This is a genomic window from Flavobacterium sp. SLB02, assembly GCF_009664855.1.
In the GTDB taxonomy this organism is placed as follows: domain Bacteria; phylum Bacteroidota; class Bacteroidia; order Flavobacteriales; family Flavobacteriaceae; genus Flavobacterium.
Genome location: NZ_CP045928.1, coordinates 5,214,359 through 5,272,029, shown reverse-complemented (window position 1 = coordinate 5,272,029; position 57,671 = coordinate 5,214,359). Strand labels below are relative to the sequence as shown.

The 57,671-nt window shown below is 31.9% G+C and carries 53 protein-coding genes and 1 tRNA gene (2 of these 54 running past the window's edge); 25 read left to right on the top strand and 29 right to left on the bottom strand.

Translation table 11 applies throughout. The features are described 5' to 3' along the window. The 5 genes from GIY83_RS19890 to GIY83_RS19870 form a co-directional block, all read right to left on the bottom strand. On the bottom strand, positions 1–501 hold the 5' portion of the coding sequence (locus tag GIY83_RS19890; RefSeq protein ID WP_194614986.1) for a bifunctional 2-polyprenyl-6-hydroxyphenol methylase/3-demethylubiquinol 3-O-methyltransferase UbiG. The gene continues 348 nt to the left of window position 1, outside the view; the window shows 501 of its 849 coding nt (coding positions 1–501); its start codon is at positions 499–501; its stop codon lies off the left edge, out of view. A gap of 81 nt (positions 502–582) precedes the next feature. After that, positions 583–1,056, bottom strand: coding sequence for a GNAT family N-acetyltransferase (locus GIY83_RS19885; protein WP_194614987.1), 474 nt, complete (start codon positions 1,054–1,056; stop codon positions 583–585). A 337-nt stretch (positions 1,057–1,393) separates the two neighbouring features. After that, complete coding sequence (gene mnmG, locus GIY83_RS19880; RefSeq protein ID WP_208683066.1) at positions 1,394–3,265, bottom strand: tRNA uridine-5-carboxymethylaminomethyl(34) synthesis enzyme MnmG; 1,872 nt, start codon at positions 3,263–3,265, stop codon at positions 1,394–1,396. 523 nt (positions 3,266–3,788) lie between these two features. Beyond that, positions 3,789–4,211: an rRNA maturation RNase YbeY gene (gene ybeY / locus GIY83_RS19875; RefSeq protein ID WP_208683064.1), complete on the bottom strand. Its 423-nt coding sequence runs from the start codon at positions 4,209–4,211 to the stop codon at positions 3,789–3,791. Beyond that, positions 4,208–7,603 carry an O-antigen polymerase gene (locus GIY83_RS19870; RefSeq protein ID WP_208683049.1) on the bottom strand — a complete coding sequence of 1,132 codons (3,396 nt, stop codon included), beginning with the start codon at positions 7,601–7,603 and terminating at the stop codon, positions 4,208–4,210. The genes ybeY and GIY83_RS19870 overlap by 4 nt, the downstream gene beginning before the upstream one ends. 162 nt (positions 7,604–7,765) lie before the next feature. On the opposite strand from GIY83_RS19870, the gene gltX reads away from it, so the two are divergent. Together gltX and GIY83_RS19860 are read left to right on the top strand one after the other, a co-directional pair. Continuing rightward, positions 7,766–9,271 carry a glutamate--tRNA ligase gene (gltX, locus tag GIY83_RS19865; protein WP_208683046.1) on the top strand — a complete coding sequence of 502 codons (1,506 nt, stop codon included), beginning with the start codon at positions 7,766–7,768 and terminating at the stop codon, positions 9,269–9,271. Positions 9,272–9,469: 198 nt separating this feature from the next. After that, positions 9,470–10,453 carry an SPFH domain-containing protein gene (locus GIY83_RS19860; RefSeq protein ID WP_194614992.1) on the top strand — a complete coding sequence of 328 codons (984 nt, stop codon included), beginning with the start codon at positions 9,470–9,472 and terminating at the stop codon, positions 10,451–10,453. Positions 10,454–10,475: 22 nt separating this feature from the next. Here the strand turns inward: GIY83_RS19860 and GIY83_RS19855 are convergent, their stop codons facing one another. The 5 genes from GIY83_RS19855 to GIY83_RS19835 all read right to left on the bottom strand — a co-directional run bounded on the left by GIY83_RS19855 (position 10,476) and on the right by GIY83_RS19835 (position 15,445). Next, positions 10,476–10,730 (bottom strand): DUF6327 family protein, encoded by a 255-nt coding sequence (locus GIY83_RS19855; protein ID WP_194614993.1) that lies wholly within the window; start codon positions 10,728–10,730, stop codon positions 10,476–10,478. Between the two features lie 2 nt (positions 10,731–10,732). Continuing rightward, positions 10,733–11,083, bottom strand: coding sequence for a competence protein (locus GIY83_RS19850; protein WP_194614994.1), 351 nt, complete (start codon positions 11,081–11,083; stop codon positions 10,733–10,735). Positions 11,084–11,210: 127 nt separating this feature from the next. Then, positions 11,211–11,537, bottom strand: coding sequence for a YtxH domain-containing protein (locus GIY83_RS19845; protein WP_173973362.1), 327 nt, complete (start codon positions 11,535–11,537; stop codon positions 11,211–11,213). A 91-nt stretch (positions 11,538–11,628) separates the two neighbouring features. Next, a complete protein-coding gene (locus GIY83_RS19840) occupies positions 11,629–12,108 on the bottom strand; it encodes a hypothetical protein (protein WP_194614995.1) in 480 nt (159 codons plus the stop codon). A gap of 1,219 nt (positions 12,109–13,327) precedes the next feature. Then, positions 13,328–15,445 (bottom strand): glutamine--tRNA ligase/YqeY domain fusion protein, encoded by a 2,118-nt coding sequence (locus tag GIY83_RS19835; protein WP_208683044.1) that lies wholly within the window; start codon positions 15,443–15,445, stop codon positions 13,328–13,330. Between the two features lie 107 nt (positions 15,446–15,552). Here GIY83_RS19835 and folB point away from each other — a divergent pair, with 107 nt between their 5' ends. Both folB and GIY83_RS19825 read left to right on the top strand, forming a co-directional pair. After that, complete coding sequence (folB, locus tag GIY83_RS19830) at positions 15,553–15,912, top strand: dihydroneopterin aldolase (RefSeq protein WP_194614997.1); 360 nt, start codon at positions 15,553–15,555, stop codon at positions 15,910–15,912. Positions 15,913–16,005: 93 nt separating this feature from the next. Beyond that, positions 16,006–16,076: transfer RNA gene (locus GIY83_RS19825), tRNA-Cys, on the top strand. Positions 16,077–16,433: 357 nt separating this feature from the next. Here the strand turns inward: GIY83_RS19825 and GIY83_RS19820 are convergent. From GIY83_RS19820 to rnr, 3 genes are read right to left on the bottom strand one after another with little or no spacing between them, the layout of a single operon-like run. Next, positions 16,434–17,111 (bottom strand): LysE family translocator, encoded by a 678-nt coding sequence (locus GIY83_RS19820; protein WP_208683042.1) that lies wholly within the window; start codon positions 17,109–17,111, stop codon positions 16,434–16,436. Positions 17,112–17,125: 14 nt separating this feature from the next. After that, positions 17,126–17,794: a head GIN domain-containing protein gene (locus GIY83_RS19815; protein ID WP_208683040.1), complete on the bottom strand. Its 669-nt coding sequence runs from the start codon at positions 17,792–17,794 to the stop codon at positions 17,126–17,128. 24 nt (positions 17,795–17,818) lie between these two features. Continuing rightward, positions 17,819–19,999 carry a ribonuclease R gene (rnr, locus tag GIY83_RS19810; RefSeq protein WP_208683038.1) on the bottom strand — a complete coding sequence of 727 codons (2,181 nt, stop codon included), beginning with the start codon at positions 19,997–19,999 and terminating at the stop codon, positions 17,819–17,821. Between the two features lie 107 nt (positions 20,000–20,106). Between rnr and GIY83_RS19805 the strand changes: the two genes are divergently transcribed. Further along, a complete protein-coding gene (locus tag GIY83_RS19805) occupies positions 20,107–20,340 on the top strand; it encodes a DUF2007 domain-containing protein (protein ID WP_194615001.1) in 234 nt (77 codons plus the stop codon). Between the two features lie 611 nt (positions 20,341–20,951). Here GIY83_RS19805 and GIY83_RS19800 read toward each other — a convergent pair. After that, positions 20,952–21,197 (bottom strand): hypothetical protein, encoded by a 246-nt coding sequence (locus tag GIY83_RS19800; protein WP_194615002.1) that lies wholly within the window; start codon positions 21,195–21,197, stop codon positions 20,952–20,954. 154 nt (positions 21,198–21,351) lie between these two features. Continuing rightward, on the bottom strand, positions 21,352–21,573 hold the full coding sequence (locus GIY83_RS19795; RefSeq protein ID WP_208683036.1) for a hypothetical protein: 222 nt from the start codon (positions 21,571–21,573) through the stop codon (positions 21,352–21,354). Between the two features lie 223 nt (positions 21,574–21,796). On the opposite strand from GIY83_RS19795, the gene rpiB reads away from it, so the two are divergent. Continuing rightward, positions 21,797–22,228 carry a ribose 5-phosphate isomerase B gene (gene rpiB, locus GIY83_RS19790; RefSeq protein ID WP_056243646.1) on the top strand — a complete coding sequence of 144 codons (432 nt, stop codon included), beginning with the start codon at positions 21,797–21,799 and terminating at the stop codon, positions 22,226–22,228. Positions 22,229–22,374: 146 nt separating this feature from the next. Here rpiB and GIY83_RS19785 read toward each other — a convergent pair whose 3' ends face one another. Beyond that, positions 22,375–22,674 (bottom strand): DUF1294 domain-containing protein, encoded by a 300-nt coding sequence (locus GIY83_RS19785; RefSeq protein WP_194615004.1) that lies wholly within the window; start codon positions 22,672–22,674, stop codon positions 22,375–22,377. Between the two features lie 122 nt (positions 22,675–22,796). Between GIY83_RS19785 and GIY83_RS19780 the strand changes: the two genes are divergently transcribed. Genes GIY83_RS19780 through GIY83_RS19770 form a run of 3 tightly spaced genes read left to right on the top strand, consistent with a single transcriptional unit; the run spans position 22,797 to position 28,709 of the window. Next, entirely contained in the window at positions 22,797–24,665 is a 1,869-nt protein-coding gene (locus GIY83_RS19780; protein ID WP_208683034.1) for a DUF3857 domain-containing protein, read from the top strand. Then, complete coding sequence (locus GIY83_RS19775) at positions 24,665–26,584, top strand: hypothetical protein (protein ID WP_208683032.1); 1,920 nt, start codon at positions 24,665–24,667, stop codon at positions 26,582–26,584. Before GIY83_RS19780 ends, GIY83_RS19775 begins: the two co-directional genes overlap by 1 nt. 1 nt (position 26,585) lies before the next feature. After that, positions 26,586–28,709 (top strand): Tex family protein, encoded by a 2,124-nt coding sequence (locus GIY83_RS19770; RefSeq protein ID WP_194615007.1) that lies wholly within the window; start codon positions 26,586–26,588, stop codon positions 28,707–28,709. 111 nt (positions 28,710–28,820) lie between these two features. On the opposite strand, the gene GIY83_RS24995 is transcribed toward GIY83_RS19770, so the two are convergent. The 3 genes from GIY83_RS24995 to GIY83_RS19760 form a co-directional block, all read right to left on the bottom strand. Continuing rightward, entirely contained in the window at positions 28,821–29,225 is a 405-nt protein-coding gene (locus tag GIY83_RS24995) for a T9SS type A sorting domain-containing protein (protein WP_229029141.1), read from the bottom strand. Positions 29,226–29,329: 104 nt separating this feature from the next. Next, positions 29,330–30,205: a glycosyl hydrolase family 8 gene (locus GIY83_RS24990; protein WP_229029140.1), complete on the bottom strand. Its 876-nt coding sequence runs from the start codon at positions 30,203–30,205 to the stop codon at positions 29,330–29,332. A gap of 106 nt (positions 30,206–30,311) precedes the next feature. Then, on the bottom strand, positions 30,312–30,500 hold the full coding sequence (locus GIY83_RS19760; RefSeq protein ID WP_055096778.1) for a twin-arginine translocase TatA/TatE family subunit: 189 nt from the start codon (positions 30,498–30,500) through the stop codon (positions 30,312–30,314). 211 nt (positions 30,501–30,711) lie between these two features. Here GIY83_RS19760 and GIY83_RS19755 point away from each other — a divergent pair, with 211 nt between their 5' ends. The 8 genes from GIY83_RS19755 (at position 30,712) to GIY83_RS19720 (ending at position 39,514) form a co-directional block, all read left to right on the top strand. Next, a complete protein-coding gene (locus GIY83_RS19755; RefSeq protein ID WP_208683031.1) occupies positions 30,712–31,212 on the top strand; it encodes a peptidase in 501 nt (166 codons plus the stop codon). A gap of 11 nt (positions 31,213–31,223) precedes the next feature. Continuing rightward, positions 31,224–32,708, top strand: a complete 1,485-nt coding sequence (locus tag GIY83_RS19750; protein WP_194615010.1) for a GH3 auxin-responsive promoter family protein — start codon at positions 31,224–31,226, stop codon at positions 32,706–32,708. Between the two features lie 9 nt (positions 32,709–32,717). After that, a complete protein-coding gene (locus GIY83_RS19745; protein ID WP_194615011.1) occupies positions 32,718–33,068 on the top strand; it encodes a hypothetical protein in 351 nt (116 codons plus the stop codon). A 115-nt stretch (positions 33,069–33,183) separates the two neighbouring features. Continuing rightward, positions 33,184–34,863, top strand: coding sequence for a hypothetical protein (locus GIY83_RS19740; RefSeq protein ID WP_208683029.1), 1,680 nt, complete (start codon positions 33,184–33,186; stop codon positions 34,861–34,863). A gap of 9 nt (positions 34,864–34,872) precedes the next feature. After that, complete coding sequence (locus GIY83_RS19735) at positions 34,873–35,859, top strand: hypothetical protein (protein ID WP_208683027.1); 987 nt, start codon at positions 34,873–34,875, stop codon at positions 35,857–35,859. Positions 35,860–35,881: 22 nt separating this feature from the next. Continuing rightward, positions 35,882–37,168 carry an MATE family efflux transporter gene (locus GIY83_RS19730; protein ID WP_194615014.1) on the top strand — a complete coding sequence of 429 codons (1,287 nt, stop codon included), beginning with the start codon at positions 35,882–35,884 and terminating at the stop codon, positions 37,166–37,168. 17 nt (positions 37,169–37,185) lie between these two features. Beyond that, the gene (locus tag GIY83_RS19725) at positions 37,186–38,250 is read left to right on the top strand and encodes a hypothetical protein (protein ID WP_208683025.1); all 1,065 of its coding nucleotides are present in this window, start codon (positions 37,186–37,188) and stop codon (positions 38,248–38,250) included. Between the two features lie 139 nt (positions 38,251–38,389). Next, positions 38,390–39,514, top strand: a complete 1,125-nt coding sequence (locus tag GIY83_RS19720) for an O-antigen ligase (protein ID WP_228520341.1) — start codon at positions 38,390–38,392, stop codon at positions 39,512–39,514. On the opposite strand, the gene GIY83_RS19715 is transcribed toward GIY83_RS19720, so the two are convergent. Continuing rightward, complete coding sequence (locus GIY83_RS19715) at positions 39,491–40,567, bottom strand: glycosyltransferase (RefSeq protein WP_194615017.1); 1,077 nt, start codon at positions 40,565–40,567, stop codon at positions 39,491–39,493. The two genes, GIY83_RS19720 and GIY83_RS19715, sit on opposite strands and share 24 nt — an antisense overlap. 187 nt (positions 40,568–40,754) lie before the next feature. Here GIY83_RS19715 and GIY83_RS19710 point away from each other — a divergent pair, with 187 nt between their 5' ends. Next, positions 40,755–41,738 (top strand): UDP-glucuronic acid decarboxylase family protein, encoded by a 984-nt coding sequence (locus tag GIY83_RS19710; RefSeq protein WP_194615018.1) that lies wholly within the window; start codon positions 40,755–40,757, stop codon positions 41,736–41,738. A gap of 55 nt (positions 41,739–41,793) precedes the next feature. Here the strand turns inward: GIY83_RS19710 and GIY83_RS19705 are convergent, their stop codons facing one another. The 4 genes from GIY83_RS19705 to GIY83_RS19690 form a co-directional block, all read right to left on the bottom strand. Next, complete coding sequence (locus GIY83_RS19705; protein WP_194615019.1) at positions 41,794–42,981, bottom strand: glycosyltransferase family 4 protein; 1,188 nt, start codon at positions 42,979–42,981, stop codon at positions 41,794–41,796. Beyond that, the gene (gene wecB / locus GIY83_RS19700) at positions 42,981–44,069 is read right to left on the bottom strand and encodes a non-hydrolyzing UDP-N-acetylglucosamine 2-epimerase (protein WP_194615020.1); all 1,089 of its coding nucleotides are present in this window, start codon (positions 44,067–44,069) and stop codon (positions 42,981–42,983) included. The genes GIY83_RS19705 and wecB overlap by 1 nt, the downstream gene beginning before the upstream one ends. Positions 44,070–44,434: 365 nt before the next feature. After that, positions 44,435–44,965, bottom strand: coding sequence for an ORF6N domain-containing protein (locus tag GIY83_RS19695; RefSeq protein ID WP_194615021.1), 531 nt, complete (start codon positions 44,963–44,965; stop codon positions 44,435–44,437). A 39-nt stretch (positions 44,966–45,004) separates the two neighbouring features. Next, positions 45,005–46,315 carry a phenylacetate--CoA ligase family protein gene (locus GIY83_RS19690; protein WP_194615022.1) on the bottom strand — a complete coding sequence of 437 codons (1,311 nt, stop codon included), beginning with the start codon at positions 46,313–46,315 and terminating at the stop codon, positions 45,005–45,007. A 133-nt stretch (positions 46,316–46,448) separates the two neighbouring features. On the opposite strand from GIY83_RS19690, the gene purD reads away from it, so the two are divergent. Beyond that, complete coding sequence (gene purD / locus GIY83_RS19685; protein ID WP_208683023.1) at positions 46,449–47,723, top strand: phosphoribosylamine--glycine ligase; 1,275 nt, start codon at positions 46,449–46,451, stop codon at positions 47,721–47,723. On the opposite strand, the gene GIY83_RS19680 is transcribed toward purD, so the two are convergent. Next, positions 47,715–47,945 (bottom strand): uracil phosphoribosyltransferase, encoded by a 231-nt coding sequence (locus tag GIY83_RS19680; protein WP_194615024.1) that lies wholly within the window; start codon positions 47,943–47,945, stop codon positions 47,715–47,717. The two genes, purD and GIY83_RS19680, sit on opposite strands and share 9 nt — an antisense overlap. Positions 47,946–48,086: 141 nt before the next feature. Here GIY83_RS19680 and GIY83_RS19675 point away from each other — a divergent pair, with 141 nt between their 5' ends. Beyond that, entirely contained in the window at positions 48,087–49,016 is a 930-nt protein-coding gene (locus GIY83_RS19675) for a DUF6427 family protein (RefSeq protein WP_194615025.1), read from the top strand. Here the strand turns inward: GIY83_RS19675 and upp are convergent. After that, positions 49,011–49,664 (bottom strand): uracil phosphoribosyltransferase, encoded by a 654-nt coding sequence (upp, locus tag GIY83_RS19670; protein WP_194615026.1) that lies wholly within the window; start codon positions 49,662–49,664, stop codon positions 49,011–49,013. The genes GIY83_RS19675 and upp overlap by 6 nt on opposite strands. A 111-nt stretch (positions 49,665–49,775) precedes the next feature. Here upp and GIY83_RS19665 point away from each other — a divergent pair, with 111 nt between their 5' ends. Next, on the top strand, positions 49,776–50,381 hold the full coding sequence (locus GIY83_RS19665; protein WP_194615027.1) for a DUF4254 domain-containing protein: 606 nt from the start codon (positions 49,776–49,778) through the stop codon (positions 50,379–50,381). 236 nt (positions 50,382–50,617) lie between these two features. Continuing rightward, a complete protein-coding gene (locus GIY83_RS19660) occupies positions 50,618–51,625 on the top strand; it encodes a glycosyltransferase family 9 protein (protein WP_208683020.1) in 1,008 nt (335 codons plus the stop codon). Between the two features lie 90 nt (positions 51,626–51,715). On the opposite strand, the gene GIY83_RS24985 is transcribed toward GIY83_RS19660, so the two are convergent. From GIY83_RS24985 to GIY83_RS19645, 3 genes are all read right to left on the bottom strand, one after another. Next, a complete protein-coding gene (locus tag GIY83_RS24985; protein WP_228520342.1) occupies positions 51,716–51,958 on the bottom strand; it encodes a hypothetical protein in 243 nt (80 codons plus the stop codon). A 294-nt stretch (positions 51,959–52,252) separates the two neighbouring features. After that, entirely contained in the window at positions 52,253–52,561 is a 309-nt protein-coding gene (locus GIY83_RS19650) for a hypothetical protein (protein WP_208683018.1), read from the bottom strand. 113 nt (positions 52,562–52,674) lie between these two features. Next, entirely contained in the window at positions 52,675–53,727 is a 1,053-nt protein-coding gene (locus tag GIY83_RS19645; protein WP_194615031.1) for a ferredoxin--NADP reductase, read from the bottom strand. A gap of 128 nt (positions 53,728–53,855) precedes the next feature. Here GIY83_RS19645 and GIY83_RS19640 point away from each other — a divergent pair, with 128 nt between their 5' ends. From GIY83_RS19640 to GIY83_RS19630, 3 genes are all read left to right on the top strand, one after another. Then, positions 53,856–55,316, top strand: a complete 1,461-nt coding sequence (locus GIY83_RS19640; protein WP_208683017.1) for a DUF5687 family protein — start codon at positions 53,856–53,858, stop codon at positions 55,314–55,316. 113 nt (positions 55,317–55,429) lie between these two features. Continuing rightward, positions 55,430–56,125 carry an ABC transporter ATP-binding protein gene (locus GIY83_RS19635; protein WP_194615033.1) on the top strand — a complete coding sequence of 232 codons (696 nt, stop codon included), beginning with the start codon at positions 55,430–55,432 and terminating at the stop codon, positions 56,123–56,125. Between the two features lie 89 nt (positions 56,126–56,214). Further along, on the top strand, positions 56,215–57,671 hold the 5' portion of the coding sequence (locus tag GIY83_RS19630) for a tetratricopeptide repeat protein (protein ID WP_208683015.1). Its footprint extends 1,156 nt past the window's final position; the window shows 1,457 of its 2,613 coding nt (coding positions 1–1,457); the start codon lies at positions 56,215–56,217; its stop codon lies beyond the right edge, outside the window.

Sequence of the window (57,671 nt, the reverse complement as noted above, 5' to 3'; positions counted from 1 at the left end):
TTCCTCGATTTGTAATTCTAAATTAGGAACATGTTCCAAAACGTGCCACATTGTAATCACGTCAAAAGAATTATTTTCAAGATCGCTAATTTCGTTCACAAAAGAAATTCCTTTTTGGATCGCAATATTTTTTGCCCTGTCGCTTGGTTCTACTCCAACAGTTTCCCAACCATCATTTTTTGCCGTTAATAAAAAATCTCCCGTTCCGGCACCAATATCCAAAATTCTTCCTTTTTGAGATTGTTCGTCATTGATCAAATTCAGTTTATTTTTTAAAGCAATATTTTTTACAAAGTGATATGCTTTTTCAAATAACGAACGTTTGTTATCCGTGTGCGAAATATAATCTTCGCTTTCGTAATATTTTCCAAGATTTTCTAAATCGGGTTGCGGAGATGTAATTAACATATCTAAATTTTCATCATGATACAATTCGAAAATTTCTTTAGATACAGAATGGTCTTTTACAGTAAGAAAATGTTTTTTGTTTAAAACGTCCATTTTTTAAATTATAGGTATTTGGTTTAATTTCATAGCAAACCCTAAAACCAGAAATTCTGTTTTTAGGGTCTATTTTTTATATTACAATTTTTCAGCGTTCCAATTAATTTTCACAGCCGAAAGTTTTTCATTTTCAATTCTAATGTCTTTACAAATCGTAAATCCGTTTTTCTCATAAAACTGAATTGGCGATTTGTACAATGTTGCATTTTGTTTTACTTCGTTTTTATTATCGATCACCCAACCATTCAAACTAGTATTATTCTTTTTTATTTCATTCATCAAAAGTGAACCATTTCCTTTGCCGTGTATTTCACTATTTAAAATTATAGCAAACCAATTTTCGTCTTCTCTCAAAAAAGTAAAAGTCCAACCCTGAATTTCATCTGAATCGTCAAGCAACAAATAATGTTTTGTTTTTGAAAGTCCGTTTAAATACAATTTAAAATCTTCAATAGTTTTCAAATTCAATTTTGCCGGATATTCGTTATTCCATAATTCACGTAAAGTTTCTTTTTCTTCTAATGATAAAATTTCTTTTTGAATAATTCTCATACAATGAATTTTAAATTTTGGTTATTTTGTCATTCGAGGAACGAGGAATCTCCGCAAGTAATTCCGTAATCAAAAGAATAAACTTTGTCGATCTTGCAACGGAGATTCCTCGTTCCTCGGAATGACAAACTATATCATTTCTTTATAAACAAACCAATATAGCTTTCTATTTAAAATTCGTTTCACGTGGAACAAATCCAATCTTCAATTTCAGATTATTTCAAAACCGAAAAACATATAAGTCAGAAATGGTTTCACGTGGAACAATTTAATAAACAATCTCAGTATTCAATTTTGAGCATTTACTGAAAATTAAAAACTGAGACTGAATACTTTCTTACCTTCCCATATAAATCAACAAAACCGAAATATCACTTGGTGACACCCCGCTTATTCTTGAAGCCTGAGAAATTGTAACAGGACGAATCTTGCTCAATTTTTGTTTTGCTTCAATCGACATTGATTTAATTTTATTGTAATCGAAATTTTCCGGAATCTTCACTTCTTCTAAACGAGTTAGTTTGTCAGCGTTGTTTCTTTCCTTTTCGATATAACCAGAATATTTGACCTGAATTTCGGCTTGTTCCAAAATTTCCTGATCAACATCATTCGATTCTATATATTCTTTTACTTTCTCAAATTTCAACATATCCTCTAAATCTATTTGAGGACGTGAGAAGACTTTAAACATTTTATCACCTTGCGTAATCGGAGCTGTTTCTTTCGCTTCCAAAATCGGATTAGTTTCTGCAACCGTTACACTCGTTTCTCTAAAGAAAGCGACCATCTTTTCAGATTCGTTCAATTTCTTTTCCATACGGCGTAAACGCGCTTCAGAAGCAAGACCAATTTCATGCGACATTGGCGTTAATCTAAAATCGGCATTATCTTGACGCAACAATGTTCGATACTCTGCTCTCGATGTAAACATACGATATGGTTCTTCCGTTCCTTTCGTAATCAAGTCGTCAATCAAAACTCCAATATAAGCTTCATCACGTTTTAAAATTAGCGGCGCTTTTTCATGCACTTTTAAATGCGCATTTATTCCAGCCATCAAACCTTGTGATGCCGCTTCTTCATATCCTGTTGTTCCGTTTATTTGTCCGGCAAAATATAAACCTTCAACTAACTTTGTTTCCAAAGTATGTTTCAATTGTGTTGGCGGGAAATAATCATATTCGATCGCATATCCAGGACGGAAGAATTTCACATTCTCAAATCCAACAACAGAACGCAATGCTTTGAACTGAATATCCTCCGGAAGAGAAGTTGAAAATCCGTTTACATAAACTTCACAAGTATTCCAACCTTCCGGCTCAACAAATAATTGATGACGATCTTTATCAGCAAAACGATTAATCTTATCTTCTATCGAAGGACAATATCTCGGGCCAAGACTTTTGATTCTTCCGTTAAACATTGGAGAACGATCAAAACCTTCTCTCAAAATATCATGAACATCCAATGACGTATATGTCATGTAGCAAGATCTTTGATTTATTAAAGGAACCGTTAAATCCGAATAAGAAAACTTATCCGGTTTCGCATCTCCTTTTTCTTCGTTCATTTTAGAATAATCCAAAGAACGTCCATCAACTCGTGGTGGCGTTCCTGTTTTCATTCTTCCTGATTCAAATCCGGCTTTCACCAAATCTTCAGTAATTCCTGTTGCAGCACTCTCACCTGCTCTTCCTCCTCCAAATTGTTTTTCTCCAATATGAATCAAACCATTCAGAAAAGTTCCGTTTGTCAATACAACCGACTTAGATCGAATCTCTACTCCTAACGAAGTTCTGATTCCTTTTATCTTTCCGTCCTCGATAATCAAACCCTTTACCATCTCCTGGTAGAAATCCAAATTTGGAGTTCCCTCCAACATCATTCTCCATTCTTCAGCAAAACGCATTCGATCACTTTGAACTCTCGGGGACCACATTGCAGGTCCTTTCGATTTATTCAACATCTTAAATTGAATTGCCGTGCGGTCGGAAACAATTCCTGAGTATCCTCCAAGCGCATCAATCTCACGCACAATTTGTCCTTTTGCAATTCCTCCCATCGCTGGGTTGCAAGACATCTGTGCAATGTTCTGCAGACTCATGGTAACCAATAAAGTTTTGGATCCTAAATTTGCGGCCGCTGCCGCGGCTTCAGATCCCGCATGACCTGCACCAACTACAATAACATCGTATTCTTCTAAAAACATTTTGTTTTATTATTCTCTGCAAACCGTTTAAGGCGATCCTCAGAATTATTTTCTCATTCTTTTGTTCCACGTGGAACGGCGCTAATGCGCAACTTTTAAATTCTGAAATTCAAATTTAGAAATTCTAAATTCCAATTCTGGCGTAGAAATATGTTCTGGAAAAAATTGCGCTTACGCAATTCAAATACCAAAATTAAAATCTCAGTCTAAAATCTCAAACCATAATTTCATTCAAACAAATCTCTTCCACGTGGAACAGACTACAATCAAAACCATTCTTCTCTTTCAAAATAAAACCTTCCTAATTCTTTTCATGTTCCACGTGAAACATTATATTTTTTTTCACAATCTACAATCTTGAATATACATGTTCCACGTGAAACATCTCAAATTGTTTTCAGAATATTTGATCTCTTTTCAAATAGTTCCACGTGAAACACTCTTCTGTATAATCTAAATCTTCTATCAATGTTTCACGTGAAACATCCGAATTTGGAACTTACACTTTTGAATTTATTTATTTTTATTCCTGTTCCACGTGAAACATCGCAATCTTCTCATCTTCTTTTGAACGCATAAGTTCAGCTTCAGAATCACTCTTGTCTTTGTATCCACAATAATGAAGTATACCGTGAGCCAAAACTCTTTTTAATTCTTCTGTAAAAGAAACATTAAAATCCTTAGCATTATCCTCTACTCTTTCTACAGAAACAAAGATATCTCCGTTTAGTTCGTTACCTACTGTGTAATCAAAACTGATAATATCTGTTAGTGTATCATGATTTAGATATTCTACATTTATCTTATGAAGATATTCATCATCACAAAAAATGTAATTTATCTCTCCTTCATTTTTTTTTTCAGAAACGATTACAGCGCTCAACCAATCTGCAAAGGCTTGTTCGTTCTCTAAAGTAAATTCGGTTTCGTAATTAAAATTGATCATTTTGTATTAAAATATTCTTGAACCTTTTGATTAAAATTCGAGCGCAAAGGTAGTGATTGTCTGTTTAATATCTCTACACTGTTTAAATAATCCAATAACGAACTTGGTAGTGCATTTGTTTTATTAGAAAATTCAGTCTTATTTGTTTCAGATTGACGCTTTGTATCTTGCCCCTGTTGTTGAACTGCATTATTTAATTTTAATAATTCTTGTTGAATATTAAGGATACGTTGCAGGTTCTCATTCTTAAAACCTTTATTCAAAAGTTGTTTTTCCGAGGCTTTCATTTGATCAATTACAGATCTTCCTTGAGAATCTAAACCTTGTTTGGCTAATTCTTTTTGTAATGCTTCACGAAGTTTTACTTGTTCTTTATAGATTTCCATAATAGCTTCAGCATCTCCTTCTCCGTCCTCACCATCTTTTCCGTCATTTCCTTTGCCTCCATTTTTATCTCCTTTACCATCTTTTCCCTGACCACTTTTCCCTTGTCCCTCTTTTCCTTGTCCTTGCTTTCCATCTCCAGATTTACCTTGTTGTCCTTCACCCTGTTTATCTCCAGGTTTGTCACCGGGCTTATCTCCATGTTTCATTCCTTCTTTCATTTTATCAGCAAGACCTTTTTGCTTTTGTATAATATCCGGTAATTGCATCCCTTGCCCGTCACCAGGTTTTGGTTTTCCTGCTCCTGGTTTCGACATAGACATCTGCATGTTATTTAATAAATCACTTAAAAAATCTGCCAATTTATTTGCAGATGAAACCGCATATTGCTGGTGCGAAACTCCTTTTGGAACCTGAACATCACTTAAAGTTTCAATAGCTTTATCTATATTGTACTGAACATTTCCTATTTCTTTTGTTACATCTTCGGCTACTTTTGGGTTACGTAAAGACAGTGCAAACAAACTATCATCGACATGTTTAAACTGTTGTTTTAAATTCTGCTGCACTTTAATGTTCTTCGTGAAAGCTGAAGAACCCAACTTCATAGATTTAAATTGTTTCATCACATCTTCCTGAGATAACGAATAAGCAAGAAGATTATCCAAAACCTGACGAAGCATTGCAACATCTTCTTCTAACTGTTCTTGTTCTCCGCCTTCCATACTTGAATCCATTTGCTCTGCCATACTCTTCATTTTCTTGGCTGCACTTTTTTGTTTTGGCTTAGCCGAAGAAGAATTCTTTTTACTTAATTCTTCAGAAGCTTTCTTCAAATCATCCTTGACATCTTTCTCTTTTGAAGCATCAGAAGGAATATCCAAAGGAGCTTTCAATGTCTTGTTTTCCTCTTTCAGATCTTTTAAATCTTCCTGAATTTTATCAAAAGCTTTATTAATATCTTCTTGTCTCTCCTGTGTATTTTCTTTTTCTTTATTCGAGAGCTGCTCTTGCTGATCTGCTAACTTCTTTAATTTATCTGCAACCTGTTCTGCTTTTTTAGAAACATAAAAACGTTTAGTTAATTCAACCAATTGCTCCAGATTACGAGATTGGTTCTTACTGATTTGTTTGAACTTTTCCATCTTGTCAAACAAATCTTCGCTATTCAGTTTGTCGTTTAAGTTCTTCAACTCATCCATCAACTTCTGATTTTTTTCTAAATCTTTCTCTGCATTGTCTAAACGCTTTTGCAAATCATCAGCTGTTTTATCTTTCTTTTCAGATTGAAATTTATCTAGATTCTTATTCATTTTCTCTGCAAATTGTTTCATCATTTCGTCTTGCTGTTTCTGACGTTTGATAAAATCATTTACTTTTTGTTGGTCTTTAAACTCTAAATTATCTTTCTCTTTTCCTGCTTTCTGAATCTTATCCATTTCAGAAAATTGCTTGGTTTGATTCTTCAAAGACTTCTCTAAACTATTGATATTTTCATTTTGCTGTTGTAATTCCATATCATGAATTTCATCTGTAGTAGAAACACGATCAGAAAAAACAGAAGACTTTGTACTCTTAAATCCATGTGGTGCATCATTATCAAAAACCTCAAAATAGTATTCATAAGATACTCCTTCCTGCACGGCAAGATTACTTGGGAAGTTAAAAACAAACTGATCAAACACACCGGACTTCACAGGTATTGTTCCACGCTTGGCAGTGTTTGGTTTGTTACGTTCGTAATACACAACCTGAAGTTTATACAATCCGTAGTCATCACCTAGCCTACCTAAAACATAATTTTTATCCAGCTTTAAACTGTCCGGGGCAGGGCTAACTGTGATCGTTGGATGCTGATCTTTGATAACGGAGAGCTGATAATCTAGTTTTTCGTAGTTTTTAACCTTATTATTCGATGTAAGAATTTGATATTCTGTATTTTGACTGATATTTTTAGCCAATTTAAACTCATTTTCGGCCTTATTGAACTTAAAAATTGAATTATCATCTTTCCAAACAATTTCCTGAGTCGATTGTGTATTCATTTTCCAGGTTACCAAAGTTCCTTCCGGTACAATTGCATTTCCTGTCCCCTGAATAGTTTCTGATTTTTTCTTTAGATAAGATGGAAAATTTAACACCATTTCGAAGTTGGCAATAGATGGAACTGTGATTACTTTCAACTCATATTCTTCAGATGAAACCGAATTTCCTTCAAAAGAAAACTGAACATTGGATACCGGTTTTTCAATCTTGAATTCGAACTTTCCAGGTTGAGATGATTCCATAAAATAACTTTCGTTACCAATATGGATCATTACATTTTCCGGAACTATGTTTCCAACGGATTCCATTTTAATCACGAAATCTTTGTTTTGTTCTGTTTGTAAATTAGAATTTAGAACTACAAATTTGAAAGGTGCCGGTGGTAAAAATGTCGCATTAAAATGTACTACTCTATCTAAACTTTGAGAAATAATATTACTATTTCCTGAAATATAAAACACAGCAAAAAGTAAAATTGGAATAATAGCTAATGGCAAATACTTTTTGTTGGTTTTAAAATTAATGGCATTCCCAAACGGAATTGGCTGCAATGAATTTGCTTTTTGCTCTATCGAAGCCAACATCAACTCTGAACTTTCTGTTGAATTCTCAGAAGCTGACAATTGCAAAAAGTTCGTCAGCTTATCACTTACTTCTGTAAAATGATTTCCAATAATAGTTGAAGCCTGATTATAATCAATACCTTTTTGAAGTTTGAACAACTTAAAAATCGGGAACAAAATAAAACGAAACAATAGAAACACTTCTACCACAATAAATATCCAGAATAATAATGTTCTTCCTAATGGTTTCAACCAAAGAAAATACTCAATAAAGAGCGTGAACAAGAAATACAATAATCCAAAACCAATAAAAAGAAGTCCTCCTTTTATCAATTCATTCGTATAATATTTCTTTATAAATGCTTCTAGCTTTTGGTATATAGCAGATGTTGTTTTCAAAGTATATCTGTTTTATTTATAACCCATAAAAGTACTAATTATAATAATACCTTTTAAGATTCTAAGTTACTAAGACGCTAAGGTTCTAAGATCGAAAAATCTGAAATCAACATTCTAAAATCTAAAATCATAAAACGTATCTTTGCATCAAAATTTAAACAAATGTCAAAGCAAGTTCGTGTGCGTTTTGCACCAAGTCCAACAGGACCTTTACATATTGGCGGAGTTCGTACTGCCCTATTTAATTATTTATTTGCCAAAAAAAACAATGGTGTTTTTTATTTAAGAATTGAAGACACAGACCAAACTCGTTTTGTTCCTGGTGCCGAAGCTTATATTATGGAAGCACTAGAATGGTTAGGAATTTCTCCTGAAGAAACCGTTGGGAAAAATGAAAAATTTGGTCCGTACAGACAAAGTGATCGTAAAGAATTATACCAAACTTATGCAGATCAGTTGATCAATTCAGGTTGGGCATATTATGCTTTTGATACTGCAGAAGCTCTTGATGCTTTGAGAAAAGAACAAGAAGCTGAAGGAAAAACATTTATTTACAATCATACCATTCGTGAAAAGTTAGATACTTCTCTGGTAATTTCTGCTGAAGAAGTAACTAAAAGAATTGCAAATGGAGAACATTATGTGATTCGTTTTAAAACTCCGGTTGATGAAACTTTGCATTTGAAAGATATCATTCGTGGTGATGTAAAATTCGAAACGAGTTTACTTGATGATAAAGTACTATTCAAAAGTGACGGAATGCCAACATACCATTTAGCGAATATTGTTGATGATCATTTGATGGAAACATCACATGTAATTCGTGGTGAAGAATGGTTGCCATCAATGCCACTTCACGTTTTATTATACAGAGCTTTTGGTTGGGATGCTCCTGAATTTGCACATTTACCTTTGATTTTAAAACCAGTTGGAAACGGAAAATTATCTAAAAGAGATGGAGATAAATTAGGATTTCCTGTGTTCCCATTAGAATGGAAAACCGAAGAAGGTATTTCATCTGGTTACAGAGAGAAAGGATTTTTCCCGGAAGCAGTTGTAAATTTCCTTGCTTTTTTAGGTTGGAATGACGGAACTGATAAAGAATTATTTTCGTTAGAAGAATTAGTTGAGTCTTTTGACTTGAACAGAGTTCATAAATCCGGAGCTAAATTTGATCCGGAAAAAAACAAATGGTTCAATCACCAATATTTGATCAAACAAAATAATGAAGATTTAGCGACAAGCTTCACTCCTACTTTGGTAGAAAAAGGTGTTGATATTTCTAAATTTGACATAACAAGAATTGTTTCTTTGATTAAAGAAAGAGCTCATTTTGTTTCTGAATTTTGGGATTTGACTGATTTCTTTTTTCAGGCCCCAACATCTTATGATGAAAAAGCAAGCAAAAACTGGAAGGAAGAAACTCCGGCTTTAATGCAGGAATTGATTTCTACCCTTGAATATATCGATGGATTTGATTCTGCAAATATTGAAGCAATCGTAAAAGACTGGTTAATTAAAAACGAAATCGGTATGGGGAAAGTAATGCAGCCTTTCCGTCTAAGTTTGGTTGGAGCTCTTAAAGGTCCTCACCTATTTGACATTGTTGAAATCATTGGAAAACAAGAAACTATTGCAAGAATTCAGAAAGCAATTTCAACACTATAATTTTTTTTACCATTAAGATATTAAGTTCATAAAGCTTGGCTTAATTTTTCTTAATCTCTTAATGGTAAAAAATAACTTTATATTAAACGCTAATACACATTGATAAAATGTTGTTAGCTTTTTTTTTACGCTTAAAAAAATTGAATTTGGCAGATTATTCGTAATTTACCAGATCATAAAAACTAAATCAATATCATTATGGGTACAGCATTTATTATCATTTTAGTCTTAGGATTTTTTATTTTAATGTCTTCCTTTTTCACCGTTAAGCAACAATCATCGGTAATTATAGAAAGATTTGGAAAATTTCACAGCGTGAGAAATTCAGGATTGCAACTTAAAATTCCAATAGTTGACAGATTGGCCGGACGTGTAAATCTGAAAATTCAACAACTTGATGTTATCATCGAAACCAAAACTAAAGACAACGTTTTTATCAAAATGAAAGTTTCGGTTCAGTTTAAAGTAATTCAGGAAAAAGTATATGATGCTTTTTATAAACTAGAATATCCACACGATCAGATTACTGCTTATGTTTTTGACGTTGTTCGTGCCGAAGTTCCTAAACTAAAACTGGATGATGTTTTTGAAAGAAAAGATGATATCGCGATTGCAGTAAAAAGAGAATTGAATGAAGCGATGACTACTTATGGATATGATATTATCAATACTTTGGTAACAGATATTGATCCGGACATTCAGGTTAAGAATGCCATGAACAGAATTAACGCTGCTGACAGAGAAAAAACGGCTGCTGAATTTGAAGCTGAAAGTTCAAGAATCAGAATCGTTGCAAAAGCAAAAGCCGAAGCAGAAAGTAAACGTTTACAAGGACAAGGTATTGCAGATCAGCGTCGTGAAATTGCAAGAGGTTTAGTAGAAAGTGTTGAAGTTTTGAACAATGTTGGGATAAATTCTCAAGAAGCTTCTGCCCTTATTGTAGTTACTCAACATTATGATACATTACAAGCCATTGGTGCTGATGCCAATTCTAACTTGATCTTGTTACCCAACTCTCCTCAGGCCGGAAGTGATATGTTGAATAATATGGTGGCATCGTTTACAGCATCAAACCAGGTTGGTGAAATGATGAAGAAAAACAACAAAAAAATAGAGAAGAAACCTAAACCTATTGAACCACAATCAGGTTACGAAGATGACATTCTACCAGAAACAAAATAATATTACAAAGTAAAAAAGAGGCTTAATTGCCTCTTTTTTTATTGATAAACCAGTTGATTATATATGGTAAAATTGATTGTAAAATTTGCGGATATGATCTGGTAAAATATTCTTTATAAGAAGAAAAAACGCCACCAACAATACTTTGTGGTGTTATAGATTCTTTTGTTTTTTGAAAACTTAAGACCAGTTTTTGATAATTGATCTCCTTCTCGAGTTTCAAAATTTCTAAATCTCTTTCGATTGCTGCGTATGATGAGTATTTTTTAGTTTCCATAATTAGTCATTAAAAAAGATTTCTGAAAATTTCTCTAATATCGGACCTTCAACAAACTTGTCCTTCAGGAAGAAAAGTAAAATTGTAAAGAGCAAATAGATCCCTCCTACTGCCAGAAAACCAAGTGCATTACTTTCGAACAAAGCTCCAAAAGCATATGCTGCGGCAAAAGATCCAAAAATCATTACCATACTAAAACACAATAAAATCAAAGTAAACTTTAAAATTAAAGTTGTTGATTTCATGGCTACTTTAAAACCCCAAAGTTTATAATAAGCTAAATGACTTTCCATATAAACTTTAGCCTGATCCTGAATATTCTCGGTGTTTTCTTTTAATTCTTCAAATGCCATAATTGTAATTTTAATTAAAAAAAAAGAAGCACAAAACTCATGACTCAATAACTGGAGTCGATTATTCTAAAATTAAAATAACCAAACAATCATCAAAATCACATTGAGCTTTGTGCTTCCTGGATTATTATTTTTGAAGCTTAGCGTTTTGCGCTTTTAAGTCAGCTAATTTAGATTCCAAAAAACCAATTACTTCTTCAGTTTTATAACTCATGTTTGAAAGTAACTCTCCATAAGTTCCGTCTAAATTTTCTTTTGCTTTTGTAAATTTTTCACGTAGAACTTCAGAACTTGCTGAAAGTGAATCTTGCAAATTATGTTTCGCATCATCTAAACCTTCCTTAAGTTTAGCACGGGTTTTTGATCCTTTGTCCGGAGCAAATAAAATTCCGATTGCTGCTCCTACTGCAGCACCAGCTAAAATTGCTGCAACTGTATTTACGTTTTTTGACATAATATTAAAATTTAAATGAATACTAAAGGTACTGTTTTTTTGAATTATAAATTATTGCTTAAATGTAATTTAATAAAAATTAACACTAAATTTAATACACATAAGCAACAGCTTCATACTTACCATCTGCTTTTTCAACAATACTCACAAATGGATATCCACTTGAAGCCGATTGTGTTTTGATTCTCATAGCAGTCTGGTTTTTATTTGCAATTGGCGGTTCTCCTTTTGTCTTTGTCGAGACTCCTGAAAAATTGGCCACTTGTTTTAAACCTATTGTCTTGTCCTGAGATAAAACAGTTACGAATTTATAATCTGATTTTGAATCTACTATAACTTTATCAGAAACTTTCTGAGTTTGATTAGATTGTTTATTGGTAATTTTTGAAACTGCGTATTTGCTGATTTTATGTTCTTCGGCACTTCCGTTCAAGGAATAATAAACCAAATCATTTTCGACTTTTATAAAATTAACATCCAGTTCTTCACCATTGTGTTTTGTAATTTGGTGCGTTTGAGAAATTGCAATATTTGCAAATAAAATCGATAGCGTAAAAAATAGAATTTTCATAATATTAAAATTTAAGGATTAAAATTGTTTTTGCCAAAACCAAAGACAAAATTTCAAATAAGCCATAAAATTAATTTCATGAAATTTTTAAATTATGAACTACCCTCTGAAAAATACTTTTACGCTAGAAGTATTATCAAAATACAATCACAATTACAATTGACCATAAAACCAATCTTTAGAATTCAGATTTAGAATTAGCCTTAAAACCAAAAATTATTCATTTTTAAATTTTAGAAAAATTCAGATTCGATTCTTAAGTGAAATTAGAAATTTGACACTTTAGATTTGACCTTTGGATAAAAATACCAACTTTATAAACAATTGTATGTTAACAACGCGTTAAACTAAGAAAATAGAGCTCAAAAACTTAAATAAAGCTTAAAAATCAACAATAATTCAAAAGATGATTAATGACATGAAAGAAATGAAAAAATAGCTTAAAATCAACTTATGAAAGCCATTTTTAATCGTATCCATCTATTGAAATTACATTTTACATAGTTTTACTAAATAATAATTAAAAACATTTAAATTATAAATTAATATAATTTTAATTGATTATATAAAATCAGCACAATTTAAAATATGTGGTTAAAATTAAAACTTGAAATAAACCTAAATAAATGATGATTTTACTTTTAGAAGCAATTTTACCTTAAAAAGTCATAAAATTAGACAAACAAAATCGAAAATTAAAATAAAGACATCTATTAAATGATTTTTTAAAATATGATTAATAACCTAAAAGAGTTAAAAAAATAGCTTAAAATTAATTTATGAATGTCATTTTTAATCGGTAAAAATGATATAAAATTAAAGAATAATAGTTTTAATATATAATAGTCAAAAACTTAAAAAATAAAAATTAGTATAATAAAAATTGATTTAAAATCTAGTAGTTGAAAATTGACAAATGAAAAATCTAAAAAAGATGAGAGATGACTAAATCATAATCAACCTTCAACTTTATAAACAATTAGATGTTAACAACCCAAAAAACAAAGCAAAACTAGCTCTAAAATTAAAATAAGAGCTTATATTTAATTATCTTTTAAAAGATGATTAATGAGATGGAAGAATTAAAAAATTCACTTAAAATCAATTTATGAAGGTCATTTTTAATCTCCTAAAACTATGATTTTTTATTTTTCAATAGAAAACTTAAATAATAAAAAAAGCGCTTATAAAAAGCGCTTTTCGATAGATTATAATGATATTATATCTTTACCATTTCCTTAAGAATTTCAATTTCTCTCTCTGATGCATTTTTTGGAGGATTTGAAAATAATTTCAAAATATCATCGTCAAATTGATTTCTCAAATTTGAATCTTCAATATCTCTTAAATTCAAAAGTGCTTTCGAACGAACATAAGTTGACTCACTTCTTAAAGACATTGTATATAATTTTTTGATATCATCTTCTTCAAAATCCTTAGATTTCAAAATTGAATATTTCAAAATAAACTGAGCAAATAACAATGATCCTTTATTATTGTTGATATTCTTCTTTAATGAATTTTGCAATAAAGAAAAACTTGAAACATTTTTGATGCTCTCCCCTATTGCACTTTCGATTGCAATACGTTCCGGTTTAGTCTCAACTTTAAAATATTTGTTGATATCTTTCAAAGAATTATTGATGCTGTTTTCTTCTTTTTTACCTTTTTCTTCCCAGGCATCTTTAAGTCCAACAGTCTTGTTAAAAACTAATTTTGAAGGAGTTGAATCTTTATCAACAGTAAAATAACCCAAACGTTGAAACTGAAATTTATCCTCGTTTTGAGCTGTTGATAAACTTGGTTCAACAAATCCGGTGATAATTTCTAATGACTTTGGATTCACAAAATCTAAGAAATTTTTGTCTTTATAACTGTCCGGAGCTTCATCTGTAAACAAACGATCATACATACGAACTTCTGCTTCAACTGCATGAGAGATAGAAACCCAGTGTAATGTTCCAGACACTTTTCTTTGACTTGCTTCTGTCCCGCTTCCGCTCAAAGAATCCGTATCATATGTTACCTGAATCTCTGTAATATTTCCGTCTTCATCTTTTTTAACACTTTCTCCTTTAATAATATAGGCATTTTTAAGACGTACTTCTTTTCCTAAAGTTAAACGGAAAAATTTAGCAGGAGCTTCTTCAAGAAAGTCCTCTCTTTCGATGTACAATTCACGGGAAAAAGGTACTTTTCTGAAACCTGCATTCTCATCTTCCTGATTATTTTCGGCTTCTAACCACTCCTCTTTTCCTTCAGGATAATTTGTAATCACCAATTTTACAGGGTCTAAAACAGCCATTACACGAGGTGCAATTTTGTTTAAATCTTCACGAATACAAAACTCTAAAACCGATACATTGATCAAATTATCACGTTTTGCAATTCCGGTTGTATTGGCAAAATTACGTAAGGAAGCAGCAGTATAACCACGTCTTCTTAGTCCTGAAATTGTTGACATTCTTGGATCATTCCAACCCTTAACATGCTTTTCCTTAACTAGTTGCTGCAATTTTCTTTTACTAACAACAGTATGTGATAAGTTACGTCTTGCAAATTCTCTTTGCTTTGGACGTAGTTTATTATCCTCTAAAATCTGGTCTAAAAACCAATCGTATAATTCACGGTGAGGCAAGAATTCAAGTGTACAAAATGAATGTGAAATTCCTTCTAAATAATCACTTTGCCCATGCGCCCAATCGTACATTGGATAAATTTTCCAGGCATCTCCAGTTCGGTGATGTTCTTTATGTAAAATCCTGTACATGATAGGATCACGCATCAACATATTGGTCGATTTCATGTCTATTTTTGCACGAAGGATATGGGTTCCAGCCTCAAATTCACCATTTTTCATTCTTTCGAATAAACCCAAATTCTCTTCAACAGAACGATTTCTGTAAGGAGAATCTGTTCCAATCGTAGACGGAGTTCCTTTTTGGATGGCCATATCTTCAGAAGACTGGCTATCAACATAAGCTTTATCTTTTTTAATTAATAAAACTGCCCAATCATATAATTGTTGAAAATAATCAGATGCATAACGTTCTTCTGCCCAGGTATACCCTAGCCATTCAACATCTTTTTTAATTGCATCAACAAATTCCTGTTCTTCTTTTTCTGGGTTTGTATCATCAAAACGTAAATTCACAGGAGATTGATAATCAATTCCTAAACCAAAATTTAATGCAATAGAACTTGCATGACCAATATGTAAATAACCATTTGGTTCTGGTGGAAAACGAAAATGAAGTTTGCTTTGCGAAAGACCTGATTTAAGATCTTCTTCTATGATTTGTTCAATAAAATTGAGTGATTTATCTTCTGATGCCATTATTTTATAGTAATTTTAGCAAAGATAAAAAAAAGGTTTCAGGTTTCAGGTTTAAAGTTACTTAACTGGCGTTAAACCTGAAACTTTAAACTTGAAACAACAAGAAAATGGGAGTTATAAAATTAAAAAACATTCGTACTTTTTCCTACCACGGATGTATGATTGAAGAAGGAAAAATTGGATCTGACTACACTGTTGATCTAAAAATTAAAACTAATTTACAGAAATCAGCCGACACAGATCATCTTGCAGATACGGTTGATTATGTACATTTGAACAAAATTGTTACCGAAGAAATGGCCATTCGTTCGCATTTATTAGAGCATGTAGCCAAAAGAATCAATATTCGAGTACTTGCTGAAATAGAAACTGCAGAAAAAACTACAGTTTGGGTTTCTAAAATAAATCCTCCTATTGGTGGTGATGTTGAATCAGTTACTATAAAAATGAGTAAAATCAGAGCTTAATTCTTTAAATTAAAAAGCTTTTTTTTTAAAATAGTTACTTTTAAACTTTTGAAATTTAAAGATTTTAGTTACTTTTGCCATCCGTTCAATTACGGCGTCGTGGCCGAGCGGCTAGGCTGGGCTCTGCAAAAGCTCCTACTCCGGTTCGAATCCGGACGATGCCTCAAAAAGAGATACAGAAATGTGTCTCTTTTTTTTATGTTTAATTTTTAGTGAAAATTAAAGATTTAGGTTCGAATCCGAATCATACCTCAAAAAACTTCACTGAAATCTCTTTTTATCTAACTTTTCCACAATCTTGTCATCTCGAGGAAGGAAGAATCACACAAGTAACTCTATAAAGATTGGCAATTTACTTTGCGGAATTACTAGTGTAATTCTTCGTTCCTCAGAATGACAAACTGGAGTCAACTTTGTCAAAGCTTAAAACTTTGACAAAGTTCTATCACTACGAATATTATAAACATAAAAAAACCTCTGAATTTCAGAGGTTTAATTTTATATTTTTGAGTTATTAACAACTACTTTTCAATCTTCTCAAAAGCATTTCTAACCATTTCTTTTTCTTTTGGAAACCAACCCTGAGTTATTAACACCAGTCCGAAAACCATTAAAACAATACTAATTCCTTTTTTTATTTTTAGGATATTGGTTGGGGTCATTTTTGTTTTTAATTGTTTGGCTAATAATATTTTAAGACAATCAACTGCCAAATAAGTTATAATTACCGAAGCAAAAAAAGTAAACATTCTTGAGTTTTGCATTTCTAATTTTGGTCCGACAGAAATGATTACTGCTAACCAGAAACCTAATACACCAATGTTGATAACGTTGAGTAAAAAACCTTTTATAAACAAACTGCCGTAGTTTCTTTTGATGATATCCCGATCAATTTCTTCATCGTCAATTTTTTCTTCATTTCTTAATCGTACAAAAGAGATTATACCGTAAGCCAGCATAATAATTCCGCCAAAAATAAAGAGTGCTGGTTTATCTTTTAAGCTCTGAATAAGTCTGTAACTTCCTAAATACGCAATTCCTATAAAAAAAATATCACCTAATACTACACCAAGATCAAAAACTATAGCAGCTCTGAATCCTTTTGTAATACTGGTTTCCAGTAGTATAAAAAATACTGGACCTACCATAAAACTTAAAAAAAGTCCCCATGGCAGTCCAGCCAAAATATCATTTATCATTCAAATACGATTTCTTATTTTACTTCTTCTATTTTACCTCCAAAAACCGTTTTCTGATTAATTTGTTTCGGTTTTCCATAAATGTAAATAGAGCCTCCTGCGCTTACTTTTGCATCGACAAGGGTAGAAGCATTCACATCTGCTTTTCCGCCCGCAGAAACGCTTACTTTAGTCTGAGATGTGGCTAATTTACTTCCAAGGAAATATCCGCCAGCTCCTAAACTTGCATCAAGGTTAGCTGCTTTACCTGTTGCAGTGATTTCTCCTCCAGAAACTGAACTTACTTTAAGTTTATCAACATCTAAATCTACATTGATTTTACCGCCTTCTTGTGCACTAACTTTAAACGAAGTAGCTTTTATCGTTCCCTCACTTTTTATATCGGCTCCTTCATTAACATCAATCAATTCTATATGTTTATAATACAAAGTTACCTGAAGATCATTTCCTGATAAAAGCTTAGGAAAAGGCATTCTTAATTTTAATATTCCATTTTTGTTTACAGCTTCCAGCTCTGCTTCTCTGGTTCCTTTTATAACAATTTTATTTTCTGATGACTGAACTAATTTTACACTTAGTTTATCAAATACTTTTACAGTATCAAAATCTCCCAACTCTTTGGTAACCTGACCAAAAGACATTTGAACAAATAAAATTGCCGCCCCTATAATTAACTTTTTCATACTTTTATTTTTTAAATTAAACTTCTATTCTGCTCTTCTCAAAAAATGAAAATCCAGTTGTTTTTTAACCAGATCGGCATTTTTAACCTTTACATATATTTCATCCCCAAGTTGTAAAATACTGTTTGAAGTAGCTCCTACCAATGCATATTGCTTTTCATCGAAAGTATAATAATCATCTTTTATTTCTCTGATTCTTACCATTCCTTCGCATTTGTTAGAAACAATTTCAACATAAATTCCCCACTCGGTAACACCGGAAATAACACCCAGGAATTCTTCGTCCTGATGATCCTGCATGTATTTAACCTGCATGTATTTGATACTATCACGTTCTGCATTTGTTGCTAAACTTTCCATATTCGAACAATGCAAACACTTTGTTTCGTAAACTTCTTCGTCTACAGAAGCTCCGTTATCTAAATAATATTGCAGCAAACGATGTACCATAACGTCAGGATAACGACGAATTGGCGACGTAAAATGACTGTAATAATCAAATGCTAAACCGTAATGACCAATATTTTCTGTCGAATATTTCGCTTTACTCATACTTCTAATCGCAAGAGTATCAATTAAGTTTTGCTCTTTTTTACCATTTACTTCTTCCATCAAAGCATTCAAAGACTTAGAAATATCGCCTTTGTTACGGAAATCTATTTTATAACCAAATTTAGCAATTACGGTTTGCATCGCAATTAATTTGTCTTCGTTTGGTTCATCGTGAATCCTATAAATAAAGGTCTTCTTTTGTTTACCAATGTATTCGGCCACTTTTCTGTTAGCCAAAAGCATGAATTCTTCGATTAGATGATTGGCATCTTTAGAAACTTTAAAATAAACTCCTTCTGGTTCTCCTTCGGCATCTAAGTTGAATTTTACTTCGACTTTATCAAAAGAAATTGCTCCATTGGCCATTCTTTTCTTTCTCAAAATCTTTGCTAATTCATCTAATTTTAAAGTTGCCTGAGTAATTTCATCTGAAACTGTATAAGATTCTCCAGTGATTGAAATATCAACAGGAATTGTATTGTCTTTTGTTTCAATGATATATTGTGCTTCTTCGTAAGCAAATCGCTGATCTGAATAAATTACAGTTCTACCAAACCATTGGTTAATAACTTGTGCATTTTCTGAAATTTCAAAAATGGCTGAGAAGGTATATTTCTCTTCATTTGGACGTAACGAACATGCAAAATTAGATAAAACTTCCGGAAGCATTGGCACTACTCTATCTACTAAATAAACCGAAGTGGCACGTTGATACGCTTCGTCATCCAGGATTGTTCCTTCTTCAAGATAATACGAAACATCGGCAATGTGAATACCTATTTCGTAATTTCCGTTTTCTAACTTTTTGAAAGACAAGGCATCATCAAAATCTTTTGCATCTTTTGGATCTATCGTAAACGTAAGGGTATCACGCATATCACGACGTTTGGCTATTTCTGATTCCTGAATTGAGGTGTCTATCTTTTGTGCAAATACCTCTACTTCTACCGGAAAATCTGAAGGTAAACCGTATTCAGCCAAAATAGCGTGAATCTCAGTATTGTGTTCTCCTGGTTTTCCTAAAACTCTAATCACAGATCCAAAGGGACTATCCGCTCTTTTTGGCCAATCTTCGATAGTAACTAAAACAACATCACCATTTTCTGCTTCTCCAATTTTATCCTTTGGAATAAAAATATCCGTATACATTTTAGGATTTGCAGTAGATACAAAAGCAAAATTGGCCTGAATATCTATAACTCCTACAAACTCTGTTTTATTTCTTTCTACAACTTCAATAACCTCACCTTCAGGTCTTTTACCTTTTCTGCGGTTATAAACATACACTTTTACTTTGTCTTTGTCTAAAGCACGATTCAGGTTATTGGTTGGGATAAATACATCTTCACTAAAATCAGGACAAATAAAATACGCCGTTTTTCTACTGGTCATATCAATTGTGCCTTCATAATAATCCTGACTCTCTGCTTTTACTAAATATTTGCCAGGTTCAGATTCTATAATTTTTTTTGAAGCGGCCAGAATTTTTAAATCTTTTATAATCTGGTTTCTGCTTTTTGTATCATCAAGTTCGAGCTTTGCTCCTATCTGTTTGTAATTAAATGCTTTATTAGGACTTTGCGATAAAATTTTTATTATTTTACTAGAGAAATCTTTCTCATTTTTTATCGGCTTTCTAATTTTCTTACTCATATATCTTTTCTTAAAAAGTTAAAATTACAAATAAGATATCAGATTATAGATTTTAACAAATAAATTATTAAAAATATAACTTTCGTATATTTACAAAAAGACCCTTTATGGAAAGCTTTAAAACCATTGCCGTATTCAATTATCAGCACGAAACAATCGTTCTAAAGCACTTATTAGAGCAAGAACAGATTCCGTATTACTTTGAGAACGAAATGACCTTATCTGTCGTGCCAATGTACACGACGGCTCTGGGTGGAATCAAACTCAAAGTTCATCCAAACGATTTCAACGAAGTTCAGCAAATTCTTGACAATCTTAATAACCCACTTAAAATTGTTTAAACTCCTATAATTTTTCAATTTCAATATTTTTTTTCTTTTTAAAATTTTCAAAGTTGTCAACATATATTAAATACAACAAAAAGAAAAATTTAAATTAAATTAATTTTTGTTTGTTATTATAGCTTGTTAATATGTGCTATAAATTTATTTTTAAAAGCATTGAAATGAAGTTTCTCTTAGTTATCTTGAGTTATCAACATACTTATATTTTGTTAAAGGATTCATTTATAAGACTTTTTGTATTTTAATTAACAACGGTTGACAACCCAAAATAGATTCATTTTGTAGATAAGTTCACATGTTGATATTTGTTGAAAATGGCATTTTTGATATTGATAACTTTTCTAAAAATTCATGAAACTTTATTAGGTTATTTCATTCCGGTTTTGGATTAGGTTTTTTTTCGACACAACCAAAAAAAACTTCTAATTTTCTATCCGAACTTATTAACAAATAATGTTAATTTAAAGTTAACTGAATATCAACGAATTAGGTTTTGCTATTAACATTATAAAAAATTAACAAATTCTGTGTTTATTTCTTATTGATTTTCAGCTTCTTATAGATATATTAAAATTGTTAATAACGTTAACTTAATGATATAAAGCGAGTTATAATAAGCTTGATTTATATTCAAAATTAATTAGATTTTGCGCAATCTCATCTTGTTTATATTCCCCTAATTTTTGATAAAAATTTCCATTAGGATGTATAATAATATAGTTTCCACAGGCAAATTTATATTTAAGAAGCGTTGCTCTTATTATATCATTTTTATCTTGATAAACCTTCTTATTTTTATATTCATAATTTTTCTCGGTTATAAAAAACTGACTTATAGAAGTATTGTTTTCCAAGAATTTTCTATATGATTTATCAGTAACCTAGTAGTCAATACACCTTCCGTTTGGTTCGGGATTATCTTTTTAAAAGAAATTAATAATTATAGTTTTAGAATCGTCAATTTTTTTAGTACTAATGTTTTGTAATGCATTATAAATTTTAATTTTTTTAGGATGAAGATAAAATACCAATATCTTTCTTTTTTAAAAAGCGTCCTATAAAAGCCGTATCTATTTCATATGTAATGAGTTCTATTTTTTTATCGTTTAATTTATTTTTGAATTGATCCTGACCAATTAGTTGATCATTTTCATCAAATAGATATTGAGCTTTAGAATTCGTTTGAGAAAAACAATTCAGGCTAAGTAGAATAAATAGGATATATTTCATTTTTTATATTTATGAATTAAACTTTTTGAAAATCAAAGTATTATATTTTTTAAAAGTAAAAAAAACTGATATACTAAGTATTAAAAATATTTAATTTAAAATTTGTAATTAATCATTTCAATATTTTTAGATTTTGAAATTCAGTAAAATAAACAAATCTATAGTAAAGTATATATCATATTCTTTAAGTAAATTTGCAACACACAACTTAATGTATTTAAAAATGAAAATTTCGATAGGAAACGACCACGCAGGACCAGATTACAAAAAAGCAATTGTTGCTATGCTTAAAGCAAAAGGATATGAGGTAACTAATTATGGTACAGATTCTGAAGATTCTGTTGATTATCCTGATTTTGGTCATCCGGTTGCGAATGATGTATCTGAAGGTAAAGCTGATTTTGGAATCGTGATCTGCGGAAGCGGAAACGGAATTGCAATGACTGTTAATAAACACCCAAAAGTTAGAGCTGGTTTATGCTGGACTAAAGAAATTGCTTATTTAACCCGTTTACACAACGATGCAAATATTGTGAGTATCCCAGCGCGTTTTACATCGATCCCACAAGCGGTAGAAATTGTTGAAACATTCCTGACAACTGCTTTTGAAGGTGGAAGACACCAAAACAGAGTGAATAAAATTGCTTGCCAGTAAAAAGTCAAAAAAACGCGGTGCTTCGCACCAGTATAATATAAGTAAGCCGGGCGGATTTTTAAAATTCATCCGGTTTTTTGTTTAAATAATTTAAAATGAATTAATTATGAGGTTATCAATATTGTTAATATCTATAATTTATTAGGCTAATTACCTAAAAATAAGGCAACATTAAAAATATTAACATTGTAGATAAACAATACAACAACAGCAATTTGAATAAAAACAATAGCTGAAAATTTTAGAATAAAAGAAGGTTTACTGGTTTTATGCCTAAAAATAATCATTGCTAATAACAAACCTACCCAACCTCCAGTAGTGGCAAGACCAAAAAGTGTATTTTCAGAAATTCTTCTTTTATGGTTGATTGCTAAATACTTATCGTATCCGGCAAAGATAAAGGCAATACTATTTATAAGTATAAAATAAAGTAATAGAATATTCATTGGCTTAAAAATAAAGAACAAAGATATTATTTTAACAAGCTAATGCAGTAAATCTGTTTATTTTCGCAAATAAGTTTATTTTTGTTAAAACTTAACTTCCCAAATATTATATCAAAAACCTAATGAAAAGAATATTTTATCTGGCATTTTTCTCGTGTCATTTTTTGTGTGCGCAAGAAAAATCGAAAGTACTTTATCGTAATGAAATTGTTTATTTATCGAATAAAAGTAAATTAGAAATTGAATCTTTTATCGAAGAACAAAGAGAAATTGCCAAAAGTAAAAACGTAAATGAGTACTCTATAAATATTCCGTACGATAATTTTAGTGAAATTTCGAGCATAAAAGGAGCTACAATCAATGCGAAAACAAACAAAAGGAATAAATTATCACAGTATGATATTAGCACCAATGAGTTAAAACAGCGCGATGTTTTTTATAGTGATAATAAATACAAACACTTTGATTTTAGTTATGTCGAAGACAAATCGAAGATCGAATACTCTTATAAAGTAAAACAAAACGAACCGAGGTTATTGTCTTATTTTGCTTTTCAGCATGAATTGCAGACTGTTGCTTCAAAATTCGAAATAAAATCAGATCCGTCAATCGAAATTGGTTATAAACTCTTTGGAGACCATCAGGATAAAATTGTTTTCGAAAAAACAAAAGAAGGCAATTTAGATGTTTATAGCTGGAAGGTTACCGACATGCCTGCTTTTGAAGAAGAAAACCGTGCTCCCAATTATACTTATTTTCTGCCGCATATTGTATACTACATAAAAAGCTATACTAAGGATAATAAAAAAGAAGAGCTTTTTCCGGATGTTGAGCATCTTTATAAATGGTATTATTCGTTGGTAAAAGATATTAACAAATTAGACCAAACGGCACTTAAAAGTAAAGCTTCAGAATTAATAAAAGAGAAAACAAATCCTAAAGACAAGGCAAAAGCTATTTACAATTGGGTTCAGGAAAATATTCATTATGTGGCTTTTGAGTACGAAATGGGAGGTTTTATACCTCGGGATGCTGCATCTGTTTTTGATAAAAAATACGGAGATTGTAAAGACATTTCGAACTTGTTAAATGAAATGTTTAAAACTGCCGGATTAGAGTCAAATTTGGTTTGGATAGGTACCAGAGACAAATCTTATAGTTTTGCCGATGTTCCAACGCCATTGGTAAGCAATCATATGATCGCAGCTGTTAAAATTGACAAGCAGCGTTATTTTGTTGACGGGACTGATTCTTTTTGTCCGTTTACATTTCCGTCTGCGATGACTCAGGGTAAAGAAGGACTTATAGGAATATCTGAAACTGAATTTGTTATTGAAAAAGTACCTGTAGTTGATAAAAAAGAAAACAGGCTAAAAGTCGATCTTAAATTAAAAATCAATGAAGATGCGGTTTCAGGTACTGCAAAAATACTGCTTTCTGGTTATGAGAAAAGTGATTTTCTAAATGTTTTAGAATCTAATAAACAAAAGGAAGAAGAGATTTTAAAAAGCGGTTTAGCGAGATACAACCAAAAACTGGAAATAGAAACAACAGAAGTCAAAAAACACGAATACGAAAATAAAGAGGCAGAGCTTAGCTATAACTTTAAACTTGATTCGTGGGTAAAAAAAATAGGCGATAAAATCATTGTAAAACCTATTTTATTAGCTCCTTTTAAAGAATACATAATTGATGTTAAAGAAAGGAAACTTTCTATAGAAAACGACAATGTATTTACCAATGAATTTACTTATGTCTATGAAATACCTGAAAACTATCAGCTTGATTTTATTCCGGAAAACAGTAAGAAAGAAAATGAGATTTTAAGTTTTGATATTTCATACAAAAAAGATAAAAAAAGCCTGATTGTATCTCAAAAAATAGCACTTAAAAAATTAGTTATCGAAACAACTGATTTTGATAACTGGAACTCCTTAGTAAACGAATTAAATAGCCAATACAACCAATCTATCATCTTAATAAAAAAATAATGAAAAAAATATTACTCATTCTGCTATTTGCTTTTTTTATAAAAACACAGGCACAAGAAATTAAAAGTTACACCTGGGATGCCGTTCCTATTTTTGCCAGCATTCCCGAAGAATATAAAAAACAACCCGCCGTAATTTTATTTGATAAAAGATGGGTTCATACCAGAATTAATGCCAATTTATATGGTTTTGCAAAATTTAAAATGGAGCATTTTGCAGTTAAAATAAATGAGTCTTCAGAAATTAGTAAATACAATAAAGTTACTGCCGACGATAATACGACGATTCGCGATACAAAAGATTTTCATGCAAGAGTTATTAAACCTAACGGAGATATTAGGGTTTTATCTGAAAGTCAGATTGTAAATTCAGATTTAAAAAATGTAAAATCGATTGTTTTTGAAGGAGTAGAGAAAGGAGATATTTTAGAGTATTATTTTATTGTAAAAGAAAATCCAACTTCAAACGGAATTGAAATTTATCAAAAAGATGCGCCTGTACTTCATGCTGAGTTTACGCTTACAGATTCCGGATCTGCTATGTCAAGAGTTTATGCTTCTGGAGAATTTCATTATAATAAAGTAAAAGGGAAGATTTTTTATACTGCAGATAATATACAACCGCTTGTAAATGAAAGAAGTTCTAAAAAATTTAGAAATCTTGTCAAGGTTCTGTATTTAATTACCGGATCTCCGGCCGAAATGAGTAATAAAAAATGGGAAACTTATTTTAAAAACTATATTAGAAACAAACCCTATGCTTTTTCTAACGGAGATGTAAAAAAACTTGTTCAGAAATTAGATATAAAAGATAAAACTAATGATGAAAAATTAACCATTCTGGACGAATACATCAGAACTCATTTTGAACCTTATGCAGAAGGAGAAACGATTAATACTAAAATTAAGATAACAGAAGGAAATTCAAAATTAGCCCGTAGAGATTTTGTTTTTCTTTACAAATATGCTTTTGATATTCTTAAAATTCCATACGAAATTATTGCTACCGAAGATCGTTTTATAGGGGATCTGGATGATGAGATTGTAACGTTTTATGAATTTACAGATATTAATTTTTATTTTAGAGATTTAAATAAATTTATCTCACCAAATGAGGTATATCTGGCTTACGGAAATCCAAGTTACGAGTATCAGGATACAAAGGCAAAAGGATATAATGTACAAAAGAAACAGGAAAGTTATGTTTATGCTCCGGTAGTTTCATCAGATTTTACTAAAATAGCAACAGAATCAGTATTAACTTTGAACCCTGATTTGACAAAAGTGATTATTGATAAAAAATTATCAATGACAGGTTATACAGGTCAAATGCTGCGTTATTCGTACAACGATTTGGCTAATAATGATGAAAAAAAGGATCTTACAGACTTTGCAAAAGACATTTCGATTGATGATGTAGATGTGAAACTTTTAGAGCATAAAGCCGAAAATTTAGAATTTAAAAATAATTATACGAATACGCCGTTTGTTATTAATTCAAAGCTAGAATCTGTAGAATCATTTACTGAAAAAGCAGGAAATTTGTTAATGGTTAATTTAGGAAAAGTGATAGGAAATCAGGCTAATCTTTATCAGGAGAATACCAGAAAAACAGACATTGATTTAAAATATACAAAAGAATACCATCATAACATTATCTTTAATATTCCAAAAGGATATCAGGTAGATCATTACAATGACCTAGTTATAGATAAAGTAATGAAATATGATGAAGCTAAAAATTGTTTTTTTAAATCGACTGTAAAAGTAGAAGGAAATCAGGTTATCATTACAATTGATGAAAAATACAAAGCAATAAATTATCCAAAAGAGATTTATCAGGAATATAGAAAAGTTTATAATGCATCTGCAGATTTTAGTAAAGCAAGCATTGTGTTAAAGCCAATTAAGAAGAAATAAAATGACTAATATTCAATTCATTGCCAAGACTGTTCAAACAGCAGCGATCAACATTCAAAACACGGTAAAATTATTAGAGGAAGATTGTACAATTCCGTTTATTTCACGTTATAGAAAAGATACAACCGGGAATTTGGATGAAGTACAGATCGAGCAAATTGCCAAACTTCATAAAGAATACGAAGCGATTGTAAAACGTAAAGAAGCCGTTCTAAAATCAATAGAAGAGCAAAAGGCACTTACGCCGGAATTGAAACAGAAAATCGAGCAAAGTTTTGATTTACAAGAAATAGAAGATTTTTACCTGCCGTACAAAAAGAAGAAAAAAACAAAAGCAGATGTCGCACGCGAGTTTGGTTTAGAACCATTGGCAAAAATAATCATGTCTGAAAATGATGTTGATATCGATTTTATTTCGACACAATATCTTAATGAAAATGTGATTAATGAAGAAGCTGCTATGCAAGGTGCAAGGGATATTGTGGCCGAATGGATTAACGAAAACATTTATGTTCGTAAACAACTGAGAAGATTATTTCAGCGCAAAGCGACAATTGGAACCAAAGTCGTAAAAAAGAAAGCCGAAGAAGAAGGAGCGCAAAAATTCAGTCAATATTTTGATTGGGAAGAACCTTTGACAAAAGCGCCTTCGCACCGTTTATTAGCGATGCTTCGTGCAGAAAACGAAGGTTTTGTTAAGATGAAAGTCGATGTTGATATCGACGAAGCTTATGATATTATTGATGAAATCGTCATTAAAAAACAAAATAGTACAACGGCACATTTGCAATTAGCGATAGAAGACAGTTATAAACGATTACTGAATCCGGCGATTGGAAATGAAACATTGCAAGAAGCAAAAGCTAAGGCTGATGCCAATTCGATCCAGGTTTTTGCGAACAATTTAGGGCAACTTTTATTGGCGCCTCCTTTGGGCGAAAAACGTATTCTGGCAATCGATCCGGGATTTAGAAGTGGTTGTAAAATAGTTTGTCTGGACGAAAAAGGCGATTTATTATACAACGAAACAATTTATCCCCATGCGCCACAAAATGAGGAAGCAATGGCGATCAAGAAAATCCGTTCGATGGTCAATGCGTATCAAATTGATGCCATTTCTATAGGTAACGGAACGGCTTCGAGAGAGACGGAATTTTTCATCAAAAAAATCGCGTTCGATAAACCGTTGCAGGTTTTTATCGTTTCTGAGGCTGGAGCTTCGGTATATTCAGCATCAAAAATTGCGCGTGAAGAATTCCCGAATTATGATGTTACGGTTCGTGGATCGGTTTCTATTGGGCGACGACTTTCAGATCCTTTGGCCGAATTGGTGAAAATCGACCCAAAAGCCATTGGCGTAGGCCAATATCAGCACGATGTTGATCAAACTAAACTAAAAGAAGAGTTGGACAATACGGTAATTCGTTGTGTGAACTCGGTTGGAATCAATATCAATACCGCAAGTAAACATTTACTAAGTTATGTGAGTGGAATAGGAGAGAAGCTTGCAGAAAATATTGTACAATATCGTTCTGAAAACGGGCCTTTTGAGGATAGAAAACAGCTAAAAAAAGTGCCTCGCTTAGGCGAGAAAGCGTATCAGCAAGGTGCGGCTTTTATTAGAATTTCGAATGCTAAAAATCCGCTGGATAATTCGGCAGTACATCCGGAAGCATATCCAGTTGTTGAAAAAATGGCAAAAGATTTGAAACTTTCGGTAAACGACTTAATAGCAAACAAAGAGAAAACTGCCTTAATTAAGGCCGAAAACTATATCACACCTGAAATTGGTTTGCTAACACTAAAAGATATCATAAAAGAGCTTGAAAAGCCCGGATTAGACCCGAGAAAGTCGGCTAAGGTTTTTGAATTTGATGCAAACGTAAAATCAATTAAAGATTTGAAAACAGGAATGATCTTGCCGGGAATTGTTAACAACATCACTAATTTCGGTTGTTTTGTTGATATCGGAATCAAAGAAAGCGGATTGGTTCACATTTCCCAACTAAAAGCCGGATTTGTAAGCGATGTAAATGAAGTGGTAAAATTGCATCAGCATGTTGATGTTAAAGTAACTGAGGTTGATGAGGATAGAAAGAGAATCCAGTTGACGATGGTACTTTAAAAAAAACAAAAAAAAAATTCCAAATTCCAATCCTTCGACTTCGCTCAGGAGGACAAAAAATAAAAAAATCCCAAATTACAATTGTAGTTTGGGATTTTTAGTTGTTATAAATTACTTTAAAATCACTTTTTTAGTTATGCTTTTAAAATCGTTATTCGAAATCTTTATTAAATAAACTCCGGATGATTGATTAGCCAAATTGATCTCTGTATTTTCAGCAGTTGTTTTTTGTTGATGAATAACAATCCCGGAAGGAGAAATTACAGAAATAGTAGATTGCTGAGGTGCATTAACTGTAAATCGATCAGCACTCGGATTTGGGAAAAGCGTAATCGTTGACTTTTCAATATCAAAATCGCCAGTAGATAAAGTGGCAGTTGGCGGCAAATAAAAATTACCTGTTAATAAAAAAGAGTATAATGTTTTTAAGGTATGATTAAAATAACTGCCAGGTTCATTCAGATTTTTTAACTCGGCGTATGAAGCATCAAGATGCATTTGGTTATCGCCTCCCATGGCTGCACAGGCAAATGCACCAACAAAAGTCCCGTTGTGCCATTGTCCGATTACTGTTCCGTTTTGGTTATAACCATCTTTAATGTTAGAAGATCCGCCTAGATTTACGCGAACAAAATCAGATGATTTTTTTGTATAAGCCTTCGCATCGACATTTCCTCAACTGCGATTCTCCATGGCGTTCTTGCAGCGTCGTAGGAATATGTTTTTCCTCCGTTATTATAACCACCAGCTTGAGAAGAATAAGCCCCAGAAGCTTCACACCAGTCAGAAACTAGCCCGCCAACGGCATTATTTTGTATTAAATTGTTGTTGATAATGGTATATGATTTTGCTGCAACCTGATTCCAAAAAACAGGATCATTTGTAAAAACGCCAAAAACACGGTAATAGGCAGGAGAGAAGTAAGAGGGATTTGTAATTTGGCTTCCGCCGAATTGATCTCCTGGTTTTAAAACAAAAGTATTGGCTTCGATTTCATAATTTTTAATGGCAGAAATTAAAGCAGTGGCATCACTTTTATAATTGATATTTCCAGTGCTTCCCCATTGATAATCGGCAACGATAAGTGCTAAGGCAGCATCAAGTTCAGCATCGGTTGCTCCGTTTTGACCAATAGTTCCGGAACAGCCGTTTATTTTCCAGTTCATTACTTTATTGCCGTTTACATTGTCTTTGTAATACAGCCAGAGGCCATCAAATAATGTTTTATCGGCCATATAAACACTCAGGAGCATTCCATAACCAATTCCTTCAGAAACAGTTTCCCAGGAATTGTCGAATTTTACACGGTATCTTCCATTCGAACAGGCTTCAACAAAATTGGCCCTCCAGATATCGTAGTTGTTTTTAGCATCCTGACTGTTTTTATTTGTTGGCATTAAACCATTTGCAAATACAGCATTGGCAGGAAACGGCTGCTTTTGTGCGTAGCTTTTGAGACACAAAAAAGCAACAGTAATTACAAGTAGGTTTTTCATAATTATTGTTATTTGATTTAGGGACTCTAAAAGTAAGTTTTTTTAGATAAAATAAAAACCCCAAGCTACAATTGTAATTTGGGGTTTATAATAAGGGTTTAAATTCTTATTTAATTTCTTCTTCTTCTTTTTTAACAGAAGGAGCAGGAGGAGTTTGATCGTCTTTAGCAGCGTTTTTAAATTCCTTAATTCCGCTTCCTAAACCTTTCATTAATTCCGGTATTTTTTTACCTCCAAAAAGTAATATCACGATACCTACTATTACGAGGATTTCTGTAAGACCTAATCTTCCCATGGTTTGTATATTTAATGCCTAAGCAAATTGTTTTTCTAATTGTTCCGCAAATGTATATAGAATATACGAAGAACAACAGGATTTGGATTAAAATATTAGTTTCCGCTAGCGTTAAATATTTTATAAAATCTTAAAATGAGTGTATTCCTTCATTTTTGTGAGGTATCAACAAGGCGATTAATTATTATATTTGCTCGTATAAACAACCATAATGACCAGAAAAAAATTCAATTTCCGAAAAAATTTATTCATCAAAAACCGATTGGTAATTTTGAATGAAGATACTTTCGAAGAAATTTTTTCATTCAAACTCAACTTAATGAATGTGTTTGTAACGTTCACATTAGGAGGAATATTTTTAATTTTAATTACTACTTTCATCATTGCTTTTACGCCTTTGCGTGAATTTATTCCCGGATATTCTTCGAGTGAATTAAAAAAAAATGCAACTGAACTGGCGATTAAATCAGATTCGCTAGAAACCGCTTTAAAGAAAAATGAAGCCTATATAAGAGGAATTCAGAAAGTTTTGAGAGGTGAATTAGAGTATGCAAAATTCAATAAAGATTCTATTATAGCAGAAACTGATGAACATTCAGAAGTAAATATGAAAGCCTCTGAAGAAGAAATTAAGTTAAGAGAAGAAGTGGCAAAGATGGAGAAGGAGCCGGGTGAAAAAAACCGAAGTAAAAACAAAAGTGACAAGAAATAATACCATAACAAATGTCGATTAAATCAGTAGCTGCAAAATTATTTGCCACGAAAATATACTATAAAACACAGGCTTGGGCCAATAAGCCGGTCGAAACGCAACAAGCAGTATTTAAGAATTTAATAAATAGTGCCAAAGAAACCCAGTTTGGTAAAGATCATCATTTTGATAAAATAAAGTCGGTTCATGATTTCAGAAAACGTGTCCCTATTCGTGATTACGAAGATTTAAAACCCTACATCGACAAAGTTCGAATGGGAGAAAAAAATATTCTCTGGAAAGGGAAACCACTCTATTTTGCCAAAACTTCTGGAACAACCTCAGGAGCAAAATATATTCCGTTGACCAAAGAATCAATGCCGTATCATATTGAAGCTTCGCGAAATGCAATCCTGCATTATATATACGAAACCGGAAATGCCGATTTTGTTGATGGAAAAATGATTTTCCTCCAGGGAAGTCCAATTTTAATTGAAAAATACGGAATCAAATTTGGAAGATTATCCGGAATTGGAGCTCATTTTGTACCTAAATATCTTCAAAAAAACAGAATGCCATCCTGGGAGACCAATTGTATCGAGGATTGGGATACCAAAGTAAGCGCTATTGTAGAGGAAACCATTGATCAGGATATGACCATAATTTCTGGGATTCCGTCCTGGGTACAAATGTATTTTGAGCGATTACAGGAAAAAAGCGGCGGGAAGAAAATAGGAGAATTATTCAAGAACTTCAACTTATTTATTTACGGAGGAGTGAATTACGAACCTTACCGCGCCAAATTCGAAAAAATGATTGGCCGAAAAGTAGACAGCATTGAGTTGTTTCCTGCTTCTGAAGGATTTTTTGCTTATCAGGATTCTCAAAAACAAAAAGGTATGCTTTTGTTACTGAATTCAGGAATTTTCTATGAGTTTATAAAAGCTGATGAATTCTTTTCAGAAAATCCAAAAAGCTATACAGTTGGTGAGGTGGAAATTGGCGTAAATTATGCTTTGATCGTTTCTACGAATGCCGGACTTTGGCGATATAATATTGGTGACACGGTACAGTTTACCTCGTTATTTCCACACAGAGTAATCGTTTCGGGCAGAATTAAACATTACATTTCTGCTTTTGGTGAACACGTTATTGCCAACGAAGTCGAAAAAGCAATGAAAGAAGCCACAGAAGGAACCAAAATTGTAATTAATGAATTTACTGTTGCGCCTCAAATAAACCCGTCAAGCGGATTGCCGTATCACGAATGGCTTATAGAATTTGAAAACGAACCGGAAAACATAGAAGCCTTTGGTGAAGCGATTGACGATTCGATGCGAAAACAAAACATTTATTATGATGATCTGATCACGGGAAATGTTTTAAGAAAAGTGGTAGTAACAAAAGTTTCGAAAAACGGATTTCAGGATTATATGAAATCGCAAGGAAAATTAGGCGGACAGAATAAAATTCCGAGATTGTCTAATAATAGAGATATTGCGGATAATTTGAAGTAGAAAAAGTTTATGAAGTATAAATATCATTTAAGACCAGGATATCAATCTCAAAAATTGTTAATTGAGATATTTAGTGGTGCTGAAAATGAAGATTTTTTTCCAGACTTTTTTGATTCAATAATAGAAATAAACCCAAAAGTTGTTAAAATTAATGAGCTTTGGATGAATGATGAATATCTATTAGATGTCAATTCAGACATTGGTTCGTTCTCTATTTCAAAAGACATTTGGGACCTCGCATTTATAATGTCAGAAGACAACCAGGAATGCCTGAACAAAATAAATTTAATATTATTAAAAGATCAAAATTTTCAAAAAGTAGAAGTTAATTTTGATGATTATAAATTAAAAACAATTTGAAATTAGTTTTAAGATAATAAAGCTTTAATACAGTTTTGATTTTTAATTACTAATTTCGTTTGATAAAATACCCATATTACTCTTCTCTTACAGAAGATTTTTAAAATAAAATAGCATGAAAGAAACCAAACATATATTAAGATCAAGAGCGCAGGAATCATCTGCAGCAATCGAAAAAATGTACATTACAATGCGTCACTTATTCAACCGCGGTTTTTATAAACCAATGGGAGTTTCGGGTGATAGTTTACGCGAATCATTACTAGCATTACGTCCGGAAATTTACGGAAACATAGGCGAAGAAAAAGTAGAACTAAACGGGCTTTTGTACGTTATAGAACGTTTACCAATAGGAATTGAGCAGTGTAGATTCATCAATTTAACATCCGATGAAGGATATTCTAAATCGCATTTTCAGGCAATTGTTCCTCCAAAAAGAAGAAGAAATTGTTACAGAATCGATGAGGAACAAATGAATGTTGAAATCACTCGCGGGCGATCAGATATTTATGATATCCTGACGCATTTGACATTTATTTTCATAGAATCTCATAAAATCAAAAACAGGGTTTTATTAGATGATGGAGGAGAAGTGTCTCGCGATTGGTTAAAATTAGAGCAAGCAGTTTTACAAACCAAAAAGCTTTCTCAAATAGAAAAAGAAAAAGCAATTTCGCATGTTGCCAACATTTTAGCAAGAACTTTCGAAGAGGTTTTGGATATTTATGATGCTTTTGGTTCAGAAAATGCCCCGGATCGTTTCCTGCATGTAATTTATTGGTTAGGAAAATTAGCAATCGAAGAAGTAATCGAAAATAATAAAAGAACGATAACTTTTAGTCCTGTATTAAGAGAGCGTTTAGGACACCATATTCACGGTGAAATCTGGGCTACCAATATCAAGGAGGTTCTTAAGGCAAACAATCTTTTAAAGCGTCCTATACACGTAATAAGTGCCAATATGCATAGTGTTATGAATTCTATTTTTGCAACACCGTTGTTGAAAACAAAATTCAAGGACAAGTCTGACTTTTATATTTATGAAGAATTAAGCAAATCAGGCGCAAAAGAAACCAGAAGTATTGTCGAAGAATTGGCCTTAAAAAATGGTATGATTTCGTTACCTGATAGTTCAGGAACGAATATCGACGTTCAGATTTTTGATACTGCAAAAATTGACTGGGCAAAAACAGCATTTCCAAAAACAGTTGTTGACGATGCGGCTCCCGTTATTATTGTAATGGATTATGCCTTTGGCGAGCAGGCTTACGAAACAATCGATGAACTTTTAAAACCATATAAAAAAGAAACTTTACTAAATGTAAAATCGGTTTCGATAATGGGGAAAGCGGGAATCCTTGAAGGCGGAAAAGGTGATATCATGATCCCTACAGCACATATAAACGAAGGAACTGCAGATAATTATTTCTTCGAAAATGAATTAACAGGTGCCATGTTTGAAGGAAACGATATTGCAGTTTTTGAAGGAGCTATGGTTACCGTATTAGGAACATCGTTACAAAACAGAGATTTACTGAAATTCTTTCACGAATCGACCTGGGGAGTAATTGGTCTTGAAATGGAAGGATCTTATTACCAGAAAGCCATTCAATCGGCATCAAAAATCAGAAAAAGTGTTCCGCACGATATCAAAGTTCGTTATGCGTATTATGCCTCAGATAATCCTCTAGAAACCGGAAGCACATTAGCTTCTGGCGGATTAGGAACAACGGGTGTAAAACCAACGTATTTGATCACTATTAAAATTTTGGAACAAATTTTCAACGTAAAATAAAAATAATAAATGAGTACAAAAGTACCGCAGGATAATTCAGGACAGGAGATTGATATTTTTCAGCTTTCAAAAAGTATTGGTGGTTTTTTCGAAAGAATTAATTCCATTATTTTTCAGTCTATTCATTTCTTTGTCCGCAAATGGATTATTGTTTTAATTTTAGTAATCGTAGGGTTTGGTATTGGCTGGTATTTAGATTCAAATAAAAAAACATTTGAAAATCAGATTATTGTAACTCCAAATTTTGGAAGCGTTGATTATCTTTATTCTAAAATAAATTTGATTGAATCTAAAATTATTGCGGGAGACACGGCTTTCTTGAAAAATGAAGTTGGTATTCAAAATCCAAAATCAATAAAAAAAATCGAGACCAAGCCCATTGCCGATGTTTATAAGTTTATTGAAGACAAAGAACAGAATTTTGAGCTGATTAAATTAATGGCTGAGGTTGGCGAGGTCAAAAAAGTGTTAGAAGATAATATCACAAGTAAAAACTATACTTTTCATTCAATATCTTTTATAACCGACAAAATTACGAACGAAAAAGATATCGTTGAGCCATTATTAAAATACTTAAACAGCTCTGAATATTTTAAGACGCTTCAAAAAATTGGATATAAAAATCTGGAACAGCAGATAATTCAAAATGATACTATTATTGCTCAAATTGACCAGGTTTTAAATGGCTTTTCTAATACTGTAAAAAATGGATCAAAAAACGATAAGCTGATTTACTATAATGAAAACACTCAGCTTAACGATATTATTAAAACAAAACAATATTTAATAATCGATCAGGGTAAATACAGGCTAAAGCTTATTAATTATGATAAAGCAATTAAGGACATAAATTCAACTTTAAATATACATAGCGCTAAAATTACAAATGGAAATCTTAAACTTTTATTGCCATTTTTATTCATTTTTATTTTCGTTTTAATTCATTTGTTTCTAAAGTTTTATCGTAACCAGCTTTTCAAAGCTCAGGTTAAATAATATAATATTGAAGACGTTTAAAATGATTGAAAGAATTTCAAAAAACTCATTCATAAAACAGAGTTTAGGAACTTTGGCTTTGCGAATTTTTGGAGTTCTTTTGTTATTTGGTTTCACCATATTTTTAACAAAATCATACAGTCCAAAATTAGTGGGACAGTATGATTTTGTGCGTTCATATCTTTTAGCAGTTGGAAGTATTTGTCTATTGGGTTTTGATCAGTCCATTTTATATTTTAAAGGAAGGTTGGCAAGTCAGAAAGAGGTACGACAATTGAAAATGGTGTATTTAAAAATGGTAAGGATGTTATTTTTAACTTCACTATTAATTTTAGCTCTTTTTCTTATTATTGATAAAAAAAGAATTAATACTTATTTTCTGGATGATGAGGTATACCCAATCCTTTTAAAGAGTTCAGTCATATTATTTTTTCACGGATTATCGCTTTTAAATACAGAGGTTTTCAGAGCATTAGACAAATTGTATGTTGCAGAATTATTTAGAAATATTATCAAATATATTCCGTTGATAATTGGCTCTGTAGTTTTATTTTACATGCATTTAGAAGCTTATTTGGTAGATGTTTTTTTAATTGGTTTTATTTTTCTAGCCCTTATAAGTTCTGTTTTAGTATTTATTTATTTTAATAAAAAGGAGACAGTATCAGATGAGATTTTTACTTCAAAAGAGATTTTTACAAAATCGTATCCCATTGCAATAAGCGGAATGGCAATGTTTTTATTAATGTCTTTTGATATTATGTTTTTAAAAAAATATCAAAATGATGAAACAGTAGCTTTTTATTCTGTCGGAGTTAAAATAATGACAATTGTTTCTGTAATAATCTTGACAATAAACATAACTGTTTCGGCAAAAATTGCGGAGTATTTTTCAAATCAGAATTGGATAGAATTAAAAAAAACATTGCAAAGCAGTGCTCGTTTAATTTTTTGCATTAGTTTTCCGGTGATAATCTTAATTTCTGTATTTTCTGATTATGTTTTGTCCTTGTTTGGAAACCAATACATCATAGCGCAGAAATCCTTTCTAATTTTAATAATTGGTCAGGGAATTTGCTCTTTATTTGGTTCAGCTCCAGTTTATCTGAATATGACAGGAAGACAACATATTTTTCAGGTAATTTTGATAGGAGCGGTTATCATTAACTTTATTCTAAATCGATTTTTGATTCCAATTTACGGAATGACTGGCGCAGCTGCTGCTTTTTTCTGCAGTTCTTTTTTCTGGAATTTTGTTTCTGCAGTTGTTATATATAAAAAAGACAAAATCAAGATTTTTTTACATTAGACAAAATCAATTTTAATATGCAAATCAAGATTAAAAAAAGTACAGCAGCATTTTTATTAATAGCGATGGCCAATTTGGTGGTTGCATTTAGTACTTTTTTTGTTTTGCCACCAAAATTCTTTTATGATTCAGCGATAATAATTTATGATAAATACAATGAAATAGGGTACTTAGGTAGTTATCCATTAACTATTTTGTTTTATAAAGTTACGGGTCTCCGCTATCTTCCTTTTCCTTTAATTTCACTTATACAGTTTCCTATTTTAATGTATGTTTTGTATAAAATAGGAATTCCGAATTCTTTCGGAAAAATAAATGTAAAAAATGCTATTGTCTATTTGGGGATTTTTATGATTGCTATTTTTATAGCAATGCCTTCAAAAGAATTTATTACTTTTTTATTCATTTCTTCAATTATATTTTTGTGTAAAAACAAGCCGTATTCCTTTCAAAAAACGGTTCTTTTGTCCGTATTCCTTTTTATACTTTTCGGAGCTTTATACCGACCTTATTTTGCTTTAATCCCTATAATTGCCGGAGGTATGTATTTTATAAGTTTTATTAATTTTAAAAATAAAACTGTATCAACAATTTTTTACGGATTATTGATTGTCTTTTTTTTATCATTGAGTTATGGCATTTTAAAAGGAGAATATTTTTCTGAAATGAGCCGTGAGGTGGTTAATAAAGAGCGCATAGGTTCACCAGATGCAAATTCTATGATCACGCCACCTTTAAAACCTGATACTTGGTACGGAGAAATAATTGCCATTTTTTATGGTTTTTTTACAGTAAATATTCCAATAAATGGTTTAAAACATATTTTATCTCCTCAAATCGTCTTATTTGTAATTTGGCAGCTTTTACTTTTTTACATCTTATTGGTTCGTTTTGCTAAATGCGTAAAACAGAGAGAATATTATAAATACGAACTTTTCATTTTTTTTATATTATTTTCATTTTTTATTACCCAGGGAGTCTTTGAACCCGATTTAGGCTCGGCAATGAGACATAAAATAGGTATTTTTCCACTAATTTATTTTGCATTATATCATGAACATTTCCGAAAAGAACTTCAATAGAATCTTCCATCTTTTTTTGTGTTTGATTGCCATTTTGATGATCTTTAGAAAACCATGCTCAATAGTGATTGTAGTATTTTCAGTTTTCAATTTAATTTTTTTTAAAAAGCTGCATTACACAAAAAATATATTGATTTTGATGACCTGTATTGCAACTCCGGTAATACTTGAATTAGTGCTTTTCTGGAATAATGATTCTTTTGCAAAAGGATTAAAAGCAATAGAAAAAAGCACTTCGTTAGTAATTTTTCCATTGTTTATAATTGGAAATTTTCAGCAGGTAAATTTTTTGAAGTTATTACAAGTTTATGTTTTCGGCACAACTTTGGTTTTGCTTTTTTTCTTCATTCGATTCAATGTTTTGTTTCCAGAATTAATGCATAAATATTTGAATGGTATCCATTTATGGGAAATGGGATATCAATTTGGGAATAGTTTAGGAATTCATGCTCCGGCGTTAAATATGCATCTGGCTTTTGTAAGCGTTTCTGCTTTTTATTTTCTAATTAAGAGTTTTAAAGATCATGAAAAATTTACACTCAAAGTAATAAGAATAATAATTTTTATATTTTCTTTTTTCTTTGTATTGTTTGTTAATACCAGATTGGCCTTAATAAATGTTTTTATAGGACTTTTGATCATTCTTTTTTATGCAGTGAAGCTGGATAATTTTAAAAAAGTAGCTTTAAAAAGTTTGCCAGTATTTATTTTATTAATTACCGTTTTGTTTTTATTTGTTCAAAAAGATCCATACATGAAAGAAAAGTATTCAAGCGTTAGCTTTGCTTATATGGATAAAGTGGGTAAGCTTGATGAGATCGATCATCCAGAGGTTAAAGTATTTAATTCTTTAGTTACCAGAGTTTCTATATGGAAATCTGCCTGGGAATTGTCATTAAAAAATCTCCCTTTTGGAGTAGGCGCTTCCGATGGAAAAAATGAATTAAATAAATACTATAAAGAAACCAATCAGCAGTTTTTGGCTAAATATGAATTTCCTACTCATAATCAATTTTTTGATTTTTTATTGAAGTTTGGAATTCTCGGACCTTTGGTGGTACTCTTTTATATTTCTATAATTGGATATTTGGGATTTGATCTAAAGAATGCTGTTATAATTTCATTTTTCATTATCTTTTTTACATCAAATCTAATGGATGATTTTTTGCTTCGTTTTGATGGAATTGCTTTCAGCGGGTTTTGGTTGTCCATTTTTTCAAGTTATTGGATGCAACAAAAATCAGCTCTTGTAAATAGTGATTAGTTCTTCAAAATTTTTATTTTTATCGAATAAGTCTACACATCTCTCAAAAGCTTTTTTAGCAAAAAAATTTCGATTTACAGAATTGCTCAGGATTTGAAAATACGGTTCCAGTTCTGAAATTTCATCAAATAGAAATCCTGTTTCATTATGAATCACAATATCTTTATTGCCAATTATATTGGTAGCAATAACAGGTTTTTCTAAAGCCATTGCTTCCAATATGGCTATTGGTAAACCTTCCCACAAAGAAGTTTGTAGATAAATATCAATATTATTGAGTTCTTTTAAAACCAGTTCATGATCAAAAAGCCAGCCAGTAACTCGAATATTTGGAGCGGTAATTGAAGATTTTAATTCCCCATCACCAATCCATACAAAATTGAATTCAGGAAAATTCAAGGCAATTTTATTAAAATGCTCAGGATTTTTTTGAAATGTAATTCTACCTAAAATTCCAATTGTAAGTTTTTTATTTTCATTTTCAAAACAATATTTTCTAATATCGTTAATATCAATTCCATTTCGAATTAACTTTGAGTTTCCAAATTTTTGTGCAATTTCAAATTCAGTATCTCCACACGCAATTGTTGTACCGCCAAATAGAGTTTGAAAACTTTGTTCTATTATTTTATACAATTTTTGAACTGATTCTGAAATATCTGTTCTAAGAAAAGAAAAGCCGTGAGGACTATAATAAAGTTTCTTTTTTTTGAGTAATAAGAAATAAGCAACACGCCCTAAAACCCCGGCTTTTGAGGAATGAAGATGAATTACATCTGGATTTATTCTTTTAAGCTCTTTTCTTAATTCATAAACCGATTTTAAATCCTGAAGCGGAGAAAACTCACGAACCATATTAATGTGGATGAGATTGACTCCATTTGAAAATTCGGACTTTATTTTCTGAGGATCAATTTCTTTTCGATTGCTACTGTATATGATAGTAGTTTCTATCTTTTTGTTTATTTCATCATCACCAAAGAAAGTTGATAAATCTCTAAAATACGTATAAACTCCTCCACCAAGAGCTTCTATAATGTGTACAACTTTCAAAACAGAGAATTTAATTGAGAGTAAAAATAGATAAATAAGCTTAATTATAATCTGAAAATTAAAAACTTCTTTCAAGATATGAGCTTAGGTCTAATTTAAAAGGCCAGATATTTTATTACATTTGTAGCTGTTTCATGGGGCTTTTAGTAGAAAAACAAACCCCTTAAAATGTTCAATAAAACCAAATATGAAAAGAATACTTATTACCGGAGCAGCAGGATTTTTAGGATCGCATTTGTGCGACAGATTCATTAAAGAAGGATATTATGTTATCGGGATGGATAATCTGATTACGGGAGATCTTAAAAACATAGAACATTTATTTAAGTTAGAACATTTCGAATTTTACCATCATGATATCACCAAGTTTGTTCACATTCCTGGTGATTTAGATTATATTTTACATTTTGCTTCACCGGCAAGTCCGATAGATTATTTAAAAATTCCAATTCAGACTTTAAAAGTAGGATCTTTAGGAACACATAATTTATTAGGATTAGCAAGAGTTAAAAATGCCAGAATTTTGATTGCTTCAACATCCGAGGTTTACGGAGATCCATTAGTTCACCCACAAACCGAAGAATATTACGGAAACGTAAATACAATAGGACCACGAGGTGTTTATGACGAAGCAAAACGTTTTCAGGAATCGATAACAATGGCGTACCATACTTTTCACGGAGTAGAAACAAGAATCGTACGTATTTTTAATACTTACGGGCCAAGAATGCGCTTAAACGACGGACGTGTAATTCCGGCTTTCATTGGTCAGGCGTTACGTGGAGAAGATTTAACCATTTTTGGAGACGGAATGCAAACACGTTCTTTCTGTTATGTAGATGATCAGGTGGAAGGTATTTTCAGGTTATTGCATTCAGATTATGTGTATCCGGTAAATATTGGAAATCCGGATGAAATCACCATTAAAGATTTTGCAGAAGAGATCATTAAATTAACCGGAACGAATCAAAAGGTAGTCTTTCATCCTTTACCAATAAATGACCCCTTACAACGCCAGCCAGACACCACAAAAGCAAAAGAGCTATTAGGTTGGGAAGCAAAAGTAAGCCGCTCTGAAGGAATGAAGATTACATATGATTATTTCAGGTCACTTTCTAAAGAAGAACTTTCAAAAGAAGAACACAAAGATTTTTCTAGTTATATCAAATAAAAAAACGGGCAAATATTAATTCGATATTTGCCCGTTTTCATTTTATTGAAGTTGGCTAAAAAGCATTATTTTCAATCAGTTCTTTCATTTGCTGATCCAGATTAAAATGACTTTTTGCATGAAGAAAAATATCCTTTTTCATCTTTTGAATTTCACCTTTTCCTAATTCAGAAATTTGTAGTAAAGTAGAATTTAATTGCTTAAAATCTTCAACAGGAACAACCCAACCCAGATTATTTTCTTCCACAATATTTTCTCCTTCACCACCACCAAAATAAAAAACAGGAAATCCCAAAGCACTGTATTCAAATATTTTTGAAGGAACAGAACCGTAAATTCTCGTTTTAAGCGGAACAAGGGCAATGTCTTGATCCTTTAAAGTTTCATGCAGAACATTTCGTTCCAACATTCCATGGAAAATTATTTTTTTAGTTGGATTTTGGCTGAGATAATTGACAATTTGATTTTTCTCTGCGCCATCACCAAAAATATGCAATTCGATATTTAAATTCTCTAAATTTAATTGCTGAATAAGGTCAAAAACACCTTGTGCAACACCAAGCAAACCAGCATAAAACAACTTAATTGGTTCGCGTGAATTGTCTTTTTCTTCAAGGAAATCCTCAGTAAAATGATCCGGATAATTCCGGTATAAAAAGCATTTTTTTTCTGGAAAAATAGAATTGATATGTTCAATTATTTCATTCGATTGCCCAAAGATATGTGTTGCTTTTTTATAAATAAAACGTTCAATAAAAAGCAGGATTTTATGTGAAATACTATTTTTCTTTAGTACCTGAAGTTCAATAGCAGCAGTTGGCCAAAGATCAGAAACATTAAGAATTATGGTTTTGCGTTTAAGCCAAAGTGTAAAAACAGAAATAAAAGAAAGCAACAATGGAGGTGATTGTACAATAACTTTTTTAGGCGTTGTGGCAAACAGCAAATAAAAAAATAAAGTCGTTGAGAATGATAATGTCGAAACAATTCGTTTAAAGATATTTGAACTATTACTAGGATAAATCCAAAGACGTTTTAGCGTGATATTCTGAATTTTCTCAGTAACCGAAAATCGGCCTTTATATTCTGGGAACAATTCCCCTTTTGGATAATTTGGCAACGGAGAAATCACCGAAACTTCATATCCGTTTTGATTCAGTTTTAAAGCCAGTTGTTCAATTCTATTAGCTGCAGCACCTTTTTCCGGCGGATAATAATTGGATATGATTAAAATGTCCTTCATTATTTTTTATCCAATAAAATTGAAATAATTCTTTCTGATGCTTTTCCGTCCCATAATTCAGGAATGCCACTTTTTCGTGGCCCATTTTTCAAGAACAGACCAAAAATTTTTTGTAAATTTTCTAATGAAGTTCCCACAATAGTATTAGAACCAATAGATTCTGTTTCAGGTCTTTCCGTATTATTTCGCATCGTAAAACATGGAATTCCCATAACGGTTGTTTCTTCCGAAATTCCTCCGCTATCGGTAATAACAGCAAAACTATTTTTAATCAAATACATAAAATTCAAATAACTTTGCGGTGAAACAAAAATGATGTTTTTGAATTTGGTCTCGCTTTCACTCAAAATCGCCTGCGTTCGTGGATGAATCGGGAACAGTATTTTTTTGTCAGTAACTAAATCATCAATTCCGTGAAGAAGCTCAAGAAGTGATGAAACTTCATCAACATTTCCGGGGCGATGTAAGGTTAGAATGATATAATTTTTTTCGTTTAATTGATTTTCTTCCCAAAAATCCGGCGCAAATATTCTATCGATATTTTGGTATAAAGTATCAATCATGACGTTACCCACAAAATGTACATTTTCAGGATCTGAACCCAATTTTAGCAAATTTTCTGAGGCAGAAGCTGAGGTAGTAAAAAAGTAATCGGTAATACTATCGGTCAACATTCTGTTGATTTCTTCTGGCATTGTTAAATCGCCTGAACGTATTCCGGCTTCGATATGCGCTACTTTTTTGTTGCATTTTTTGGCCACAATCGAACACGCCATAGTCGAATTGACATCTCCAACAACTAAAACCAAATCGCAAGGATTTTGAAGTAATTCTTTTTCAAAAGCAATCATAATCGCAGCGGTTTGTTCTGCCTGAGAGCCACTTTTTACTTCCAGATTTACATTTGGTTTCGGAATATTTAATTCTTCAAAAAAAGTATCGCTTAAGTTTTTATCGTAGTGCTGACCAGTATGAACCAATCGAAATGAAATAGCAACACCTTCATTTTGCTTGCTTTTTATGGCATTAATGATTGGTGCAATTTTTATAAAATTAGGTCTTGCACCAGCGATTATAGTGATTTTCATAGTTGGATTGGATTCTTTCTAAAAACTTTCTTTTGGCAAAAGTAAAGTTTAAATCGGAATTTGGATAAATTGAGATACTTTCTTGATGTTTAAATGATTTTTGAGTATATCAAAACTGATCTTGTCAGAATTGGAGGTAGCAATTTGCGACCTCCAATTCTCTGCTAATTTTCAAATAGGGAATTTGGATTAGCAATTTTTGATCTTAAAAAAGTAAGGAAAGTCAAGTTGATATTTTTAGTTTGATCATTTATCATTCTCTAAGGTCACATTTTGTGACCTTAGAGAATTCAGTAAAACTTGAAGTCGCAAATTGCGACTTCAAGTTTCAAGGTCGCAATTTGCGACCTTGAAAAAGTATGGGATTATTTTTTATAGCCAATTTTCACTCTTTCATTTTCATCTTCTTTCTTTTCAGTAAATTCATCTAAATAAGAAAAAACCAACTCAATATTCTTATCGTGATTCTCTAACTTCTTTTGAATCTGAAGTATATCAACTTTAATTTCTGTTGTATCGAGAAGCATTTGTCTCACTTTTGTGAAAATCCGTATAATCTGAATATTAGTTTGAATTGCTTTATCGCTTTTTAAAACGCTTGATAGCATTAAGACACCGTGTTCTGTAAAGGTAAAAGGAAGGTATTTTTGATATTTACCCCTTACTTTCTCTAAGGTCGCAATTTGCGACCTTAGAGAATTATGCTCAATTTCAGTAAGTTGAAACATAAAATCTTCTGGAAATCGAGATAAATTTCTTTTTACCTGTTCATTTAATGTTTTAGTTTCAACTTCATAAAGTAAAGCCAAATCACTATCAAGCATTACTTTTTGACCGCGAATAAAATATATTTTGTTAGAAATTGTTTCTTCAGAAAGTAAAGATTGATCCTCCATAAGTTTTAATTAAAAAAAAATGTAAGATTTTATTTGTATTTATAAATACGATTTGAATTGTTTTAGTTTTCCGCTTTTGCTTCTTTCTAAAACTGTTTTTTGGGTAAAAATAAAATTTAAATTGGGTTCAAGATACAAAGCAATTGCTTTTTCTATTTTTTGAATTTGTATGATATCTAATTCTTTTTCACTGACATATTCAATTTCAAAAGTATCCAATTGCGTTTGTTTGATAATAAATTCTTTGACATTTCCGTCATCTTCAATGATGCTTTTGGTTACGTAGTAAAAGGTTAATCCTGGAGATTTTTTTCCGCTTGGGAGAATTGCAATGTCATTGGTTCGTCCAATTAGTTTTTTAAGAATTGGTTTCTGTAGTGTACTTTTTTCGTCAAGAATTCCAATATCGCCAATTTCATATCGTATAAACGGATGCGCTTTATTAAACAGAGAAGTAATCACAATTCGGCCTTCTTCCCCGTAAGGGAGAACTTTATTATTTTCGTCTAAAATTTCAACAAAAAGGGTTTCAGCATTCACTTGCCATTCTCGTTGAGGGTTTTCAAAAGCAATCAAATCTAACTCGGATGCTCCATATTCGTTAATAATCGGAATTTCGAATTGTTTTTCTAAGAGTTTTTTATCCGATTCAAAAAGCATTTCCGAAGTAACGAAACACGCTTTTAAGGTGGGACAAATTTCATTTAAAATGATGTTTTTCTGTTCTAAATGTTTGGCAAATAAAACGATAGAACTGGTATAACCATTGATATAATCGAATTTTTTGGTTTTGAATTTCTGTAAAAATTTCTCCAGAATTGCATCAGATAAATCGAAAACCGGAAACCTGAAACGATGCGTCAGAAAATCTTTAAAGCGTTCTTTTTGATAACCAATAAAATCCATCGGAATACCATAAAAACGAGCCTGATACGAATGATTAAAATCAATACCAAACCAGCCAAAACGCATAATATTTGATGCCCAGGTCAAGGCATGAGAATATTTATCCTTTGCAAAAACAAAAGGAGTTCCGCTGGATCCTGATGTTTTGTTGAGGTATACATTTTTTTTTGAGTATCCTTTTGAAAGTCTTTCTTCAAGAGGTTTCTGTAAATTCTGTTTGTTCAAAATGGGTAAGTTTTCCCATTTCAAATCCGTTTTATTCCCTACTAATTCTTGATAAAATGAATTGTTTTTTAAATGAAAATCGACAATTTCTTCTTTTTTATTCGCAAGAAAAAAATCATATTCTTCTTCAGATAAATTCACGATTTTATCCATTTGAGCTTTGGCTTCCTTTATAGGAAAACCGTTTAATTGAAGCGAAATATCAAAAATAGAAATCATTTGAAGATATATTTTTCACCAAAAATAATATTATCAAATTACTAACAGAGAAGAATCAACAACTTTTTAAGATTTAATTATTTTTTACGTACAAAAGCAATTATTTTTGCACCACAACTAAATACAACAACACATGACAATTTTACTATTGGGATCAGGCGGAAGAGAACATGCTTTTGCATGGAAAATGATTCAGAGTCCGCTTTGCGAAAAACTTTTTGTTGCACCAGGAAATGCGGGAACAGCAGCAATTGCTACAAACGTTGCAATGCCTCCAACAGATTTTGATGCCATAAAAGCATTTGTAATTCAGGAAAATGTAAAAATGGTGGTCGTAGGGCCAGAAGATCCTTTGGTAAAAGGGATTTACGATTATTTTAAAAACGACGAAAGTTTACAGCATATTCCGGTTATCGGACCATCAAAATTAGGAGCTCAACTTGAAGGAAGTAAAGAGTTTGCTAAAGAATTCCTGATAAAACATAACATCCCGACTGCTGCTTACGACAGTTTTACTGCCGAAACGGTTGAAAAAGGATGTGAATTCTTAGAAACATTACAACCTCCGTACGTTTTAAAAGCAGACGGATTAGCAGCAGGAAAAGGAGTTTTGATTATTCAGGATCTTGAAGAAGCTAAAACTGAATTGCGAAACATGTTGGTTCACGAAAAATTTGGAGCAGCAAGTTCAAAAGTAGTAATCGAAGAATTCCTGGACGGAATTGAATTAAGCTGTTTTGTTTTAACTGACGGAAAAAGCTATAAAATTCTTCCAACAGCAAAAGACTACAAACGAATTGGAGAAGGAGATACAGGATTAAATACAGGCGGAATGGGAGCAGTTTCTCCGGTACCTTACGTTGACGCTGTTTTGATGGAAAAAATCGAAACCCGTATTGTAAAACCAACAATAGAAGGTTTCCAGAAAGACGGAATCGAATATAAAGGATTTGTATTTATTGGTTTAATCAATGTAAAAAACGAGCCAATCGTTATTGAATACAACGTGAGAATGGGAGATCCAGAAACTGAAGTTGTTGTGCCAAGATTAAAATCTGATTTGGTTGAGCTGTTCCAGTCAGTGGCAGATCAAAAATTAGATACTTTCGAGTTAGAAGTAGATCCAAGAAGTGCGACTACAATTATGGTAGTTTCCGGAGGATATCCTGAAGATTTCGAAAAAGGAAAAGTAATTACAGGTTTAGAAAATATTACCGATTCTATAGTTTTTCACGCAGGAACAAAATTAGATGGCGATAATGTCGTTAGTAATGGAGGACGTGTATTGACTGTAACATCGTACGGAGATGATTTTCAACAGGCCATAAAAAAATCTTACCAAAATATAGATAAACTAAATTTTGATAAGATGTATTTTAGAAAAGATATTGGTTTCGACTTACTTTAAGAAAGAGTGAGCCGTTGTATCTTGGTTTTCAGTTCCTGCAGCATCAAAAATACGTAATTGTTTAATCCAATATACGATTGCTGCAGAACAGATAATCATAAAAATCCAGTTAATAGTATTAGCACCAAACCATGTAATAAGTTCTAAATGACGTAAACCATCAAGTGGAGCAAATAAAATGTTAACGAATAAGTATTGTATTCCTTCGAAAAAAGCTTTCATAATTTATAAAATTATATGTTATTTATTGTTGTGTAACGCATTGAAGTTAAAATTCAGATAATAGAATCTTTTTTCAACTTGTTGGGTTTTCCTTTTTAAACAAGTATTATATTTACAATCACAAAAGTATAAAATATCCTTATGATAACAAGTGTTTTTAAAAAATCTACGCCATTAAATTATTCATTGGTCGTAATTTTAATACTGGTTTTCTTTTTTATTTTTCAAATCAAAGATCCATCATGGGTGAGTTCTTATTTTTTGGCGTTCCAAAAAGTAAGTTTACTACTGTTTATTTTAGCCTCTTTTTTCCTGGTTAATTTTATCGTAAAAAAGAACGGACTCAGTAAAGACAACGGTTACGCGATACTTTTCTATTTATTGTTTATATTATTTTTCCCCACGATTTTTAATAATGCGAATGTCATCTATGCTAACTTTTTTATCCTGTTAGCGCTTCGAAGATTAATTTCGCTACAATCCTTAAAAGCATCAAAAGAAAAAATATTTGATGCCTCTTTTTGGATTTTAATAGCCGCTTTATTTCAATTTTGGTGTATTCTTTTCCTGGTAGTGGTATTTATATCTATTGTTTTTCATGCTTCGAGAGATTATAGAAACTGGATTTTACCATTTATTGCGCTTATGGCGGTTTCAATAATCTTTTTATTGATCTCCCTGATATTCCATATCGATATAATAGAATTTTTTCAGAAACGAGCCGTAATCGATTTTGATATTATCTATTTCAAAAATAATTACGAAAACGGAGCACTTTCTATATATGTTGCAGTTGCTTTGTTTTTTGTAACATCAATGTTAACAACGTTGTCAAACAGACCTCAAATTGTACATTCTTCGTACAAAAAAATTGTAGCCTGTTTTTTTATAGCCGCTATTGTTTATATTGTTTCGCCAGATAAAAGCAACGATTTATTGTTGTTTAGCATTGCTCCTTTGACCATTATGGCAGCAAGCCACGTAGAGTATATGCAGCAAAAACTAAACAACGAAATTGTATTTTATGTACTGATTTTGTGTAGTTTATTTACCTATTTCTCTCAATTATAATTTACTTCCGTAAGCAAGATCACCTGCATCACCAAGACCAGGAATAATGTAGTTTTTCTCATTTAGTTTTTCATCAAGAGAAGCCACCCATAAATGGCAGTTTTCAGGAAGACTTTTTTCAAGAAAAGCAATTCCTTCCGGTGCAGCAATAACCACCACAATATGAATCTCTTTTGGAGTTGCGTTTTGAATCAACTTTTCATGAACAGCCACAATAGACTGCCCAGTGGCCAACATTGGGTCAAGCAACAAAACTGTTTTATCATTGATGTTAGAAACGGCCTGATATTCTACCCGAATTTCGAATTCATGATCATTATTAGGATGATATCTGCAAGCAGAAACAAAACTATTTTCGGCATGATCAAAGTAATTCAAAAAACCATTATGAAGCGGCAATCCGGCTCTAAGAATAGAACATAAAACCAAATCACTTTCGATTTCGGTTGTTTTTTTAATACCAAGCGGAGTCTGAATTTCAACCTCTTTATACGATAAATCTTTGCTCAGCTCATAGGCCATAATTTCGCCAATTCGCTCTATATTTCTTCGAAAACGCATACTGTCGTTCTGAACGTTTATGTTTCTGATTTGACCTAAAAAATGATTTAATACGCTATTATTTTCAGAAATATAATGGATTTTCATAATAAAAATTTAGAATTATCAATGGGTTACAGTACGATAACGAAAATTTCATCGTTTTATTCGCACGATAAAAGTATAAAAAGTATCTTTGTAACTCTAACAAATAAACACATGTTTTCAAAATTAGCATATTCTGTTTTCGAACAAAGCATCAAAGATTATCATCAATTTGATAATGTAGATCAACCTATAAACAACCCTTATCCTAAGGATAAATTCGAACATTTATTATATCTAAAAAACTGGATTGATACAGTTCAATGGCATTTTGAAGATATTATTCGTGATCCGCAAATCGATCCCGTAGCAGCGCTTACTTTAAAAAGAAGAATCGATGCCTCAAATCAGGAACGTACAGATATGGTAGAATATATCGATAGTTATTTTTTACAAAAATACAGCGATGTAAAAGTAAAAGACGGTGCAAAAATCAACTCTGAAAGTCCAGCCTGGGCTTTTGACAGATTGTCTATTCTCGCTTTAAAAATTTATCATATGCATGAAGAAGCTACTCGTGCAGAGGCTTCCCAAGAACACAGAGATAAATGTCAGGAAAAACTAAACATCCTTTTAGAACAAAGAAGCGACTTATCAACAGCGATTGATGATTTGCTTGCTGATATTGAAAACGGAGATAAATTCATGAAAGTGTACAAACAAATGAAAATGTACAATGACGACGAATTGAATCCTGTTTTATACCAAAATAAGAAATAATTACTGGAGCTATTTCCGGCTTTCCATTTCATCCCGATAGCTATCGGGACACAAAAAAATAGAGTTTCTATTGTTCAAAAAAGAGCTTCCGTTGGTCGCTTTTTTTAAACAAGAAACTTTATTTTTTTTGCTCCGGGATTTTCATTTCAATCTGGGCTAAAAGCACAGAACCGGAAAAAGACTTGAATTTAAAAAACATAAAGAAATTGTCTAGTAAAATTAAGCATATAGCCGTCATGAGACTTTCCGCAATGGGAGATGTCGCCATGACGGTTCCTGTTTTACGCACCTTTGTAAAACAGTATCCAGAGGTAAAAATTACCGTAATTTCACGTCCGTTTTTCAAGCCATTTTTTGACGGAATCCAAAATCTAAACTTTTTTGCTTTTGATGAAAAAGAAAGACACAAAGGTTTTTCAGGACTTTTGAGATTGTTCCGAGATGTGAAAAAGCTCAAAATTGATGCTTTTGCAGATCTTCATAATGTTTTAAGATCCAAAATCGTGAGTTTACTTTTCGCTTTAAGCGGAAAAAAAAGAGCCACAGTTGATAAAGGTCGTGAAGGTAAAAAAGAGCTAACACGCGCCGAAAATAAAGTATTCAGGCAATTGCCAACAATGTTCGAAAGACATGCAAAAGTCTTCGAAGAACTTGGTTTTCCTTTAGATTTATCTAATCCTGAATTTCCTGAAAAGGCAATTTTAAGCTCAGATATTCTCGAGATTATCGGCGATAAAAACTCAAAATTAATTGGTATTGCGCCTTTTGCACAATATGATTCTAAGGTTTATCCGCAGGATTTAATGCAGGAAGTTATCGCAAAACTGGCTGATAATAAAGAGTATAAAATATTACTTTTTGGAGGAGGAAAGAAAGAAATCGAAATTCTGGATTCATTTGCAAAACCATTTGAAAATGTAATTAATATGGCTGGAAAAATTAAATTTCAGCAAGAATTACAATTGATTAGCAATCTCGATGTAATGCTTTCTATGGATTCCGGAAATGCTCATATTGCAGCAATGTTGGGTTTAAAAGTAATCACGCTTTGGGGCGCAACACATCCGTACGCAGGATTTTTGCCTTTCAATCAAACGATGGAAAATGCTTTAACTTCAGATCGAAATCAATATCCGCAATTGCCAACATCGGTCTACGGAAACAAAATTGTCGAAGGCTATCAGGATGCAATGAGAACCATACTTCTGGATGAGATTGTAAATAAAATTCAGAGTCTTTTGTAAATTATAGCAGACTAAATCTCAATAAAAAAATTCCAAATTCCAACTTTTACAATTGGAATTTGGAATTTTTTTTATTGGATTTTAAATTTTTTATAAATCAAGAAAAAGATATCCCATTGCTTTCTTTTTGTTTCTATCGACTACAACTTCTACAAAATGATTTTCTTTTTCTGTAGCGAGCAAAATGTGCTCAAAATCTTCGGTTGAGTTTCTGTAAACTTTATGAACCAATTCAGATTCTTTAATTTTTTTCGATAAAATTTTAGCGGCTTTTAATTCACTCACATAAGGCCAAATATTAAAAAAACTGTCATTAGATGATATTTCTGTCATTCTATCAATCATTGATGAACGATATTTTTCTGCCGAAAGTAATTTAGGTGCTTTTCGATTTCTTCTTTTTTTAATAATGAAGTAAATACAAAAGCAGGATGTTATTACAAAAAGTAGAATAAAAGAGAGGCGGAGATAATGATGCATTGCCATAATATTTAAATTTTAGGTTGACAATCAGAGATAGCTCTACAATCTCACAAAAGAAGAGGTTGCGATTACCGTAATTTCACCTCTAATATAATAAAAATTTGGCAATATTTTAGCAATATTTTGGTTTTATTACAATCTAAACTAGAGCCAAATTTTCTCGTCTCTACATCTGCTGTAAATATAACTTTTAAGATTCGAAATCGTAGCTTCATAATTAGGAGCTTCAAAACCAAATCGTTTGTGCTCCATTTGCTCTTTTTCGATGGCATTACAGCCTTTTATAACTTCTTTGAGCATGTCTAGCATCGCCAGTTCTTTATTGTTCGTTTTTTGATATTTAAACTCGACAATTTCATCCTGAAGTTCTTCGCAATATTCTACAAGTTTCTCAACTTCAGGTTCATCTAAAAGAGATTGCTTGCTTTTAAAAATTTCTCGTACAGATCTCATAAAAATAAATTCCAATCTTGCAAAGATTGCTACTAATTATCAAACAAAAAAAAATCCAAATCCCAATTGTAAGTTTGGAATTTGGAATTTAAATATTTTTGGAATCTTAACCTCTACACATCATCATAATCTACATAAATAGACTCTGATGTTGGATGCGCTTGACACGTTAAAATCAAACCTGCAGCAATTTCTTTATCTGTCAAAATGGAGTTTTTAGTCATTTCGGCACTTCCTGAAGTTACACGAGCAAGACAGCTGCTGCAAATTCCACCCTGACAAGAATATGGAGCGTCGATTCCTTGTTTTAAAGCTGCATCTAGTATCGTTTGTTTTTGAGACATTTCGAACGAAACTTCGTCATCATCTACTAAAACAGTGATTTTTGTATGTCCTTCTAATGAAGCTTTTATTTCATTTTCCTGAGATGAAGAAGTAAAAAGCTCAAACTTAATCGCTGATTCTTTTACGTTTTTCTCTTTCAAAATTGCAGAAACCGTATTGATCATTTCTTCAGGTCCGCACAAGAAAAATTTATCAAATTGTAATTCTTTGTGTTTGTTGTTCAGAACAAAATTCACTGCCGATTTTTCGATTCTTCCAAACAAAGCATTTTCGGCTTTAGCCTGACTAAAAACATAATGCACGAAAAAACGACCTACATATTGTAATTGCAAATCATGTAATTCCTGGTAAAAAATAGTTTCTTCAGGCGTTTTATTTCCATAAACTAATACAAATGAACTTTTTGGCTCACTTTTCAAAACCGATTTTATGATCGAAAGAACAGGAGTTATTCCGCTTCCGGCAACAAAAGCTGCGTAATTTTTTTGTCTTTCAGCATCTGGTTCAAAAGTAAATACCCCTTCAGGATGACCTACTTCAAGAACATCACCGGCTTTAAGTCTTGTATTTGCAAATTGAGAAAACAAACCGTTTTTTACTGCTTTTACTGCAATTCGCAATTCGCCGCTTTCTGGTGCAGAACAAATAGAATATGCACGACGAATTTCTTGATTATCAAGAGTTAATTTTAAATTTATGTATTGCCCGGCTATAAATTTATAGTCTGGTTTTAGTTCTTCGGGAACATTAAAAAGTACAGAAACCGCGTCGCTTGTTTCGCGTTTTACCTCTTTAATTATAAGTTTTAAGAATGAAGGCATGATTGTATATTTTATGCAAAAGTAGCAAACGGAGATTAAATGTCAGGCACGAAATAATTATTTTTAACTTTTTTTGTAACGTTTAGCTACATTTGATCTCTTACTACAAAACTGAAAACCAAATAACCATGATTAAAAAGTTTATTTATCTCGAATGGAAGGCCTTTACCAGATCTGCATCCTTTGGTACTAATGTGGCAATGAAAATTTTAATGGGTTTTTTGATGGTCTATTTCTCGGTACTTTTTATCGGGATGGGCGTTGGAGCATTTTATGTATTACGAAAAATGAATCTCGAACCCTTATCGACTATCAATCAATTTCTAATTTATTATTTTTTGTTTGATCTTGTAGTACGCTTGTTAATGCAGGCAATTCCGGTAATGAATATCAAACCATTATTGGTTTTACCTTTCAAAAAACCAACCATTGTTCATTTCTCATTAGGCAAAACAGCTTTGTCTTTTTTTAACTGGGTTCATGCCCTTTTCTTCATTCCCTTTTCGATTGTGCTAGCCATGGAAGGTTATGATATTACAGGAATTATTTTTTGGCTTTTAGCGGCATTTTCCTTAGTATATATCAACAATTTTCTGAATATTATTTTAAGTAATATCGATAAATTATTTGTTGTTTTTATAGCAATAATTATGGCTTTGGCAGCTGCGCAATATTATAAAATATTTGATATTACGACATTTACAACACCTGTTTTTCAGGGATTTTATGCCACAAAAGGACTCTTTATAATTCCACTTTTGCTATTAGCCGGATTGTATGCATTTACCTTTAAGTATTTCAAAAACAATCTGTTTTTGGATGCCGGACTTTCTAAAAAAGAAGATATCGCTAGAACCGAAAACCTTTCATGGCTGAATCAGTTTGGAACTTTAGGAACCTTTCTAAAAAATGATATCAAACTGATTAAGAGAAACAAAAGGTCAAAAACTACCATATTTATGAGTATCTTCTTTTTGTTCTACGGTTTTATATTTTTCGGAAACACGCATCAGCCAGAGGTCATGCATATTTTTGCCGGAATCTTTGTTTCGGGAGGATTTTTATTCGTCTTTGGTCAGTTTGTGCCAAGTTGGGATAGTTCGTATTATCAATTAATGATGACACAAAACATTCCGTATCGTGGTTATATTACTTCAAAATGGTGGCTGATTGTTATTGGTACCATTATTTCAACCATAATTGCCTCCTTTTATCTTTTCTTCGGATGGGAAATTTATCTAACTATCGTTATTGGAGCCATTTATAACATTGGGGTAAACTCTCACTTAGTACTTCTGGGCGGAGCATTTACAAAAACGCCTATCGATTTAAGTTCGGCCGGCGGTGCTTTTGGAGACAAAAAAGCCTTTAATGTTAGTGCCATGTTATTGACTTTGCCAAAATTATTATTGCCATTAGGACTCTATGCAATTGGTCTTTATTTAGGAAACAAAACCATCGGATTAGCATTAGTTGCTGGTGCCGGAGTTTTAGGTTTTATCTTAAAAGACAAGGTATTTTCATTAATCGAAAAAAGATATAAAATCGAAAAATACAGTACGATAAGTGCTTATAAACAAAAGAACTAATTAGAAAATAGGTCAATTTGATAATGAAATAATTTATCAAATAAAATCGGAATATTAAAAAACATGCTGGAGATTTTTAAATCTAAATCAGCAATATAAAATCTAACATCATCATGATACAAGTAAATCAACTTTCAAAAAAATATAACGGAACAACAGTTTTAAACATTAACAACCTTGAGATTCCAAAAGGACAGAGCTTTGGTTTAGTGGGTAATAACGGAGCGGGAAAAACGACTTTCTTTAGTTTATTATTAGACCTTATTCAGCCTTCGACAGGTAATATTACAAGTAATTCTATTCAGGTAAATGCCAGCGAAAACTGGAAATCTTTTACCGGATCTTTTCTTGATGAAAGTTTCCTGATTGGATATTTAACACCAGAAGAATACTTCTATTTTATTGGAGATTTACGCCATCAAAATAAAGCCGATATAGATGCTTTATTGAAGCAGCATGAAGAATTTTTTAATGGAGAAATCCTGAATAACAAAAAATATTTAAGAGATTTATCAAAAGGAAATCAGAAAAAAGTGGGGATAATTGCCACACTTATAGGAAATCCTGAAGTGGTAATCCTGGACGAACCTTTTGCAAATTTAGATCCAACAACTGTAAGCCGATTAAAAAAAATAATAAAAGATTTAGCCGATAATCCAAATGTTACAGTACTGGTTTCCAGTCATGATTTGCTGCATACAGTAGAGGTTTGCGACAGAATTGTGGCACTTAACAAAGGTGAAGTGGTGAAAGATATTCAAACTTCAAAAGAAACCTTACAAGAACTGGAATCGTTTTTTGCGGTTTAAATATTCTATATTTCAAAAAGAAGCGTATTTTTACAAGTCAATATACTAAAAGTACATTTTAGAAGTTAATTGATTTAAACTCTTTTCTATTGAAAAAGAATACTCTTAAATATAGTTTTTTTCTGGTCTTTTTGTTTCTTTTGATAGCCTGTTCTACCAAGAAAAACACTTTTTTGTCTAGAAATTCACATGCCTTAAGTACAAAATATAATATTTTGTACAACGGCGGTATTGGCCTGGATAAAGGATTAAAGTCCATACAGGCCAATAATCAGGATAATTTCTGGAAGACTTTGCCTATCGAAAAAATGCAGGTTGATGAAAATTTTTCTGAAGAAGAAAAAGCTAAAAATCCTGATTTTGAAAAGGCAGAAACCAAAGCAACAAAAGCCATCCAGAAACACTCCATGAATATTGGAGGAAGAGAGCGAAATTCACAAATCGATGAAGCTTATTTAATGCTTGGAAAAGCGCGATATTATGATCAGCGCTTTATTCCGGCTCTTGAAGCATTCAATTATATTTTATATAAATATCCTAATAGCAGTAATATTTATACAGCAAAAATCTGGCGCGAAAAAACAAATATGCGTTTAGGAAATGACGCTATTGTTTTAAAGAACATTAAACTCTTATTAAAAAATACAGATTTAGATAAACAGACTTTTTCAGACGCAAATGCTTTATTAGCGGAAGCTTTTTTAAATTTAGAACAAAAAGACAGTGCTGTTGCGAAATTGAGAATTGCCGAAGAATTTACAAAAGTAAACGAAGAGAGAGCGCGTTACCGTTTTATTTTGGGCCAGATGTATCAGGAAGCCGGAAAAAAAGACAGCGCAAATTATTTTTATGATGGGGTAATCGATATGAATCGAAAAGCCGATCGTAAATATATGATGCATGCTTATGCAAAAAAAGCCGAAATGTTTGATTACGATAAGGATAATAAGCAATTGTTTCTAAAAGCATTTAATGATCTGGTTACAGACCGTGAAAACCGACCTTATTATGATATCCTTTTTTATCAAATGGGTGTTTTTTATGATAACTATAAGGTACAGGATAGTGCGCTTATATTCTATAATAAATCTTTGTTCAGGAAATCTAAAGATCCGTATTTAGTAGCTTCGACTTATCGCAATATTGGGAACATGTATTTTAAAAATACAGATTATACAATGGCTGCCAAATACTATGACAGTACATTGGTAAAACTGGACCCTAAAACAAGGGAATATGCGTTTATCCAAAAAAACAGAAAAAATCTGGATAACGTAATTAAGTATGAAGGAATTGCAAAACGAAACGACAGTATAATTAAGGTATATGGTTTACCGGCACCCGACAGAAAATTATACTTTGAAAATTACATTGCAGAGCTTAAAAAGAAAGACGAAGCAAAACGTATTTTAGAAGAAAGAGAAAAGGAACGATTAGCCAATATAGATCGTAATACAAATTTGGGTAATGAGCCAACTGCTGTAAATCCAAATTCTTTAGGAAAACCACCTTCTGATCCTGAAGGTATTCTGCCACCGTCTGGAAA

What these genes read in the sequence shown, in the direction of transcription:
- GIY83_RS19885 (WP_194614987.1), bottom strand. Translation starts at nt 1,056, where the DNA reads ATGAGAATTATTCAAAAAGAAATTTTATCATTAGAAGAAAAAGAAACT.
- mnmG (WP_208683066.1), bottom strand. Translation starts at nt 3,265, where the DNA reads ATGTTTTTAGAAGAATACGATGTTATTGTAGTTGGTGCAGGTCATGCG.
- ybeY (WP_208683064.1), bottom strand. Translation starts at nt 4,211, where the DNA reads ATGATCAATTTTAATTACGAAACCGAATTTACTTTAGAGAACGAACAA.
- gltX (WP_208683046.1), top strand. Translation starts at nt 7,766, where the DNA reads ATGTCAAAGCAAGTTCGTGTGCGTTTTGCACCAAGTCCAACAGGACCT.
- GIY83_RS19860 (WP_194614992.1), top strand. Translation starts at nt 9,470, where the DNA reads ATGGGTACAGCATTTATTATCATTTTAGTCTTAGGATTTTTTATTTTA.
- GIY83_RS19855 (WP_194614993.1), bottom strand. Translation starts at nt 10,730, where the DNA reads ATGGAAACTAAAAAATACTCATCATACGCAGCAATCGAAAGAGATTTA.
- GIY83_RS19850 (WP_194614994.1), bottom strand. Translation starts at nt 11,083, where the DNA reads ATGGCATTTGAAGAATTAAAAGAAAACACCGAGAATATTCAGGATCAG.
- GIY83_RS19845 (WP_173973362.1), bottom strand. Translation starts at nt 11,537, where the DNA reads ATGTCAAAAAACGTAAATACAGTTGCAGCAATTTTAGCTGGTGCTGCA.
- GIY83_RS19840 (WP_194614995.1), bottom strand. Translation starts at nt 12,108, where the DNA reads ATGAAAATTCTATTTTTTACGCTATCGATTTTATTTGCAAATATTGCA.
- GIY83_RS19835 (WP_208683044.1), bottom strand. Translation starts at nt 15,445, where the DNA reads ATGGCATCAGAAGATAAATCACTCAATTTTATTGAACAAATCATAGAA.
- folB (WP_194614997.1), top strand. Translation starts at nt 15,553, where the DNA reads ATGGGAGTTATAAAATTAAAAAACATTCGTACTTTTTCCTACCACGGA.
- GIY83_RS19820 (WP_208683042.1), bottom strand. Translation starts at nt 17,111, where the DNA reads ATGATAAATGATATTTTGGCTGGACTGCCATGGGGACTTTTTTTAAGT.
- GIY83_RS19815 (WP_208683040.1), bottom strand. Translation starts at nt 17,794, where the DNA reads ATGAAAAAGTTAATTATAGGGGCGGCAATTTTATTTGTTCAAATGTCT.
- rnr (WP_208683038.1), bottom strand. Translation starts at nt 19,999, where the DNA reads ATGAGTAAGAAAATTAGAAAGCCGATAAAAAATGAGAAAGATTTCTCT.
- GIY83_RS19805 (WP_194615001.1), top strand. Translation starts at nt 20,107, where the DNA reads ATGGAAAGCTTTAAAACCATTGCCGTATTCAATTATCAGCACGAAACA.
- GIY83_RS19795 (WP_208683036.1), bottom strand. Translation starts at nt 21,573, where the DNA reads ATGAAATATATCCTATTTATTCTACTTAGCCTGAATTGTTTTTCTCAA.
- rpiB (WP_056243646.1), top strand. Translation starts at nt 21,797, where the DNA reads ATGAAAATTTCGATAGGAAACGACCACGCAGGACCAGATTACAAAAAA.
- GIY83_RS19785 (WP_194615004.1), bottom strand. Translation starts at nt 22,674, where the DNA reads ATGAATATTCTATTACTTTATTTTATACTTATAAATAGTATTGCCTTT.
- GIY83_RS19780 (WP_208683034.1), top strand. Translation starts at nt 22,797, where the DNA reads ATGAAAAGAATATTTTATCTGGCATTTTTCTCGTGTCATTTTTTGTGT.
- GIY83_RS19775 (WP_208683032.1), top strand. Translation starts at nt 24,665, where the DNA reads ATGAAAAAAATATTACTCATTCTGCTATTTGCTTTTTTTATAAAAACA.
- GIY83_RS19770 (WP_194615007.1), top strand. Translation starts at nt 26,586, where the DNA reads ATGACTAATATTCAATTCATTGCCAAGACTGTTCAAACAGCAGCGATC.
- GIY83_RS24995 (WP_229029141.1), bottom strand. Translation starts at nt 29,225, where the DNA reads ATGGGAGGCGATAACCAAATGCATCTTGATGCTTCATACGCCGAGTTA.
- GIY83_RS24990 (WP_229029140.1), bottom strand. Translation starts at nt 30,205, where the DNA reads ATGAAAAACCTACTTGTAATTACTGTTGCTTTTTTGTGTCTCAAAAGC.
- GIY83_RS19760 (WP_055096778.1), bottom strand. Translation starts at nt 30,500, where the DNA reads ATGGGAAGATTAGGTCTTACAGAAATCCTCGTAATAGTAGGTATCGTG.
- GIY83_RS19755 (WP_208683031.1), top strand. Translation starts at nt 30,712, where the DNA reads ATGACCAGAAAAAAATTCAATTTCCGAAAAAATTTATTCATCAAAAAC.
- GIY83_RS19750 (WP_194615010.1), top strand. Translation starts at nt 31,224, where the DNA reads ATGTCGATTAAATCAGTAGCTGCAAAATTATTTGCCACGAAAATATAC.
- GIY83_RS19745 (WP_194615011.1), top strand. Translation starts at nt 32,718, where the DNA reads ATGAAGTATAAATATCATTTAAGACCAGGATATCAATCTCAAAAATTG.
- GIY83_RS19740 (WP_208683029.1), top strand. Translation starts at nt 33,184, where the DNA reads ATGAAAGAAACCAAACATATATTAAGATCAAGAGCGCAGGAATCATCT.
- GIY83_RS19735 (WP_208683027.1), top strand. Translation starts at nt 34,873, where the DNA reads ATGAGTACAAAAGTACCGCAGGATAATTCAGGACAGGAGATTGATATT.
- GIY83_RS19730 (WP_194615014.1), top strand. Translation starts at nt 35,882, where the DNA reads ATGATTGAAAGAATTTCAAAAAACTCATTCATAAAACAGAGTTTAGGA.
- GIY83_RS19725 (WP_208683025.1), top strand. Translation starts at nt 37,186, where the DNA reads ATGCAAATCAAGATTAAAAAAAGTACAGCAGCATTTTTATTAATAGCG.
- GIY83_RS19720 (WP_228520341.1), top strand. Translation starts at nt 38,390, where the DNA reads ATGACCTGTATTGCAACTCCGGTAATACTTGAATTAGTGCTTTTCTGG.
- GIY83_RS19710 (WP_194615018.1), top strand. Translation starts at nt 40,755, where the DNA reads ATGAAAAGAATACTTATTACCGGAGCAGCAGGATTTTTAGGATCGCAT.
- GIY83_RS19705 (WP_194615019.1), bottom strand. Translation starts at nt 42,981, where the DNA reads ATGAAGGACATTTTAATCATATCCAATTATTATCCGCCGGAAAAAGGT.
- wecB (WP_194615020.1), bottom strand. Translation starts at nt 44,069, where the DNA reads ATGAAAATCACTATAATCGCTGGTGCAAGACCTAATTTTATAAAAATT.
- GIY83_RS19695 (WP_194615021.1), bottom strand. Translation starts at nt 44,965, where the DNA reads ATGGAGGATCAATCTTTACTTTCTGAAGAAACAATTTCTAACAAAATA.
- GIY83_RS19690 (WP_194615022.1), bottom strand. Translation starts at nt 46,315, where the DNA reads ATGATTTCTATTTTTGATATTTCGCTTCAATTAAACGGTTTTCCTATA.
- purD (WP_208683023.1), top strand. Translation starts at nt 46,449, where the DNA reads ATGACAATTTTACTATTGGGATCAGGCGGAAGAGAACATGCTTTTGCA.
- GIY83_RS19680 (WP_194615024.1), bottom strand. Translation starts at nt 47,945, where the DNA reads ATGAAAGCTTTTTTCGAAGGAATACAATACTTATTCGTTAACATTTTA.
- GIY83_RS19675 (WP_194615025.1), top strand. Translation starts at nt 48,087, where the DNA reads ATGATAACAAGTGTTTTTAAAAAATCTACGCCATTAAATTATTCATTG.
- upp (WP_194615026.1), bottom strand. Translation starts at nt 49,664, where the DNA reads ATGAAAATCCATTATATTTCTGAAAATAATAGCGTATTAAATCATTTT.
- GIY83_RS19665 (WP_194615027.1), top strand. Translation starts at nt 49,776, where the DNA reads ATGTTTTCAAAATTAGCATATTCTGTTTTCGAACAAAGCATCAAAGAT.
- GIY83_RS19660 (WP_208683020.1), top strand. Translation starts at nt 50,618, where the DNA reads ATGAGACTTTCCGCAATGGGAGATGTCGCCATGACGGTTCCTGTTTTA.
- GIY83_RS24985 (WP_228520342.1), bottom strand. Translation starts at nt 51,958, where the DNA reads ATGACAGAAATATCATCTAATGACAGTTTTTTTAATATTTGGCCTTAT.
- GIY83_RS19650 (WP_208683018.1), bottom strand. Translation starts at nt 52,561, where the DNA reads ATGAGATCTGTACGAGAAATTTTTAAAAGCAAGCAATCTCTTTTAGAT.
- GIY83_RS19645 (WP_194615031.1), bottom strand. Translation starts at nt 53,727, where the DNA reads ATGCCTTCATTCTTAAAACTTATAATTAAAGAGGTAAAACGCGAAACA.
- GIY83_RS19640 (WP_208683017.1), top strand. Translation starts at nt 53,856, where the DNA reads ATGATTAAAAAGTTTATTTATCTCGAATGGAAGGCCTTTACCAGATCT.
- GIY83_RS19635 (WP_194615033.1), top strand. Translation starts at nt 55,430, where the DNA reads ATGATACAAGTAAATCAACTTTCAAAAAAATATAACGGAACAACAGTT.